51 protein-coding genes (1 of these 51 running past the window's edge) are annotated in these 57,671 nt (G+C 61.6%); 29 read left to right on the plus strand and 22 right to left on the minus strand.

What is annotated here, in order from left to right; genetic code table 11:
• Positions 1–474 precede the first annotated feature (474 nt).
• Both HX812_RS13110 and HX812_RS13115 read right to left on the minus strand, forming a co-directional pair.
• The gene (locus tag HX812_RS13110; protein ID WP_038845839.1) at positions 475–1,968 is read right to left on the minus strand and encodes a CoA-acylating methylmalonate-semialdehyde dehydrogenase; all 1,494 of its coding nucleotides are present in this window, start codon (positions 1,966–1,968) and stop codon (positions 475–477) included.
• Positions 1,969–2,007: 39 nt separating this feature from the next.
• Positions 2,008–3,357, minus strand: a complete 1,350-nt coding sequence (locus HX812_RS13115) for an aspartate aminotransferase family protein (protein WP_027607942.1) — start codon at positions 3,355–3,357, stop codon at positions 2,008–2,010.
• A gap of 125 nt (positions 3,358–3,482) precedes the next feature.
• Here HX812_RS13115 and HX812_RS13120 point away from each other — a divergent pair, with 125 nt between their 5' ends.
• The 6 genes from HX812_RS13120 (at position 3,483) to HX812_RS13145 (ending at position 9,442) form a co-directional block, all read left to right on the plus strand.
• Positions 3,483–4,403: a LysR family transcriptional regulator gene (locus HX812_RS13120; RefSeq protein WP_038845836.1), complete on the plus strand. Its 921-nt coding sequence runs from the start codon at positions 3,483–3,485 to the stop codon at positions 4,401–4,403.
• Positions 4,404–4,483: 80 nt separating this feature from the next.
• Positions 4,484–5,878, plus strand: coding sequence for a uracil-xanthine permease family protein (locus HX812_RS13125; protein WP_038845835.1), 1,395 nt, complete (start codon positions 4,484–4,486; stop codon positions 5,876–5,878).
• Positions 5,879–5,965: 87 nt separating this feature from the next.
• A complete protein-coding gene (locus tag HX812_RS13130; RefSeq protein WP_038845833.1) occupies positions 5,966–6,625 on the plus strand; it encodes a TetR/AcrR family transcriptional regulator in 660 nt (219 codons plus the stop codon).
• A gap of 12 nt (positions 6,626–6,637) precedes the next feature.
• Positions 6,638–7,219 (plus strand): YigZ family protein, encoded by a 582-nt coding sequence (locus tag HX812_RS13135; protein WP_038845832.1) that lies wholly within the window; start codon positions 6,638–6,640, stop codon positions 7,217–7,219.
• A 35-nt stretch (positions 7,220–7,254) separates the two neighbouring features.
• Positions 7,255–7,941 carry an SDR family oxidoreductase gene (locus HX812_RS13140; RefSeq protein ID WP_038845831.1) on the plus strand — a complete coding sequence of 229 codons (687 nt, stop codon included), beginning with the start codon at positions 7,255–7,257 and terminating at the stop codon, positions 7,939–7,941.
• Positions 7,942–8,086: 145 nt separating this feature from the next.
• Positions 8,087–9,442, plus strand: a complete 1,356-nt coding sequence (locus tag HX812_RS13145) for an 8-oxoguanine deaminase (protein WP_038845829.1) — start codon at positions 8,087–8,089, stop codon at positions 9,440–9,442.
• Here HX812_RS13145 and HX812_RS13150 read toward each other — a convergent pair whose 3' ends face one another.
• The gene (locus HX812_RS13150) at positions 9,443–10,534 is read right to left on the minus strand and encodes a calcium:proton antiporter (RefSeq protein ID WP_038845825.1); all 1,092 of its coding nucleotides are present in this window, start codon (positions 10,532–10,534) and stop codon (positions 9,443–9,445) included.
• Between the two features lie 194 nt (positions 10,535–10,728).
• Here HX812_RS13150 and HX812_RS13155 point away from each other — a divergent pair, with 194 nt between their 5' ends.
• A complete protein-coding gene (locus HX812_RS13155) occupies positions 10,729–11,682 on the plus strand; it encodes an adenosine deaminase (RefSeq protein ID WP_012722045.1) in 954 nt (317 codons plus the stop codon).
• A gap of 23 nt (positions 11,683–11,705) precedes the next feature.
• Here the strand turns inward: HX812_RS13155 and HX812_RS13160 are convergent, their stop codons facing one another.
• Together HX812_RS13160 and HX812_RS13165 are read right to left on the minus strand one after the other, a co-directional pair.
• On the minus strand, positions 11,706–12,395 hold the full coding sequence (locus HX812_RS13160; protein ID WP_038845824.1) for a helix-turn-helix transcriptional regulator: 690 nt from the start codon (positions 12,393–12,395) through the stop codon (positions 11,706–11,708).
• 137 nt (positions 12,396–12,532) lie between these two features.
• Entirely contained in the window at positions 12,533–13,459 is a 927-nt protein-coding gene (locus tag HX812_RS13165; protein ID WP_016977042.1) for a LysR family transcriptional regulator, read from the minus strand.
• A gap of 118 nt (positions 13,460–13,577) precedes the next feature.
• Here HX812_RS13165 and HX812_RS13170 point away from each other — a divergent pair, with 118 nt between their 5' ends.
• The 3 genes from HX812_RS13170 to HX812_RS13180 all read left to right on the plus strand — a co-directional run bounded on the left by HX812_RS13170 (position 13,578) and on the right by HX812_RS13180 (position 15,235).
• Positions 13,578–13,871 (plus strand): putative quinol monooxygenase, encoded by a 294-nt coding sequence (locus HX812_RS13170; protein WP_016977041.1) that lies wholly within the window; start codon positions 13,578–13,580, stop codon positions 13,869–13,871.
• 22 nt (positions 13,872–13,893) lie between these two features.
• Complete coding sequence (locus HX812_RS13175) at positions 13,894–14,907, plus strand: zinc-binding alcohol dehydrogenase family protein (protein WP_038845822.1); 1,014 nt, start codon at positions 13,894–13,896, stop codon at positions 14,905–14,907.
• Between the two features lie 145 nt (positions 14,908–15,052).
• A complete protein-coding gene (locus HX812_RS13180) occupies positions 15,053–15,235 on the plus strand; it encodes a hypothetical protein (protein ID WP_038845820.1) in 183 nt (60 codons plus the stop codon).
• An 8-nt stretch (positions 15,236–15,243) separates the two neighbouring features.
• Here the strand turns inward: HX812_RS13180 and HX812_RS13185 are convergent, their stop codons facing one another.
• Positions 15,244–16,437, minus strand: coding sequence for a Bcr/CflA family multidrug efflux MFS transporter (locus HX812_RS13185; RefSeq protein ID WP_038845817.1), 1,194 nt, complete (start codon positions 16,435–16,437; stop codon positions 15,244–15,246).
• A gap of 85 nt (positions 16,438–16,522) precedes the next feature.
• Positions 16,523–16,720 (minus strand): heavy-metal-associated domain-containing protein, encoded by a 198-nt coding sequence (locus tag HX812_RS13190; protein WP_016977037.1) that lies wholly within the window; start codon positions 16,718–16,720, stop codon positions 16,523–16,525.
• A gap of 147 nt (positions 16,721–16,867) precedes the next feature.
• Here HX812_RS13190 and HX812_RS13195 point away from each other — a divergent pair, with 147 nt between their 5' ends.
• The 3 genes from HX812_RS13195 (at position 16,868) to cueR (ending at position 19,914) form a co-directional block, all read left to right on the plus strand.
• The gene (locus HX812_RS13195; RefSeq protein ID WP_038845813.1) at positions 16,868–17,248 is read left to right on the plus strand and encodes a hypothetical protein; all 381 of its coding nucleotides are present in this window, start codon (positions 16,868–16,870) and stop codon (positions 17,246–17,248) included.
• Between the two features lie 66 nt (positions 17,249–17,314).
• Positions 17,315–19,516 (plus strand): cation-translocating P-type ATPase, encoded by a 2,202-nt coding sequence (locus HX812_RS13200; RefSeq protein ID WP_038845811.1) that lies wholly within the window; start codon positions 17,315–17,317, stop codon positions 19,514–19,516.
• On the plus strand, positions 19,513–19,914 hold the full coding sequence (gene cueR / locus HX812_RS13205; RefSeq protein WP_038845809.1) for a Cu(I)-responsive transcriptional regulator: 402 nt from the start codon (positions 19,513–19,515) through the stop codon (positions 19,912–19,914). Before HX812_RS13200 ends, cueR begins: the two co-directional genes overlap by 4 nt.
• A gap of 146 nt (positions 19,915–20,060) precedes the next feature.
• On the opposite strand, the gene HX812_RS13210 is transcribed toward cueR, so the two are convergent.
• Entirely contained in the window at positions 20,061–20,960 is a 900-nt protein-coding gene (locus HX812_RS13210) for a PA4780 family RIO1-like protein kinase (protein ID WP_016977033.1), read from the minus strand.
• A gap of 124 nt (positions 20,961–21,084) precedes the next feature.
• Positions 21,085–22,362: an acetyl-CoA C-acetyltransferase gene (locus HX812_RS13215; RefSeq protein ID WP_038843736.1), complete on the minus strand. Its 1,278-nt coding sequence runs from the start codon at positions 22,360–22,362 to the stop codon at positions 21,085–21,087.
• 113 nt (positions 22,363–22,475) lie between these two features.
• Here HX812_RS13215 and HX812_RS13220 point away from each other — a divergent pair, with 113 nt between their 5' ends.
• The 4 genes from HX812_RS13220 (at position 22,476) to HX812_RS13235 (ending at position 28,376) form a co-directional block, all read left to right on the plus strand.
• Entirely contained in the window at positions 22,476–23,819 is a 1,344-nt protein-coding gene (locus tag HX812_RS13220) for a 3-oxoacyl-ACP reductase (protein WP_038843737.1), read from the plus strand.
• A 2-nt stretch (positions 23,820–23,821) separates the two neighbouring features.
• Positions 23,822–24,670: a MaoC family dehydratase gene (locus HX812_RS13225; RefSeq protein ID WP_038843738.1), complete on the plus strand. Its 849-nt coding sequence runs from the start codon at positions 23,822–23,824 to the stop codon at positions 24,668–24,670.
• 301 nt (positions 24,671–24,971) lie between these two features.
• A complete protein-coding gene (locus tag HX812_RS13230; RefSeq protein WP_038843740.1) occupies positions 24,972–26,507 on the plus strand; it encodes a collagen-like triple helix repeat-containing protein in 1,536 nt (511 codons plus the stop codon).
• Between the two features lie 186 nt (positions 26,508–26,693).
• Positions 26,694–28,376 carry a ShlB/FhaC/HecB family hemolysin secretion/activation protein gene (locus HX812_RS13235; RefSeq protein ID WP_038843742.1) on the plus strand — a complete coding sequence of 561 codons (1,683 nt, stop codon included), beginning with the start codon at positions 26,694–26,696 and terminating at the stop codon, positions 28,374–28,376.
• Positions 28,377–28,418: 42 nt separating this feature from the next.
• On the opposite strand, the gene HX812_RS13240 is transcribed toward HX812_RS13235, so the two are convergent.
• The gene (locus HX812_RS13240; RefSeq protein WP_038843744.1) at positions 28,419–28,811 is read right to left on the minus strand and encodes a response regulator; all 393 of its coding nucleotides are present in this window, start codon (positions 28,809–28,811) and stop codon (positions 28,419–28,421) included.
• Positions 28,812–28,858: 47 nt separating this feature from the next.
• Positions 28,859–29,056 carry a Flp family type IVb pilin gene (locus HX812_RS13245; protein WP_038843746.1) on the minus strand — a complete coding sequence of 66 codons (198 nt, stop codon included), beginning with the start codon at positions 29,054–29,056 and terminating at the stop codon, positions 28,859–28,861.
• Positions 29,057–29,386: 330 nt separating this feature from the next.
• On the opposite strand from HX812_RS13245, the gene cpaB reads away from it, so the two are divergent.
• From cpaB to HX812_RS13285, 8 genes are read left to right on the plus strand one after another with little or no spacing between them, the layout of a single operon-like run.
• The gene (gene cpaB, locus HX812_RS13250) at positions 29,387–30,331 is read left to right on the plus strand and encodes a Flp pilus assembly protein CpaB (RefSeq protein ID WP_038843748.1); all 945 of its coding nucleotides are present in this window, start codon (positions 29,387–29,389) and stop codon (positions 30,329–30,331) included.
• A 19-nt stretch (positions 30,332–30,350) separates the two neighbouring features.
• The gene (locus HX812_RS13255; protein ID WP_038843750.1) at positions 30,351–31,568 is read left to right on the plus strand and encodes a type II and III secretion system protein family protein; all 1,218 of its coding nucleotides are present in this window, start codon (positions 30,351–30,353) and stop codon (positions 31,566–31,568) included.
• Entirely contained in the window at positions 31,565–32,758 is a 1,194-nt protein-coding gene (locus HX812_RS13260; protein ID WP_038843752.1) for a pilus assembly protein, read from the plus strand. Before HX812_RS13255 ends, HX812_RS13260 begins: the two co-directional genes overlap by 4 nt.
• Entirely contained in the window at positions 32,755–34,026 is a 1,272-nt protein-coding gene (locus tag HX812_RS13265) for a CpaF family protein (RefSeq protein WP_016977022.1), read from the plus strand. The genes HX812_RS13260 and HX812_RS13265 overlap by 4 nt, the downstream gene beginning before the upstream one ends.
• Before the next feature lie 10 nt (positions 34,027–34,036).
• Complete coding sequence (locus HX812_RS13270) at positions 34,037–34,918, plus strand: type II secretion system F family protein (RefSeq protein ID WP_038843755.1); 882 nt, start codon at positions 34,037–34,039, stop codon at positions 34,916–34,918.
• Between the two features lies 1 nt (position 34,919).
• Positions 34,920–35,807, plus strand: a complete 888-nt coding sequence (locus HX812_RS13275) for a type II secretion system F family protein (protein WP_038843757.1) — start codon at positions 34,920–34,922, stop codon at positions 35,805–35,807.
• Between the two features lie 10 nt (positions 35,808–35,817).
• The gene (locus HX812_RS13280) at positions 35,818–36,528 is read left to right on the plus strand and encodes a tetratricopeptide repeat protein (protein ID WP_038843758.1); all 711 of its coding nucleotides are present in this window, start codon (positions 35,818–35,820) and stop codon (positions 36,526–36,528) included.
• Positions 36,529–36,538: 10 nt separating this feature from the next.
• Entirely contained in the window at positions 36,539–36,808 is a 270-nt protein-coding gene (locus HX812_RS13285; protein ID WP_038843759.1) for a DUF3613 domain-containing protein, read from the plus strand.
• 3 nt (positions 36,809–36,811) lie between these two features.
• On the opposite strand, the gene HX812_RS13290 is transcribed toward HX812_RS13285, so the two are convergent.
• Positions 36,812–37,600 (minus strand): response regulator transcription factor, encoded by a 789-nt coding sequence (locus tag HX812_RS13290; RefSeq protein WP_038843760.1) that lies wholly within the window; start codon positions 37,598–37,600, stop codon positions 36,812–36,814.
• 126 nt (positions 37,601–37,726) lie between these two features.
• Positions 37,727–38,176, minus strand: coding sequence for a prepilin peptidase (locus HX812_RS13295; RefSeq protein WP_038843761.1), 450 nt, complete (start codon positions 38,174–38,176; stop codon positions 37,727–37,729).
• A 72-nt stretch (positions 38,177–38,248) separates the two neighbouring features.
• Between HX812_RS13295 and HX812_RS13300 the strand changes: the two genes are divergently transcribed.
• Both HX812_RS13300 and HX812_RS13305 read left to right on the plus strand, forming a co-directional pair.
• Positions 38,249–38,692, plus strand: coding sequence for a TadE/TadG family type IV pilus assembly protein (locus HX812_RS13300; protein ID WP_038843763.1), 444 nt, complete (start codon positions 38,249–38,251; stop codon positions 38,690–38,692).
• Positions 38,689–41,418 (plus strand): PAS domain-containing sensor histidine kinase, encoded by a 2,730-nt coding sequence (locus HX812_RS13305; RefSeq protein ID WP_038843765.1) that lies wholly within the window; start codon positions 38,689–38,691, stop codon positions 41,416–41,418. The genes HX812_RS13300 and HX812_RS13305 overlap by 4 nt, the downstream gene beginning before the upstream one ends.
• Here HX812_RS13305 and HX812_RS13310 read toward each other — a convergent pair.
• The 6 genes from HX812_RS13310 to pbpC form a co-directional block, all read right to left on the minus strand.
• Positions 41,403–43,352 carry a pilus assembly protein TadG-related protein gene (locus tag HX812_RS13310; protein ID WP_038843767.1) on the minus strand — a complete coding sequence of 650 codons (1,950 nt, stop codon included), beginning with the start codon at positions 43,350–43,352 and terminating at the stop codon, positions 41,403–41,405. The two genes, HX812_RS13305 and HX812_RS13310, sit on opposite strands and share 16 nt — an antisense overlap.
• A gap of 104 nt (positions 43,353–43,456) precedes the next feature.
• Positions 43,457–44,014 carry a DUF4136 domain-containing protein gene (locus tag HX812_RS13315; protein WP_038843769.1) on the minus strand — a complete coding sequence of 186 codons (558 nt, stop codon included), beginning with the start codon at positions 44,012–44,014 and terminating at the stop codon, positions 43,457–43,459.
• Positions 44,015–44,059: 45 nt separating this feature from the next.
• Positions 44,060–44,662, minus strand: coding sequence for a DUF4136 domain-containing protein (locus tag HX812_RS13320; protein WP_016977011.1), 603 nt, complete (start codon positions 44,660–44,662; stop codon positions 44,060–44,062).
• Between the two features lie 24 nt (positions 44,663–44,686).
• Complete coding sequence (locus HX812_RS13325) at positions 44,687–45,436, minus strand: methyltransferase (RefSeq protein WP_033897334.1); 750 nt, start codon at positions 45,434–45,436, stop codon at positions 44,687–44,689.
• Positions 45,429–45,737 carry a MazG-like family protein gene (locus HX812_RS13330; RefSeq protein WP_038843772.1) on the minus strand — a complete coding sequence of 103 codons (309 nt, stop codon included), beginning with the start codon at positions 45,735–45,737 and terminating at the stop codon, positions 45,429–45,431. Before HX812_RS13330 ends, HX812_RS13325 begins: the two co-directional genes overlap by 8 nt.
• A gap of 53 nt (positions 45,738–45,790) precedes the next feature.
• Positions 45,791–48,121: a peptidoglycan glycosyltransferase PbpC gene (gene pbpC / locus HX812_RS13335; protein ID WP_050572392.1), complete on the minus strand. Its 2,331-nt coding sequence runs from the start codon at positions 48,119–48,121 to the stop codon at positions 45,791–45,793.
• Between the two features lie 90 nt (positions 48,122–48,211).
• On the opposite strand from pbpC, the gene HX812_RS13340 reads away from it, so the two are divergent.
• Positions 48,212–48,505, plus strand: a complete 294-nt coding sequence (locus HX812_RS13340; protein WP_010213476.1) for a hypothetical protein — start codon at positions 48,212–48,214, stop codon at positions 48,503–48,505.
• A gap of 138 nt (positions 48,506–48,643) precedes the next feature.
• Here the strand turns inward: HX812_RS13340 and HX812_RS13345 are convergent, their stop codons facing one another.
• Positions 48,644–53,542 (minus strand): alpha-2-macroglobulin, encoded by a 4,899-nt coding sequence (locus HX812_RS13345; protein ID WP_038844728.1) that lies wholly within the window; start codon positions 53,540–53,542, stop codon positions 48,644–48,646.
• Between the two features lie 177 nt (positions 53,543–53,719).
• Between HX812_RS13345 and HX812_RS13350 the strand changes: the two genes are divergently transcribed.
• Entirely contained in the window at positions 53,720–55,057 is a 1,338-nt protein-coding gene (locus tag HX812_RS13350) for an MATE family efflux transporter (RefSeq protein ID WP_038844727.1), read from the plus strand.
• Here the strand turns inward: HX812_RS13350 and HX812_RS13355 are convergent.
• Both HX812_RS13355 and speA read right to left on the minus strand, forming a co-directional pair.
• On the minus strand, positions 55,002–55,895 hold the full coding sequence (locus tag HX812_RS13355) for an alpha/beta hydrolase (RefSeq protein ID WP_038844725.1): 894 nt from the start codon (positions 55,893–55,895) through the stop codon (positions 55,002–55,004). The two genes, HX812_RS13350 and HX812_RS13355, sit on opposite strands and share 56 nt — an antisense overlap.
• 98 nt (positions 55,896–55,993) lie before the next feature.
• Positions 55,994–57,671, minus strand: partial view of an arginine decarboxylase gene (gene speA, locus HX812_RS13360; protein WP_033897339.1) — the 3' portion only. The gene runs 236 nt beyond the window's last position; the window shows 1,678 of its 1,914 coding nt (coding positions 237–1,914); its start codon lies off the right edge, out of view — the gene reads right to left on this strand; the stop codon is at positions 55,994–55,996.

The raw sequence follows: 57,671 nt of genomic DNA on the forward strand, positions 1-57,671 counted from the left end.
ATCTTGTTGACTATCAGTCTTACTCCACAAGCACCCACACGAATTGCTTGATTCAGTTGTTAAAGAGCGGTTGGTTAAGATCTTTCGTCTCAACCGAGGCGCGCATTCTACAGCAGCCTCATTTGCTGTCAAGTGATTATTTTCAGAAGCTTTCGAAGATTTCTTCAACAACTTCAACCACTTGCGCTTCAGATCTCTCGTCAGCGGGAGGCGAATTCTACAGCGTTACACGCTGCTGTCAACACCTCTTTTTCAACTTCCTCTTGGCTTCGATGAACTGAAGCAACCTGCTGCCGAAACCTGCATAACTCATTGTTTACCAAGGAGTTTTCCGTTTCGACTGCGCCGGAAGTGGGGCGAATTATAGACATCTGGAATCTGCCGTCAATGCCTTTCTTCATATTTCTGTCATATAAGTCAGAAAAGCCCCAAAAACGCGAAAGCCGGCCCCAAGGGGCCGGCTTTCAGCCCACATTACAAGCTGGGGAAAGCAAACTGCGACGCTTCATGGCTGGCCCGTTGCGGCCAACGCTGGGTAATCGCCTTGCGACGGGTATAGAAACGCACCCCATCCGGCCCATACGCATGCAGGTCACCAAACAGCGAACGCTTCCAGCCACCAAAGCTGTGATACGCCACCGGCACCGGCAGAGGAACGTTCACCCCGACCATGCCCACTTCAATCTCGTCACAGAACAGACGTGCCGCTTCACCATCACGGGTAAAGATGCAGGTGCCGTTGCCATATTCGTGATCATTGATCAGTTGCATTGCCGCTTCCAGGCTATTCACCCGGACCACGCACAGTACTGGCCCGAAGATCTCTTCCTTATAGATGCGCATCTGCGGCGTTACACGGTCAAACAGGCTGCCACCAAGGAAGAAACCCTCTTCATGCCCGGCAACACTCAAGCCACGACCATCAACCACCAGCTCGGCACCCGCTGCCACGCCGTCCTCTATATAACCACTGACTTTGTCACGCGCTTGGCCTGTAACCAGTGGCCCCATATCCAGGCCGCAGGACGTACCCGCACCAATTTTCAGCGCCTTGACCTGTGGCACCAGCTTGGCAATCAAGGCATCCGCCACCTGATCGCCCACGCACACGGCGACCGAGATCGCCATGCAGCGCTCGCCGCAAGAACCGTACGCCGCGCCCATCAGTGCACTCACGGCGTTATCCAGGTCCGCATCCGGCATCAGCACCGCGTGGTTCTTGGCACCCCCCAGCGCCTGCACGCGTTTGCCACGCTTGGTGGCTTCCGAATAGATGTACTCGGCAATCGGTGTCGAGCCTACGAAGCTCAGCGCCTTCACTTCCGGCGCTTCAATCAGTGCATCCACCGCGCCCTTGTCGCCGTGCACCACACTGAGCACACCTTTAGGCAGACCGGCCTCCTGTAACAACTGTGCGATCAACAGCGTGGAACTCGGATCACGCTCCGATGGCTTCAGGATGAAACAGTTACCGCAGACGATTGCCAGCGGATACATCCACAACGGCACCATCGCCGGGAAGTTGAACGGCGTAATACCAGCGACTACACCCAGCGGCTGGAAATCCGACCACGCATCAATGTTCGGTCCTACGTTACGGCTGTACTCGCCCTTCAGAATCTCTGGCGCCGAGCACGCGTACTCGACGTTTTCGATCCCGCGTTTCAATTCACCCGCAGCATCTTCCAGGGTCTTGCCATGCTCTTCGCTGATCAACTGCGAGATACGCGCTTCGTTCTGCTCCAGCAATTGCTTGAAACGAAACATCACCTGGGCACGCTTGGCCGCAGGTGTATTACGCCAGGCCGGGAACGCCGCCTTGGCCGAGTCGATTGCCTGTTGAATGGTTTCACGGCTGGCCAACGGCACCTGGTGGATCACCTGGCCAGTGGACGGGTTGTATACGTCGGCACTGCGACCGCTGTCGTTGACCAATTCACCGTTGATCAAATGCTGGATAAGGCTCATGCGGGGCTCCTGAAAAATTGTTCTATATAGAAGGAGAAATCAGTCGATCTTGTTCAGCACTTCGCCGACCGCATCGAACAGGCGATCCAGGTCCTGCGGCTTGCTGTTGAAGGTTGGCCCGAACTGCAGGGTGTCACCGCCAAAGCGCACGTAGAAACCGGCTTTCCACAAGGCCATGCCGGCCTCGAATGGACGCACGATCGCATCACCGTCACGCGGGGCAATCTGGATCGCACCGGCCAGGCCGTAGTTGCGGATGTCGATCACGTTCTTGCTGCCCTTCAAACCGTGCAGCGCATTCTCAAAGTGCGGGGCGACTTCGGCGACGCTCTGCACCAGGTTTTCCTTCTGCAACAGGTCCAATGCCGCCAAGCCAGCCGCGCAGGCGACCGGGTGCGCCGAGTAGGTGTAGCCGTGGGGGAATTCCACCGCATACTCCGGCGTCGCCTGGTTCATGAAGGTCTGATAGATCTCGCTGCTGGCAATCACCGCGCCCATTGGGATCGCACCGTTGGTGACTTGTTTGGCGATACACATCAGGTCCGGAGTCACGCCGAAACTGTCGGCACCGAACATCGAGCCGGTACGGCCGAAGCCGGTGATCACCTCGTCAAACACCAACAGGATGTTGTGCTGATCGCAAATCTCACGCAGACGCTTGAGGTAACCCTGTGGCGGCACCAGCACGCCCGCAGAACCGGCCATCGGCTCGACAAAGACAGCCGCGATGTTCGATGCATCGTGTAGCTCGATCAGCTTGAGCAGCTCATCCGCCAGCGCGATACCGCCCTGTTCCGGCATGCCACGGGAGAAGGCATTGCTCGCCAGTAGGGTGTGCGGCAGATGGTCAACGTCCATCATCGCCTGGCCAAACATCTTACGGTTGCCGTTGACGCCACCCAGGCTGGTGCCGGCAATGTTCACACCGTGGTAACCGCGAGCGCGGCCGATCATTTTGGTTTTGGTCGCCTGGCCTTTCAGGCGCCAGTAGGCACGCACCATTTTCACCGCCGTATCGGCGCACTCGGAGCCGGAGTCGGTGAAAAACACATGGTTCAGGTTGCCAGGGGTCAGGTCGGTGATCTTTTCCGCCAGTTGGAAGGACAACGGATGACCGTATTGGAAGCCCGGCGAGTAGTCCAGAGTGCCCAGTTGCTTGGCCACCGCTTCCTGGATTTCCTTACGGGTATGCCCGGCGCCACAGGTCCACAGGCCCGACAATGAGTCGTACACCTTGCGTCCCTTGTCATCGGTCAACCAGCTACCTTCGGCCGCCACGATCAGGCGCGGGTCGCGCTGGAAGTTACGGTTGGCGGTGTACGGCATCCAGTGCGCGTCCAGCTTCAATTGGCTGGCCAGGGACGATGGGGCGTTTTCGGGCATGTTCATCAGCAAAACCTCGCAGGGCAAAAGGCAGCGTCGGGATTGAAAAGCGTTGTTGCAGCTAAATTGCCACGGCGATAAAGTCGGTGAAATTCAACTCTTCTAACCTTCAGTCAGGCCTTCACTAAACTATGAGCAGCCGTCGACCCGATCCCCTGGCCCAAGTCAGCGACTTCGATATCCGCCTGCTGCGCATCTTTCGCAGCGTGGTCGAATGCGGCGGCTTCTCGGCGGCGGAAACCGTACTGGGCATCGGGCGCTCGGCGATCAGCCAGCAAATGAGCGATCTCGAACAACGCCTCGGATTAAGACTGTGCCAACGCGGCCGCGCCGGCTTCTCGCTGACCGAAGAGGGCCGCGAGGTCTACCAATCCGCACTGCAACTATTGAGCGCCCTGGAAAGTTTCCGCACCGAGGTCAACGGTTTGCACCAGCACTTGCGCGGCGAGTTGATCATCGGCCTCACCGACAACCTCGTCACCCTGCCCCACATGCGCATCACCCATGCGCTCGCGCAATTGAAGGAACGTGGTCCGGACGTGCAAATCCAGATCCGCATGATCGCCCCTAACGAAGTCGAGCAAGGTGTACTCGACGGCCGCCTGCATGTCGGCGTAGTGCCCCAGGCCAGCGCGCTGTCGGGGTTGGAATACCAGCCGCTGTACAGTGAGCGTTCACTGCTCTACTGCGCGGTGGGTCACCCGCTGTTTTACGCCGACAACAAGCAGCTGGACGACGCACGCATCGATGCCCAAGACGCGATCGCCCCGACCTTCCGCCTGCCCGCCGAAATCCAGGCCCATTACCAGGCGCTCAACTGCACCGCGAGCGCTTCGGACCGCGAAGGCATGGCCTTCCTGATTCTCACCGGCCGCTACATCGGCTACCTACCCGACCACTACGCGAGCCTGTGGGTACAACAAGGCCGACTGCGTGCGCTGAAACCGGCTACACGTTTTTACGATTTAAGCCTCGCATCGGTCACGCGCAAGGGCCGTCGCCCCCATTTGGTGCTGGAAAGCTTCCTGGAAAGTCTCGCGGCAACCCGCTAAATCGGCCTTGCAGCTAAAAGCTGAGCAGTTGGACAGCTTTTTGCAACAACCCAAGGACATAGACCTTGAGTTTGCCCGCCATGCCACCAGAAGCATCCAACAGCAGCGACCTGATCTACGGCCTCAACGACCGCCCCAAACCCGGCCCGGCTTTTCTCGCCGCACTGCAACATGTACTTGCTGCATTTGTCGGCATCATCACCCCGCCGCTGATCATCGGTTCCACCTTGGGCCTCACGGCCCATTTGCCCTACCTGATCAGCATGGCGCTGATGGTCTCCGGCGTAGGCACCTTCATCCAGGCACGTAGGCCATTTGGCATCGGCGCCGGGATGATCTGCCTGCAAGGCACCAGCTTTGCGTTTCTTGGCGCAGTGTTATCGGCGGGCTTCCTGGTGAAACAACGCGGCGGCAGCCCGGAAGACATCATGGCGATGATCTTTGGCGTGTGCTTTTTCGGCGCTGCGGTGCAGATCGTGCTGAGTCGCTTTATCGGTCAGTTGCGTCGAGTCATCACGCCCTTGGTGACCGGGATTGTCATCACACTGATCGGCATCAGCTTGATCAAGGTCGGTATCACTGACCTCGGCGGCGGCTTCAACGCCCCCGACTTCGGCGCCCCTACCAACCTGGCGCTGGGCGTTTTCGTCGTGTTGACGATCATTCTGCTCAACCGTTCCAATACGCCGTGGGTACGCCTCTCGGCCATCATCATCGGCTTGGCCCTCGGCAGCCTGGCCGCCTGGTTCAGCGGCAAGCTCGTGCCGCAAGCCCTGCCCGACCTGCCTCTGGTCAGCCTGCCGATTCCGTTTCGCTTTGGTTTCAACTTCGACTGGAGCGCTTTCCTGCCAATTGCGCTGATTTATCTGATCAGCAGCATCGAAACCGTCGGCGACCTCACCGCCAACTGCATGATCGCCCGCCAGCCCATCAGCGGCCCTTCTTATATAAGCCGGCTCAAGGGCGGCGTACTCGGCGATGGCGTGAGCTGCATGATCGCCGCCACGTTCAGCGCCTTCCCCAATACCACCTTCGCGCAGAATAACGGGGTGATCCAACTGACCGGCGTGGCCAGCCGTTACGTCGGCTTATATATAGGCGTGGTGCTGTTTTGCCTCGGCTTGTTTCCATTGATTGGCGCGGTACTGCAACAAATCCCCAAACCGGTATTGGGCGGCGCCACCCTGGTGATGTTCGGCAGCGTGGCCGCTGCCGGCGTGCGCATCCTCGCCCAGGCGCCACTGGACCGACGCAGCATGCTGATTATCGCCACCTCGTTTGGCGTCGGCCTGGGCATCGCCGCGCAACCGAACCTGCTGCACCTGATGCCGACGCTGGTACAGAACCTGTTCGACTCCGCCATCACCAGCGGCGGGCTGACCGCGATTGTGTTGTGCCTGTTGTTGCCCGAAGCCAAAGCCGCCACGACTGCCGCAAACCACGCACCGGAAAGCGACACGCTGGAATCGCTTTGACGGTTTTATTGCATCAGGACTTGTCTGAGGCTTGAGGGTGGGTTATCTGTGCACACGTCGTCTCTATCGATCAGCACGGAAACCTCCATGAGCCTCGAAGTTCCTGCCCACAGCAACCACGCCGGTAAGCCCGCCAGCCGTATTCGGCAAAAGAACGAACAAGCGATTCTCCAGGCTGCTGAAGATGAGTTCGCGCGTCATGGCTACAAAGGCACCAGCATGAACACGATTGCTGCCAGTGCCGGGCTGCCCAAGGCCAACTTGCATTACTACTTCACCAACAAGCTGGGCCTGTACATTGCGGTGCTCAGCAACATCCTTGAACTATGGGACAGCACCTTCAACGGACTGAACGCCGAAGACGACCCGGCCGTGGCCCTCACCCGCTACATCCGCACCAAGATGGAGTTTTCGCGTCGCCAGCCCCAGGCCTCGCGAATCTTCGCCATGGAGATCATCAGTGGCGGCGAATGCCTGACCGAATATTTCAGCCAGGACTATCGCGCCTGGTTCAGCGGCCGGGCGGCAGTGTTCCAGGCCTGGATCGACGCCGGCAAGATGGACCCGATCGACCCCGTGCACCTGATCTTCCTGCTCTGGGGCAGCACCCAGCACTACGCCGACTTTGCCACCCAGATCTGCCGCGTCACCGGTCGCACCAAGCTGACCAAGCAGGATATGGAAGACGCCGGCACCAACCTGATCCACATCATTCTCAAGGGTTGCGGCATCAAGCCGACCCTGTAAACGAAGCGACTTATGCCTTTCACGCTCACCGGCCTTTGCGAGTTTCGCGAAGAAATACGTAAAAGCCGCTTTATCACCCTCGCGGCGCCCATCACCAGCGCGCAAGACGCCCAGGCGTTTTTCGAGCAGCACAGCGACTTGAACGCCACGCACAACTGCTGGGCCTGGAAGCTCGCTGACCAGTACCGCAGCAATGACGACGGCGAACCCGGCGGCACTGCTGGTCGACCGATACTGGCCGCTATTGAAGCGCAGGGTTTTGATCAGGTCGCAGTGCTGGTGATCCGCTGGTACGGCGGCATTCAGTTGGGCACCGGCGGTCTGGCCCGCGCCTACGGCGGCGGTGCGAATAAATGCCTGCAAACGGCTGAACGCATTGAGTTGATCAGCCGCGTACCGTTGAACTGCGCCTGCGCTTTCGCCGAGCTGAATCTGGTTAAACTGCGCGTTGCAGAACTGGGCGGGCTGGTGGTCGAAGAAACCTTCACCGCCAACGGCGTCGAGTTGCAGCTTGCCTTGGGCGAAGCGCATATCGACACCCTGCAAATTCAACTCGCTGACCTCAGCCGTGGGCGTATCCTGCTCCAACGCTGAAATCCCTGAACCGCGACGCTTAAAGGAAGCTTTTCATGTCTACGCCAAAAACCGCATTGATCATCGGCGCCTCGCGTGGGCTGGGCCTTGGCCTGGTCAAGCAACTGTTGCAGGACGGTTGGGACGTGACCGCCACCGTGCGTGATCCGAGCAAGGCCGATGCCCTGAAAGCCGTGGGCCCGGTACAGATCGAGAAACTCGACATGGACGACCAGCAAGCCGTGATCGCCCTGAGCCAACGCCTGAAGGAACGCACCTTCGACCTGCTGTTCGTCAACGCCGGCGTCAAAGGCCCCGCCAATCAGGAGCCGGGGCACGCCACCTTGGCAGAAGTCGGCCAGTTGTTCTTCACCAACGCCGTTGCGCCGATCAACCTGGCCCAGCGTTTTGTCGCGCAGATCCGCAAAGACACTGGCGTGCTGGCCTTCATGAGTTCGGTACTGGGCAGCGTGACCATCCCGGACGGCTCCGACCTGGCGCTGTACAAAGCCAGCAAGGCGGCACTCAACTCCATGACCAACAGTTTTATCACCCAGTTGGGCGATCACAAGCTGACCGTGCTGTCGCTGCACCCAGGCTGGGTGAAGACCGACATGGGCGGCGAAAACGCGCACATTGACGTCGATACCAGCGTGCGCGGTCTGGTGGATCAGGTGAACGCCTACACCGGCAAAGGCGGCCATCACTTCATCGATTACAAAGGCGACACCATCGCCTGGTAAAACCCTGGGGATCGTTATCGACCGATTGCCGTCGGTAGCGATCCGCGCGTAGACTGCCCCCTCGCCTTCACCGGCGACCCTGGATCAGCAGACAGGGCAACACTGAGCTGGCAAACCTGAACCCATCATTCAGAGGAGCCGGCCAATGCCTGCGACCCGTATCTGGTTAAAAAACCCCCTCGCGATTTTCACCGCCAATGGCCTCGACGCCCGTGGCGGCCTGGTGCTGCAAGACGGTGTGATCACCGAAGTGCTGGCCCAAGGCCAAGAACCTGCGCAGCCCTGCGCCCAAGTGTTCGATGCGCGTGAGCATGTGGTCCTGCCGGGGCTGATCAATACCCACCATCATTTCTATCAAACCCTGACTCGCGCCTGGGCACCGGTGGTCAATCAGCCGTTGTTTCCCTGGTTGAAAACCTTGTATCCGGTGTGGGCGCGGCTCACCCCGGAAAAACTCGCCCTCGCCAGCAAAGTCGCATTGGCCGAATTGCTGCTTTCGGGCTGCACCACGGCGGCCGACCACCACTACCTGTTCCCCGACGGCCTGGAAAACGCCATCGACGTGCAGGTTGAAAGCGTGCGCGAACTGGGCATGCGCGCCATGCTCACCCGTGGTTCCATGAGCCTTGGCGAAGCCGACGGCGGCCTGCCACCGCAACAGACCGTGCAACAGGGCCAAGTCATCCTTGAAGACAGCCAACGCCTGATCCACGAATACCATGAGCGTGGTGACGGCGCGCAAATCCAGATCGCCCTGGCGCCCTGCTCACCGTTTTCCGTGACCCCGGAAATCATGGAAGCCAGCGCCGAGCTGGCCAACCGCCTGGATGTGCGCTTGCACACACACCTGGCGGAAACCCTCGACGAAGAAGACTTCTGCCTGCAGCGCTTCGGCTTGCGCACCGTGGACTACCTGGACAGCGTCGGCTGGCTCGGCCCGCGCACCTGGCTGGCCCATGGTATTCACTTCAACCCGGATGAAATTGCACGCCTGGGCGCCGCCGGCACCGGTATCTGCCATTGTCCAAGCTCGAACATGCGCCTGGCGTCCGGTATCTGTCCGACCCTGGACCTGCTCGCCGCCGGCGCACCTATCGGCCTAGGTGTGGACGGTTCCGCTTCCAATGATGCGTCGAACATGATCCTTGAAGCGCGCCAGGCTTTGTATATCCAGCGACTGCGTTACGGCGCGGAAAAGATCACCCCGCAAGGCGTGCTGGGCTGGGCGACCAAAGGCTCGGCGCAGTTGTTGGGCCGTACGGATATCGGTGAGTTGGCAGTAGGAAAACAGGCCGACCTGGCGCTGTTCAAGCTCGACGAGCTGCGCTTCTCCGGTAGCCACGACCCGATCTCGGCGCTGCTGCTGTGCGGCGCCGACCGTGCGGACCGGGTGATGATTGCAGGAAAATGGCGCGTGATCGACGGCCAAGTCGAAGGCCTGGACCTGAAAGGCTTGATCGCCGATCACAGCCAGGCCGCGCGGCAGTTGATCGCCGGCTGACTACAACCCCAACAGCGACAGCATGATAAAGGTCGCAAAGAGCACAAAATGGGTCATCCCTTCGATGGCGTTGGTTTCGCCATCGTTGAGGTTGATCGCGCTGACAATCAGCGTGATAAACACCATCACGGTCTGTACCGGGGTCATTGCCATCTGGAACGGCTGGCCGGTGTAGAGCGCCATCGCTTCCATCACCGGCACTGTCAGGATCACCGTCGACAGCGAAGCGCCCAACGCGATATTCACCACCGACTGCATGCGGTTGGCCAACGCGGCGCGCAATGCCGTCAAAATCTCCGGTGCAGCCGAAATCGCCGCGACCACAATCGCCGTGATCACCGGCGGCGCTCCCGTACCTTCCAGGCCAAGATCCAGGGTCTTGGACATCACCTCGGCCAGTGCGCCGATCACAATCACCCCAAACACCAGGGTGCCGATGGAAAATGCCAGGTTGACCGGCGGCGCCTCCTGTTCTTCCGGCAACTTCTTACGGCGTTTTTCCGGGTAGCTGTAGCTGAAGAAATAACTGTGCGGCCCCACCTGCATGCGCAGGAACAGGGTGTACAACACCACCATCGCGCCAATGGTAAAGGCCGAGTAGATTTTCCAGTCGGCTTCGGGGATGAATTCCGGCACCACCATCGACACGCCCATGGCGGTGAGGATCATCACGCTATAGGTGCGGGCCGAATCATCGTTGTAGGACTGTTCACCATGTTTGATGCCGCCCATCAGCGCGGCCAGGCCGAGGATGCCGTTGATATCGAGCATGACCGCGGAATAAATGGTGTCCCGCACCAAGGTGGGCGACGGTTCGTTGCTCATCATGATCGCCAGGATCACCACCTCCACCAGCACAGCCGCCAGGGTGAGGATCATGGTGCCGTAGGGGTCGCCGACTTTTTCCGCGAGTTGCTCGGCATGGTGCGCCACGCGCATCGACGCCACCACGATAAAGCCGATCAGCACCACGCCGGCCAGCAACGCCGTGATCTGCCCGTTGTGCAGCATCCAGTGCTCCAATGGGTAGGCGGCGATGGCGGCAATCAGCGCCAGTAGCATGAATTTTTCTTGCTTGAGGGATGTGAGCATTCCGGGCCTTTTAGTGCGGCAAATCAGTCATTGATGGGGTACAGACTGCGTCACGCCGCTAACGTTTCGTTACACCTTAGTTCACGTGGCCCTTGCGCGAATGCAACGAAAACAATCCTGCTGGTCAGGTTTTGCCGATTATTTCGGCCATGGCCTGTAGAATGCCGCCATTGCACCTGATGAGAATTTAGAAAATGTACGATTGGCTCAACGCCCTGCCCAAGGCTGAACTGCACCTGCACCTGGAAGGCTCGCTGGAGCCTGAGCTGCTGTTCGCCCTGGCCGAGCGCAACAAGATTGCGCTGCCGTGGAACGACGTCGAAACCCTGCGCAAGGCTTATGCCTTCAACAACCTGCAAGAGTTTCTCGACCTGTATTACAAGGGCGCCGACGTGCTGCGCACTTCCCAGGATTTCTACGACCTGACCTGGGCCTACCTGCTGCGCTGCAAAGAGCAGAACGTGATCCACACCGAACCCTTCTTCGACCCGCAGACCCACACCGACCGTGGTATCCCGTTCGAAGTGGTGCTCAACGGCATCGCCGCCGCGCTGAAAGATGGCGAGCAGCAACTGGGTATCACCAGCGGCTTGATCCTCAGCTTCCTGCGCCACCTGAGCGAAGCCGAGGCCGAGAAAACCCTGGACCAGGCCTTGCCGTTCCGTGACGCATTCGTGGCCGTGGGCCTGGACAGCTCGGAAATGGGGCACCCGCCAAGCAAGTTCCAGCGCGTGTTCGACCGTGCCCGCCACGAAGGCTTCCTTACCGTGGCCCACGCCGGCGAAGAAGGCCCGCCCGAGTACATCTGGGAAGCGATCGACCTGCTGAAAATCCAGCGTATCGACCACGGCGTGCGCGCCATCGAAGACGAGCGCCTGATGCAGCGCATCATCGACGAGCAGATCCCGCTGACCGTGTGCCCACTGTCCAACACCAAGCTGTGCGTGTTCGACGACATGGCCCAGCACAACATTCTCGACATGCTGGAGCGTGGCGTGAAGGTGACGGTGAACTCCGATGACCCGGCCTACTTCGGCGGTTATGTCACCGAGAACTTCCACGCGCTGTACACCTCGCTGGGCATGACCCAGGACCAGGCTAAACGCCTGGCACAGAACAGCCTGGATGCGCGCCTCGTAAAGCCATGACTGAGTAAAAGCGGTTGGCTATGTCACACAGACATGGCCAATCGGGTGATTTCCCTGTGCCCTACGGCGTTGACCCGTAATGCGTGGGACTCATTGATCACACTGATCCAGTTCGACTGCAGAAACAGCTGCAACAACCCCGCGCCCAGCGCACCGCCCAGATGGGGTTGGTGCTGGCTCCAGTCGAAACAATTGCACACCAGCGGCGACGCCAGGGCTTGGGTAAAAATCCCCAGGCCTGCCAGGCGCTGCGCGCCCTTGACCGTGATATCGGTGCGGTGCTCATGACGTTCGATCCAATCCGCTTCCAGCAGGTGCTGATACAACTGCGCGCCCAATTCCCCGCCGAGGTGACCATGGCACAGGCGGGCATGGCGTAACAATGCGGGAGCCACCAGGGCCGGTGGCAGAGCATCCGGCGCGCGGCGTGCGGCGCAGGCCATGGTGGTCCTCGCCAAGGCATCGATGGCGGCGCTGACATCAGGTGCCGCGACACGGAACAAGCGTTTGCCACGCCGGGCTTCCACCCGCAATACACCACTGGCCGTCATTCGCGCCAGGTGCGCGTTGGCGGAGGTCGGTGACAACCCGGCAAGCATCGCCAACTCGGCTGGCGACTTGGCCGAGCCATCCATCAAGGCCCACAGCATGGCAGTACGTTTGGGCTCGGCGAGCAAGCTGGCGATCTGACTGATGCAAGGTGCAGCTTCCATCTTTTCACTCCCTGTCGATTTATTTTTCTGCTGAGGTTGGCACCAAAGTATAGGGGCGCAAACCGCCGGTTCCATGGCGTCTGACAGCGTAGATAGGGACAGGATATGAGTGAAATTTCCGGCTTTGATGGAGTCCTTTACGTGGTGCCGGATCGCTCTGGCAATTGGGCGGTCAGTGTCGCACAACGGGACACGAGCATTTCCCGCAACAAGTTAATGGGTTTGCTCAGTTGCGCCCGATGGGCGCACAACAGATTGAGCGGCGTACGCTCGCCCCGCAGCTCCGGCAGGATCAGGCGCAAACGTCCTGCCAGCACATCGGTACTCACATCCAGCCAGGACTTATAGGCAATGCCCACGCCCGCCACCGCCCAGCGCCGGACCACATCGGCATCGTCACTGAAGCGGTCACCGGTGACGGTCAGGCTGATTTCACGTTTACCGTCGTGAAAGCTCCAGTGGTCGTGGACCCGGCTGCCGAGCATGTACAACAGGCAATTGTGCTGGGCCAGTTGCTCCAGGTGCCGAGGCTCGCCATACCGTGCGAGATAGCTGGGAGACGCACACAGCACACGCACATTGTCCGGGGCGATGGGCAGCGCAATCAGGCTGGAGTCTTCAGGCTCACCGTAGCGCAGGGCGATATCCACCGGCTGACGGAAAAGATCGGCAATCCGATCGCCCAGCAACAGCCGCACGGTGAGTTGCGGGTAGTCACGCTGGAACTCATCCAACCACGGCAACAGCTGATTGCGCCCGAAATCCGACGGGGCCGACAACTGCAGCACACCACTGACATGGTCCTGGCCGCTGGCCAATAAGCGTCGCCCTTCATCCAGCGAGCTTAAGGCCGCCCGAGCATATTCCAGGAAGCCCTCGCCTTCGGCGGTCAGGCGCAGGCTGCGAGTGGAACGCGCCAGCAAGCGTGTGCCCAGTTGCTGTTCGATGCGCTTGAGCGCCGCACTCGCCACCGCAGGCGACAGGTCCATTACCCTGGCTGCTGCGGACAAGCTGCCCAGGTCTGCCGCACGCACAAACAACTGCAAATCATCAAAACGCAGCATGCTCTTCCGCTCATTATCAAAATTTTGTTGAAACAGACTGCAGTTTTAGCGGGTTTTATCTGCGCGGGAAATAGCCAATCATCTGTGCATCCCGTTCATCACGTGTCTGGAGTTGAATATGTCCACCGCCTTTAACGTCATTGCCACGCTGATCGCCAAACCCGGCCAACAAGCCACCCTGGAAACCCTGCTGCGCGGCCTGTTGGAGCCCACGCGCCTGGAAGCCGGTTGCGAGCAGTACGACCTGCACCAGGATCTGCAACACCCCGAAACCTTCTACATGCTCGAACGCTGGAGCGACGACGCGGCGCTGGCCGACCACGACCAGAGCGCGCATATCCAGAGCTTTCGCGCCAAAGCCGCCGATGTGCTCGAACACTTCGAACTCAAGCGCCTGAAGTTCCTCGCCTGATCCCCCCTTTTCTGGAGCCATCATGAAAGCCATTGCCTACTACGCCTCACTGCCGATCAACGATCCAAATGCCCTGCAAGACATCGAACTGCCCGCGCCTGTCGCCGGCCCGCGTGACTTGCTGGTGGAAGTCAAAGCCATCTCGGTCAACCCGGTAGACACCAAGGTGCGCCAGAACGTCGCCCCGGAAAATGGCGCCGCCAAGGTACTGGGCTGGGACGTGGCCGGTGTGGTCAAGGCCGTCGGCAGCGACGTGACGCTGTTCAAGGCCGGTGACAAGGTGTTCTACGCCGGCTCCCTGGTGCGTCCTGGCGGCAACAGCGAATTGCACACCGTGGACGAGCGCATCGTCGGGCATATGCCGAAAAGCCTGGGGTTTGCCGACGCCGCCGCGTTACCGCTGACCGCCATCACCGCCTGGGAATTGCTGTTCGAGCGCCTGCAAGTGCAGGAAGGTACGCAAGACGAAGGCCAGAGCCTGCTGATCGTCGGTGCCGCCGGTGGCGTGGGGTCGATCCTGACTCAACTGGCCAGCCAGCTCACCGCCCTGAAAGTGATCGGCACCGCTTCACGTCCGCAAACCCAGGAGTGGGCCAAGACACTCGGCGCCGACCTGGTGATCGACCACAGCCAACCGCTGAGCAAAGCGCTGAAAGCTGCCGGCCACCCGCAAGTGACCCACGTTGCCAGCCTGACCCAGACCGATCATCACCTGGACCAACTGGTGGAAGCCCTGCAACCCCAGGGCAAGCTGGCACTGATCGACGACCCCAAGGCGCTGGACGTCAGCAAACTCAAGCGCAAGAGCCTGTCGCTGCATTGGGAGTTCATGTACACGCGCTCGATGTTCGAGACCCCGGACATGATCGAACAGCACAACCTGCTCAATCGCGTGGCCGAACTGATCGACGCCGGCACCCTGAAAACCACGGTGGGTGAGCACTTCGGTGTGATCAATGCGGCAAACCTGCGCCGTGCCCACGCGCTGCTGGAAAGTGGCAAGGCCAAGGGCAAGATCGTGCTGGAAGGCTTCTAAAAAATAGCTGTCAGGGCCGTCCATTATTCATGTGGGTAATGGACGACACCGCTAGTCAGAGAGTTGACCTTTGTCATCTTTGTGAGCGTATTCGGGTTTATATTGGCCGCCTTTGCCACGATTCTTTTACGTGAGGAAGTCAGCAATGAAAATCCTGATAAAAGCGTTAGCAAAATCCGCAGGCAATAAATGGCAGGTCCGTCTCGACCAGGACGCCTTCACCTTCCGCACCGAGGCCGAGGCCCGTGCCTTTGCCGACACTCTGCAAGCCCGTATCCAGGCCCCTCACCGTTTCCCCAACAGCCAGCAACGCTCCGTCGCCGGCTGATCCGCTGTTCAGACCTGCGCCTGCAAGGCCCGTTTGCGTTGCAGGCGCTGGGTCGACATCGCAATCGTCACCGCCAACACACCGCACAAGCTGATGACCATCGCCATCGGCATCGCCGTGCCGTCGTGCAAAACCCCGACCAACGACGCCGCCCCTGCCGCCACGCCAAACTGAATGCAACCGAGCAACGCCGAAGCGCTACCGGCCCGTGCACCCTGCCCGCTCATGGCACAAGCCGAGGTATTCGGCAAAATACAGCCCAGGCTGGCAATGCAGATAAACAGCGGCACCAGCAATGGCCACAGCGCATCGGTGCGCAGCGCCGCGATACCCAGCAAGCTCAACGCGGCCAGCAGATAGACCCACACACTGCGCGACAACAGGAACGCCGGGCCACGCTTGGACAGCAACCGCGCGTTGACCTGCGCTACCAGGATAAAGCCCGCAGCGTTGGAGCCGAACAGCCAGCCGTAATGCTCGGCAGGCACGCCATAGAGCTGAATAAATACGAAAGGTGAACCGGCAATGTAGGCAAACATCCCGGCAATCGAGATACCACCGGTGAGGGCATAGCCGAGGTAAACCCGGTCCGACAGCAGCGCCGCATAACGACGCAGCGATCCGGACAACGGCTGGCGCGGCTGATGGGCCGGGAAGGTTTCCGGCAGCCCGACCGCGACGGCGATGGCCGCCATCACGCTGAAGATCGACAGGGCGAGGAAGATCGACTGCCAGCCCCATATGCCCACCATCAAACCACCGGCCAGCGGTGCGAGGATCGGCGCCAGGCCGGTGACCAGCATCAACTGGGAAAACACCTTGGCCGAGCCGACCGCGTCGCATTTGTCGCTGACCACTGCGCGGGAAATCACCATGCCGGCGCAGCCACCGAGGGCTTGCACAAAACGCGCAGCGATCAGCCACTCCAGGGTCGGTGCAAAGGCGCAGGCGAACGATGCCAGGGTAAACAGCGTAACGCCACTGAGCAGCGGGCCGCGTCGACCAAAGCGGTCGGCCAGTGGGCCATAGATCAGTTGGCCGATGGCCAGGCCAGCGAAATACACCGCCAGGGTCAGCTGGATGTGTTTTTCATCCGTCGCGAAAGCCTTGGCCATGGCCGGGAAGCCGGGCAGGTAAAAGTCGATCGCCAACGGCGCGAAGGCGCTCAAGGCACCCAGAATCAGGATTATGCGAAGGTTCATCGGGCACCCAAGTGAGACGGCAGCCCGATAGTCTAGCCGCGCTTGGGTGCATTGAACACGATAGCTCGCTAACTATTTACCCGTATCAGGCAAGCTTGGCGCTGTAGCCCTCTTCGGTGATCGCCTCGATCACTTGCTCGGCAGACAAACGGCTTTCGACGCCCACTTCCTTGGCCGCCAGGTCGACCTTCACGCTGGCCGCCGGGTCCTGGCTCTGCACGGCCTGGGTCACCGCTCGAACGCAATGGCCGCAGGTCATTCCTTCAACGCTGAATACTTGCATGACATGACTCCTTTGATGAGGTTGGACCCAGTCTCGACCTTGCCACGATGGCAAGGTCAAGTTCCGGAAATTTCTGCCGGGCTGGTATTTGGCCGCTCCAAAGGCCAAGCTTCACCCATCTTTGATTCACACCACGGAGCATTCGCCATGCGCTGGTCGTTTTTTGCCCTTGCGGGCCTGATGAGCTTGTCGGCCGCCGTGCCTCAGGCCTTCGCCGCAGAAGACTATGCGGTGCTGATCATTTCCCGGGAACGCCTGGAAGTGCCGACCAACTGCGAGATCGGCCTGTACCTGAATGACCAACTCGCCGGCCGGCTGTTCCAGGAACAGGCTACGTCGTTCAACTTGCCGGCGGGTAATCTGTCGTTGCGCCTGAAATTGCTGCCGGGCCAATCCCCCGGCTGCCTGCCGGGCATGCTGGCGCCACCGGCGCAGAACATCACGCTCAAGGCCGGTGATGTGCGCAAATTGCGCATTGCCCAGGGACCGGATGGGATGTACCTCAAAGCCGCCAAATTGGAATATTAAAGGCGCTTGACCTTCCCCACAGGTCAAGGTTGATCCTAGGGGCAACTTCTCTTGGAGGACTGCCCCATGAATGGATCCACCACCTTTGACCTGCCCATCAGCGGCATGACCTGCGCCAGCTGTGCCGGCCGGGTCGAGCGTGCGCTGGGCAAGGTGCCGGGGGTGCAACGCGTCAGCGTCAACCTGGCCAATGAGCGCGCCCATATCGAAGTACTCGGCCAGATGGACCCCGGCGTGTTGATCGCCGCCGTCGACAAAGCCGGCTACACCGCCACCCTGCCCCAGAGCGAAACCGCCACCGACGCCAATCAAACCCAGCGCCTGCACCGCGAGCGTTGGTCGCTGCTGCTGGCGATCCTGCTGGCTTTGCCATTGGTGCTGCCGATGCTGGTGGAACCCTTCGGCCTGCACTGGATGCTGCCCGCCTGGGCGCAGTTCGCGCTGGCCACCCCGGTACAATTCATCTTTGGCGCGCGCTTTTACATCGCCGCCTGGAAAGCCGTGCGTGCCGGTGCCGGCAATATGGACCTGCTGGTGGCGATCGGCACCAGCGCCGGTTACGGCCTGAGTATTTATGAATGGCTCACCGCGCATCCTGGCATGGCGCCGCACCTGTACTTCGAAGCCTCTGCGGTGGTGATCGCCCTGGTACTGCTGGGCAAATACCTGGAGAGCCGCGCCAAGCGCCAGACCGCCAGCGCTATCCGCGCCCTGGAAGCCTTGCGTCCGGAGCGGGCGATTCGGGTGATTGAAGGCCGTGAAGAAGATGTCGCCATCAATGCCCTGAAACTCAATGACTTGGTGCTGGTAAAACCCGGTGAACGCTTCCCGGTGGACGGTGAAGTCGTCGAGGGCCAAAGCCATGCCGACGAAGCCCTGATCAGTGGCGAGAGCCTGCCCGTACCGAAACAACCCGGCGATCAGGTTACCGGTGGCGCCATCAATGGCGAAGGTCGCCTGCTGGTGCGCACCCTGGCCCTCGGCGCCGAAAGCGTGCTGGCGCGGATCATCCGTCTGGTGGAAGACGCCCAGGCCGCCAAGGCACCGATCCAGAAACTGGTGGATAAAGTCAGCCAGGTATTCGTTCCGGCCGTGCTGGTGCTGGCGTTGATGACTGTGGTGGGTTGGTGGCTGTATGGCGCGCCCTTGGAAACGGCAATCATCAATGCCGTCGCCGTGTTGGTGATCGCCTGCCCTTGCGCCCTGGGCCTGGCGACGCCAACCGCCATCATGGCCGGTACAGGCGTTGCCGCTCGCCACGGCATTTTGATCAAGGACGCAGAAGCCCTGGAACGCGCCCATGAAGTGAGCGCGGTGGTTTTCGACAAGACCGGTACCCTCACCTCCGGCGCGCCAAAAATTGCGCACCTGGCGGCCGTGGATGGCAATGAGGCCTTGCTGCTGCAGCAAGCCGGCGCGTTGCAACGGGGCAGTGAACACCCGCTGGCCAAAGCCGTGCTGGATGCCTGTGATGAAAAAGGGCTGAAGGTGGCTGATGTAACGGCCAGCCAATCCCTGACCGGACGCGGCATCGCCGGCACGCTGGACGGCCGGCAACTGGCCCTGGGCAACCGTCGCCTGCTGGAAGAAAGCGGCTTGAACGCGGGCGGGTTGGCCGAATCAGCCAAGGCTTGGGAGGCAGAAGGCCGCACCTTGTCCTGGCTGATCGAGCAAGGCTCACAACCCCGTATGCTGGGACTGTTCGCCTTTGGCGACACGCTCAAAACCGGCGCGTTGGAAGCGGTGGAGCAACTCAGGGCCCAGCACATCAGCAGCCATTTGCTCACCGGTGACAATCGCGGCAGCGCCCGCGTGGTCGCCGAGGCGTTGGGTATCGACGACGTGCACGCCGAAGTATTGCCCGCCGACAAAGCCGCCACCGTCGCCGAGTTGAAAAAAACCGGCGTGGTGGCCATGGTCGGTGACGGCATCAACGACGCCCCGGCCCTGGCCGCCGCCGATATCGGCATCGCCATGGGCGGCGGCACCGACGTGGCCATGCACGCCGCCGGTATCACCCTGATGCGCGGCGATCCGCGCCTGGTGCCAGCCGCGCTGGAAATCAGCCGCAAGACCTACGCCAAGATCCGCCAGAACCTGTTCTGGGCCTTTGTGTATAACTTGATCGGCATTCCCCTGGCGGCATTCGGCCTGCTCAACCCGGTGTTGGCCGGTGCGGCGATGGCCTTGTCCAGCGTCAGCGTGGTGAGTAATGCGTTACTGTTGAAGACGTGGAAGCCCAAGAACCTGGAGGATCAGCGCCCATGAACATCGGCCAAGCCGCACGCCAGAGCGGGTTGAGTGCCAAGATGATTCGCTACTACGAATCCATCGGCCTGCTCAAAGCCGCGCATCGCACCGACAGTGGCTATCGCGTATACGGCCAGGATGACTTGCACACCCTGGCGTTTATCAAACGCTCGCGGGACTTGGGGTTTTCATTGGAAGAGGTCGGCAGGTTGCTGACCCTGTGGCAGGACCGGCAACGGGCCAGCGCCGACGTAAAAGCCTTGGCGCGCCAGCATATCGATGAACTGAACCAGAAGATTCTGGAACTGGGGCAACTGCGCGATACCTTGCAGGACCTGGTGGAACACTGCCAGGGCGATCATCGGCCGGATTGTCCGATTCTCAAGGAGTTGGCGTCCGGTAGCTGTTGCGCCTGAAGGAGTCTATCTGAATACATACAAACCAAATGTGGGAGCGGGCTTGCTCGCGAATGCGGGGTGAGAGTCGATACATTTGCTGACTGATCCACCGCATTCGCGAGCAAGCCCGCTCCCACATTTTTAGATCTCCATGTATCTGGAGATCATTGCATCCAAGGCGGTGGCGGTGGCTCGTCCGGCACCTTGCTCGGTGGCGCATCATCCGCCGCCCGAATCGCCTGGCGACGCTCCTCGTCCAACCGCGCCGCTTCGATCTCGCGGATCACGCCGCCGACATCCGCCAGTTCTTCCGGTTCGTCAAACTCACCGGTCAAGACACTGGCCGGGTGCAGGGTGCCGGCTTCGTACAGCGCCCACATTTCCTTGGCGTACTTGGTCTTCTTCAGCTCCGGGGCAAAGCGCCCGAAGTAGGACGCCATGTTGCCCACATCGCGCTCCAGCATGCTGAAGGCGTGGTTGTTGCCCGCCGCATCCACCGCCTGGGGCAGGTCGATGATCACCGGGCCGGTCGGCGTGAGCAGCACGTTGAACTCGGACAGGTCACCGTGCACCAGGCCGGTACACAGCATCAACACAATCTGGGAAATCAGGAAGGCGTGGTATTCGCGCGCCTGGTCCGGCTCCAGCGTTACGTCGTTCAGACGCGGCGCCGCATCGCCGTACTCGTCGGCCACCAGTTCCATCAGCAGCACGCCTTCGAGGAAGTCGAACGGCTGGGGCACGCGAACGCCCGCACCGGCCAGGCGGAACAGCGCCGCCACTTCGGCGTTCTGCCAGGCATCTTCGGTTTCTTTCTTGCCGAACTTGGAGCCCTTGGCCATGGCCCGGGCCTGCCGGCTGTTACGGACCTTACGGCCTTCCTGGTATTCGGATGCCTGACGAAAACTTCGTTTGTTCGCCTCCTTGTAAACCTTGGCGCAACGCAATTCGTTGCCGCAGCGCACCACATAAACAGCTGCTTCTTTACCACTCATGAGTGGGCGCAGCACTTCGTCGACCAGACCGTCTTCGATCAGGGGTTCAATGCGTTTAGGAGTCTTCATCAGCTTTTATTGTGGGTCCTTTATTACCAAATACGCGTATGGCACTCGTTATACGGCAATCAGCGCGTCGGTGGGAGGGGCTACCGACCGTTGATCACTTAAGAATGCAACCCATAGGCCAGTTTCAGCGTTCAATGATCGCCGTAACGCCCTGCCCGCCTGCCGCACAGATGGATATCAGCCCGCGGCCCCTGCCCGCCGCATCCAATAACTTGGCCAGATTGGCGACGATACGTCCACCCGTGGCGGCAAACGGGTGCCCGGCGGCCAGGGAGCTGCCCTTTACATTGAGCCGGCTGCGGTCGATGGTGCCCAGGGGGGCGTCAAGTCCCAGGCGCGTCTTGCAGTAGTCCGCGTCTTCCCAGGCCTTGAGCGTGCACAACACTTGAGCAGCGAACGCTTCGTGGATCTCGTAGTAATCGAAGTCCTGCAGCGTCAGACCATTCCTCGCCAGCATGCGCGGCACCGCATACACCGGCGCCATCAGCAGGCCTTCGGCACCGTTGACGAAATCCACGGCCGCCGCTTCGCCATCACGCAAGTACGCGAGGATCGGCAAACCGCGCTCTTTAGCCCAGGCTTCACTGCCCAAGAGCACCAGCGAGGCGCCATCGGTAAGCGGCGTGGAGTTGCCGGCGGTGAGCGTGCCTTTTTCGCTGCGTTCGAAGGCGGGCTTGAGAGTCGCGAGTTTTTCCAGGGTCAGGTCGGGGCGCAGGTTGTTGTCGCGGGTCAGGCCCAGAAACGGGGTGAGCAAATCGTTGTGCCAGCCTTCGGCGTAGGCGGCGGCCATTTTCTGGTGGCTTTCCAGGGCGAGTTGGTCCTGCTCGGCGCGGGGGATCTGCCAGGTCTGCGCCATCAATTCGCAGTGCTGGCCCATGGACAGACCGGTGCGGGGTTCGCCATTGCGTGGCAGTTCCGGCTTGAGGTGATGAGGACGAAGTTGTAACAGGACTTTTAATTTATCCGTCATGGATTTGCTGCGGTTGGCTTGTAGGAGGATCTTGCGCAGGCCCTCATTCACCCCGATGGGCGCATCGGACGTGGTGTCCACCCCGCCGGCAATCCCGCACTCAATCTGGCCCAGGGCGATCTTGTTGGCCACCAGCAACGCCGCTTCCAGACCGGTGCCGCAGGCCTGCTGAATATCATAGGCCGGGGTTTGCGGCGACAGCCGCGAACCGAGCACGCACTCGCGGGTCAGGTTGAAGTCGCGCGAATGCTTGAGCACCGCGCCAGCGGCCACCTCGCCCATGCGCAGGCCGTGCAGGTTGTAGCGTTCGATCAAGCCTTCCAGGGCAGCGGTCAGCATCGCCTGGTTGCTCGCCGTGGCGTAAGGGCCATTGGAGCGGGCAAACGGAATGCGGTTACCGCCGATGATCGCCACACGGCGCAATTGAGTCATGGAAAGCTCCCTGATAGTTGTGGGTGTAATCATCAAGCCTAGCCTAGGCTGATCGAACGACTGCCACCCAGGGGTGGTCAACCCTTTGAACCCCAGCCTTCGGAGAGCGTTCCATGTCTGACCGTTATATCGACTTCGCCAACTCAGGCCTCGGCCATCGCCTGGTCGCCGCCCTTGGCCTGCCGTCACCGGTACGCCTGGAACGCTGGCAAGCCGGGCGCCTGCGTCCGGTGGAAGGTGCTTTGCTGCTGGGCGGCGGCGCGCTAACGAGCAACGTACAGGCGTTTGCCCACAAACTTACCGACGCAATTTATACCTACGGCACCGAGACATCGACGTGGATCCCCGGCCACGGTCCCAAGCTCAAGGCCGTGGTGTTCGACGCCAGCGAGTTGCAACACACCGATCAACTCAAACAGCTGCGCGAATTCTTCCAGCCGCTGCTGAAAAACCTGGATAACAGCGCGCACCTGGTGATCCTTGGCCGCGCGCCAGAAAGCCTCAGCGATCCCTTCGCCGCCAGTGCCCAGCGCGCCCTGGAAGGCTTCAGCCGTTCGCTGGCCAAGGAGCTGCGCAACGGCGGCGTCTTGCAATTGCTCTATGTGGGTGACGGTGCCGAGGACCAATTGGAAGGTGCGTTGCGCTTTTTCCTCTCGCCCAAAAGCGCGTATATCTCCGGCCAAGTCATTCGCCTGGAAGCGTGCGCCACCCCCGTCGAGGATTGGACACGGCCCCTGGCCGGGCGCAAGGCGCTGGTCACCGGTGCTGCCCGAGGCATCGGTGCCTCCATCGCCGAAACCCTGGCCCGCGACGGCGCCGAGGTGATTCTGCTCGACGTGCCCCAAGCCAAGGCCGACCTCGAAGCCCTGGCGGCGCGCCTGGGAGCACGCACGGTCGCGCTGGATATCTGCGCTGAAGACGCCGCCAGCCAATTGATCGAACACCTGCCCGATGGCCTCGACATTCTGGTGCACAACGCCGGCATCACCCGTGACAAAACCCTGGCCAACATGACCCCGGAATATTGGGATGCGGTGCTGGCGGTCAACCTCAATGCGCCACAGGTGCTGACCAAGGCATTGCTCGACAGCGGCACCCTGCGTGACAACGCCCGCGTGGTGTTGCTGGCCTCCATCAGCGGCATCGCTGGTAACCGTGGGCAGACCAACTATGCCGCGAGCAAGGCCGGGCTGATCGGCCTCGCACAAGCGTGGGCACCGCAGCTCAAGGAGCGCGGCATCAGTATCAACGCCGTAGCGCCCGGATTTATCGAAACCCAGATGACTGCGCATATTCCGTTTGCCTTGCGTGAGGCCGGGCGTCGCATGAGTTCGCTGGGCCAGGGCGGCCTGCCGCAGGATGTCGCCGAAGCAGTGGCGTGGCTGGGTCAACCGGGTTCCGGTGCGGTCAGCGGGCAAGCGCTGCGGGTGTGTGGGCAAAGCCTCTTGGGAGCATAAACATGCAATGGACGACGCTAGGCACTACGCCATTCCTGCCGCCGCTGTATTGGCGCGCGGCGCTCAAGCGCAAGATCACCGGCAACACGCTGCCCGAGTTGGGGTTGCGCTGCCGGGTGAGCGTCAATCCCACGCAAGTGGCTGCGTATCGCAAGGTCTGTGGTTTTGCGCAGAGCCCGATACTGCCAGCGACTTATCCCCATGTCCTGGCGTTCGGGTTGCAAATGCAGCTACTCACCGACAACCGTTTTCCCTTTCCCCTGCTGGGGTTGATTCACCTGAGTAACCGCATCCACATTCATCGCCCGCTCGGGGGGGTGAGTGAGCTGTCCGTCGCTGTCCACACGCAGAACCTCAGGCCCCATCCCAAAGGCGCAACCTTCGATCTGATCACCACCGTCGAAGATTCACTCGGCCTGCTGTGGGAAGCCGAAAGCCGCATGCTGTGCCGGGGTGTAAAGCTGGAAGGCGAACCAGAAGATGACGCCCAACCCTCCCCCACCCAGGTCAGCGAACTGACCCGCTGGAAAGCCCCCGCCGATATCGGCCGCCGCTATGCGCGCGTCTCCGGCGATTACAACCCGATCCACCTCAGCGCCCTGACCGCCAAGCTGTTCGGTTTCCCACAGGCCATCGCCCACGGGCTGTGGAACAAGGCACACACGCTCGCCGCCCTTGGCGAACACTTGCCCACCGCCAATATCGAGATCAGCGTCGAATTCAAAAAACCCGTGCGCCTGCCCGGTGAAGTGACGTTATTGGCCAGCGCCGCCGGTTCCAGCGGTGAGTTGTGGTTGAAAGGCGCGGGCGATATTGAACACATGGTAGGCAAGTGGCAGCCGATCGCCTGAAATAAACTGATTAATTGTATATATACACCCTTAGTAATAGCGGACTTTTCAAGGTCCGCTTTTTTATTCAACGTTTTGATTTATATAATATTTACATCCAGATACATCTCACTCTTACACCCTTGGTATTAGTCGCTAAGCGCAGATTAAACGCCAGTATATAAATCGTTAATACCAAGTTGAGCATTGAGAGATCGCACCGCCGGGGCTGTTATAGCCATACGGACAAACACATCGCTACCCCGAGAAGTAGTGAGTGTTTGAAGACAACCAAGGTTGTACAGGTGCAAGGAACTCAATCATGAAAACTCAAGTCGTGTTTTGGAAAGCAAGTACCGCGCTGGCCCTGGCAGTAGCACTGGCACTCGGCGGCTGCAGCAGCGGTGGTGGTGGACATCACAGTGGTGGTTCCTCCGATGCTGGCGCTGGCGCGGGTGGCGGTACAGGTGGCGGCGGTACCGGTGGGGGCACAGACCCTGGCACCGATCCAGGCACCAACCCCGGCGGCGGCACGACGCCATTAGTCACCGCGACTGTCGTCGACACCGTCGGTAATACCGTGACCGGCCTCGGCGGCACCGTCAGCAGCCTGGGCACCACCCTGGGCAGTTTGCCGATCGTGGGTGCGACCGCTGGCGGCCTGGTGACCGCTACCGGCACCGCCGTCGGCAGCATCGGCACCGGCCTTTCAGACGGCCTGGGTTCGCTGGGCACTGACAGCAACGCACTGGGCAAAACCGTTGCTGGCGTGGCCAACGGCGTTTCCGACCTGGGCGATGGCGTGACCGTCACCGGTACTAACGTGGCCACCCTGCTGGGCAACGTGCCTGTGGTCGGCGGCGCCGCACCGGCAGTCGGCAACGTGGTGGGCAAGGTCGGCAATGCCGTGACCATGCTCGGCGACACCCTCAGCACCGCCAGCACCACCGGCCCACTGGGTTCGGTGACCAACACCGTAGGCGCAAAAGTCTTGGTGCCGGTGGTTTCCCTGGTGGAAAACACCACCGGCAAAGTCGGCACCGCCACAGGCCTCGATGCGCCTGTGGGTGGTCTGCTACAGAAAGTCGGCGAGACCGTCGACGGCCTCGGCGATAAAGTCGCTGGCGCAGGCGGCACCGGCAACCCTGTGACCGGCGCCGTGGGCGACGTGCTCAATGGTGTCGGCACCGTGGTCGGCAAGGCCAGTGGTTATGTCGACCCGGATGCAGGTAGCAATGGTGGCGGCAGCGGCGGTGGTACCGGCGGCGGCACCAACCCGCTGGGCCTGCCTGAACTCATCGGCGGCATCATCGCGGGCGCCGGCAGCGGCCTGGATGCGGGCAGCACCAATGGCGTGGTCAGTGCGACCGGCGTGACCGGCGTCAAAGCCGGCACCACCGTGGCCTCGCTGGGCACTCTCCTGGGTGGCAGCGGCACACCGAACACCGCGGCAGGCGCACCGGTAGCCGGGCTGACCGGCCCGATCGGCAACGCACTCAACCCCGTCACCAGCGGCGTGCAGAGCCTGACCCAAAACGTCGGCAATGCCACCGGCCTGGGTGGCCCGGTCAACGGCCTGGTCACGAATGTCGGCGGTGCCGTCAGCAACCTGGGCGGCACAATCAGCGGCACCAACGCCAACCCGGTCACCAATGCCCTGGGTGGCACCGTGACCGCAGTGGGTGGCACCGTGGCGTCCATTGGCGGCCTGGTCACCGGTGGCACCAATACCGGCGGCGGCTTGCTGGGTGGTGGCCTCAATGTGGGTGCCGGCGCCTCGGCGGGCGGCGGGGCAGGCGCCAGTGCAAATGGTGGTGTCCTGGGCGGGCTGTTGGGTGGCCTGACCGGCAAAAAATAGAATTGCACCTGGCCGATTAGACGGCCTCACCTACAGCGCCTACGCTTGGTTGAGACGAGAGACCCACTAAGTCTCTCGTCTTTTTTTATGGGTCAGTGATCGATCCCGGAAAGTCCCCGAACCGCGCCCCCAGAGCCCGGCGGGAATCTGCGAAACGCTGCAGCAATTTTGACCATGGAGTGTCCTATGCGCGCTTTGACGCCGTTGTTGTTGCTCACCCTCAGTGCTTACGTCCACGCCGACACCCTACCCAGCTTCCTCAACAGCAACGACACCATCCGCAACCTGCCCGTGCCCAACCTGCCTGCCGATGCCTACCGTCCGGCCGCCACGCCCACCCAGGTGCCAGTGCCCGCCGCGACCGCCGGGCAACCGCTGCTGATGGACACCAAAGTGACCATCCGCAAACTGCAGATTGACGGCGGCACGGTGTACCCGCTCAAGGAAGTCGCCCAGGTTTTCGAGCCGCTGATTGGCCATGAAACCAACCTGGCGCAACTGATCGAAGCCACCCGCAGCATTACCCGCCGCTACCAAGAGGACGGTTACCTGCTGTCCTACGCCTACCTGCCGGAGCAACGCTTCGAAGGCGGCTTGGTACAAGTGGTGTTGGTGGAGGGTTATATCCGCGATTACCAAGTGCAAGGCGACACCGGTTCGGTCTCGTCCTACATCGACAAGCTGGCGGAAAAACTCAAGGCTGAGCGCCCGCTCACACGCAAAACCTTCGAACGCTACACCACGTTGATGAGCGCCATCCCTGGCCTCACCGTGCAAGCCCTGGTGCCGCCACCCAACACCACCGATGGCGGCGCGCATATGCAGGTCACTGCCAGCCGCAAACCCTTTACCACCAGCATGAGCCTCAATGAAGCCAACCGCGGCGGCACCCAAGCGCTGCTGACCGCCACCAGTAACTCGTGGACGTCCATGGGCGAACAACTGAGCGTCAGCGGCCTGTTCCCACCGGGCGAAGACAAAGAGCATTACTACCGCGCAAGCTACAGCCAATTCATCAACGCCGAGGGCACCCAACTTGCGCTCTCGGGCGAACGCTACCGCGCCGACCCCAAGACCGGCGTGCAATTGGGTGACGGCCTCGAACTCAAGCCACACCAGGAAATCGACCGTTACTCCATTGGTCTGAGTCACCCCTTCATCGCTTCGCCCACTGAGTCGTTGAGCCTGGGCACGCGGCTCTACGCCGTCGACCAGACCAACCGCTACAAACTCGAAGGTTTCCCCCAGCGCTTTGAGCTGGAAACAGACCTGCGCGCCCTGGCATTCGAAGGTGACTGGCGCAAGGCCGACACCACGCAATTGCGCATCATCAGCGGTGGCATCTACCAAGGGATCAATGGCCTGGGCGCCAAGGCCCGCACGGATTTCGGCGGCCTCAAGCAGGACCTCGATTTCTTTCGCTTGCGCCTGTCCGGCGTGCAGAGCAACAAGCTGTTCGATAACTGGCAAGGCGTACTATCTGGCGCGCTCTACTGGAGCAACGATTTCTTGCCCGACAGCGAACGCGCCACCTTCGGCGGGCAAAGCTTCGGCCGCGGCTACCCGGATGACCAGGGCACCGGCGACAAGGGCTGGGGCCTGGCCTACGAGGTCAACTACAGCTACAACCGCGCCGGCGACTGGGTGAGGATCCTGCAACCCTATGTGGTGTTCGACCGTGCCAAGACCTGGTTCAACGACGTGCCGGTCAGAGGCAGCGACCTGTCATCGGCGGCGCTGGGGCTGCGTTTTGGGGACGCCAAGTACTACAACATCGCGTTGGAAGTCGCCAAGCCGATGTCGGACGTGGCATTGGATAGCTACGATCGGCGGCCACGGTATTCGTTGAGTTTCAGCTACCAGCTGTAACGGTGATGAGCGGGCGGTGCGACGATTCGACAAGCCCGCTCACTACACTTTGCGAAGGGGGAAGAGGTTGTTCAACGTATCGATCAACCGCACCAGGTAGATCGGCTTGCGGAACAGATCCAGCACCTGCAAACGCAACATATCGCTCACATCATCCATTTCGGCATGGCCGGACATCACAATCACCGGCAAGTGTGAGCGCGAGGTGTGCTCGCGCAGGCGCTTGATCAAGGAGATGCCGCTTTCCTCGGGCATGCGCAGATCGGTAATCACCAGCGCAATGTCCGGGTGAAGTGTCAATTCTTGCAAGGCGAAGGTGACGGAATTGGCGGTAAAGCAAACAAATCCCTCGTTTTCGAGGGATTCGGCGAGTTCGATAAGAGCGTCCTCTTCGTCGTCCACCAATAGAATTTGCTGGCGTGAAGACGCGCTCATGGCATTACCTTCAAGAGGGAATAATCATAACGGCTACCACAACTAACTCAGGTCCCGGTCGGCATGTTATTAGTCATGTTGGTGAAAATGGTTTTTATCTTGTCTCCAAGCCCCGTGCCTGCACCGACAATAACCAGCGCAACCAACGCTACAACAATCGCGTACTCGATACCTGAAGCACCCTCTTTGCGACCGAGAAATAGTTGGGTTTGGACATACATCTTCAGCATAAGGTCAAGGAACATAAATCTTCTCCCTAAAACGCCACAGGAAGCCGGAAGGCTCTAGTACAAGATGATCTCGGCGTGCCACTAGAGCATTGTCAACAAACCGCGGCCTCACAACTGTAATAACGGATTAATCACAAAGTATTAGTCGTAAAGTTGACGCCACAAACCCGCCATTTAAAAGGTCGCTTTTATAGTTCAGATAAATTTTTCCAGGGGTAATGGCATTTCGTCCTAGCTGAGCTACCTTCAAATAGCCAAATCGTTAGATGTTCATTACAGCCAGGTTGCGGATTAACCCATTCGGATTAAACGGGTGTGCAGTGCAACGGGAAAGGGAGAGCCGTCATGAACAGTCGCATCAGCATGGTCCTGGCTGGCTTGCTGCTGGTCGGGGCATTGATCGCCGGGTACTGGGGGCTCGTTCTGAGCCGCGCACCGGAGCCTGTCGCAGCCCCAGTAGCACCTGTCGTTTCCGTTGATAACACTGTCGCTGCCGTGGAAGACCAGACTCGCCAACCGGTGGTAGTCCTGGTGCATGACGTGCCCGCCTTTATGCCCCTGACCGCCGCCGACCTGGGCGTAGAAAAACTGCGCACCGCGCCCGCCGGCAGCCTGACCCAGCTCGATCAAGCCATCGGCCGCATCCCCATGCGCACTTTGGGCGCAGGCACCTGGCTTACCGAAGAAAGCTTCAGCAACGGTGGCCCGCTCGCACGCATGATTCGCCCGGACGAGCGCGCGCTGGCCGTGGCGGTAGATGAGGTGAGCGGCGCCGCAGGTCAGTTGACGCCCGGCGATTACGTGGATGTGCTGCTGTTCCTGCGCCAGGATGTCAGTAACGCTGAGCAGTCGGCGCAGATCGTGCTGCCAGCCATGCGCCTGCTCAGCGTCGGTGACCAGTTGGGTCTGGCCAATGATGGCAAACCTGCTGTTCCTCCTCCGGTCACGCCTGAGGAACGTGCACAAGCCGCCCAACGCCGAACCGGCGCACGCACCGTGGTGCTGGCTGTGCCGGAACCTCTGTTAAGCCGCCTGATGCTCGCGGCGCAAGCCGGTGTATTGCGCCTGGCCGTACGCAGCGCCGAGGAACAACTGCTCAGCCGTTACTGGGCCGGCGAAAGCGACGCGTCAGAGAGACTGGAAAGCGCCAACCGCGACCTCTACCAATTTACCCAACTGGCCCTGACCGGCCCGCCCAAGCGCGTCGCCCAAGCCACCACCGCTGGGCCTGGCGTACGCCGTGGCATTGAAGTGATTCGCGGCGCCCAGGCGGCGCCACAAACTCCGTGATTGAGCAAGGATGCCTTGAATGAGCCATCGCTACGCACCCCTGTTCACGCAAATGGCCTGGGCTCTGATGCTGTCGAGCCTGCCGGTCGGAATGGCCCTGGCCGCCCCGGGAAATTGCAGTGCCCTGGGCCAGTTGCCCGCCGTGGTCGAGGTGGGAGAAGGTCTGCAACAAGAGCTGCAATCGCCAGTGGCAATCACACGCCTGGCCATCGGCGACCCGAAAATCGCCGATGTGCGGGTCAATGGTGACCGCAACTTCCTGCTGACCGGTGTCTCGTCCGGCGCCACCAGCCTGATGGTCTGGACCGCCTGCGCCAGCGCGCCGCGCCAGAGCATGGTGTTCGTCAAGGGCAAGGCGACGTCGGCGTTGACCAGCTTGTCGCTGTCGCCGTCGGAAGACCCGTTATTGCCCAGCCAGGTGCAGACGGATATCCGCTTTGTGGAGGTCAGCCGTACCAAGCTCAAAGAGGCCAGCACCTCGATCCTCGGCACCGCCAAAAATGCGTTTTTCGGCAGCCCTAACTTGCTGTTCCCCACGCCCACCACCCAGGCCCTGGCGGTCAGCAGCACCAACTTCAATATCGGTTTTGGCGGCGGCCGTGTGTCAGCCATGATCAACGCGCTGGAACGCAGCGGTTTTGCCTATACCTTGGCACGACCCAGCCTGGTGGCCATGAGCGGCCAGAGCGCAACCTTTCTCGCCGGTGGCGAGGTGCCGATCCCAGTGCCCAGCGCCGGCAGCGACACCATCTCGATCGAGTACAAAGAGTTCGGCATTCGCCTGACCCTGACCCCTACCGTCATTGATCGCAATCGCATCACCCTCAAGGTGGCGCCGGAAGTCAGCGAGCTGGACTACAGCAACGCGGTGCAGATCGAAGGCATTCAGGTGCCGGCCCTGACTGTCCGCCGAACCGACACCAGCGTCTCCCTGGCCGATGGCGAAAGCTTTGTGATCAGCGGCCTGATCAGCACCAACAATCGCTCCAGCATCAGTAAGTTTCCGGGGCTGGGCGATATCCCGATCCTCGGCGCTTTTTTTCGCGACTCCACCATCAGCCGCGAAGAAAAAGAATTGCTGATGATCGTTACGCCGCATCTGGTGCAACCGCTGGCGTCCAACGCACAACTGCCCTCCTTGCCGGGCGAAAAACTGCGCAACTATGACCCCAACTGGTACCGGTTGTTCTTCCTGGAAAATGGCAACTTCGACCGTCGTAGTGGACTTTCACAATGAGCGATAGCCTGAGCCAGACCTTTCTCGCCATCACCCGCAACACCACTGACCTGGAGTGGCTGCAGGGCGCCCTGGCGCCACTGGGTCAAGTCGTCAGCGCCGGTACCGGCAGCCTCGACGAACTGCTCGCATTGGTGGACGTGACCTTCGCCAACCTGGTGTTCGTTGGCCTGGACCGCGAAAACGTCGTGGCCCAGAGCGCGCTGATCGAAGGCGCCCTGGAAGCCAAGCCGATGCTCGCCGTGGTCGCCCTGGGCGACGGCATGGACAACCAGCTTGTGCTCAACGCCATGCGGGCCGGCGCCCGCGACTTCGTGGCCTACGGCTCGCGCTCCAGTGAAGTGGCGGGGCTGGTGCGACGCTTGAGCAAGCGCCTGCCCACCGTCGCCAACAATGCACAACTGGGCGGTCTGACCGTGCTGTTTGGCACCCAAAGCAATGCCGACGGGGCGATGCTGGCAACCCACCTGGCGCTGGTCGTTCAGAAAAGCGGCCAGCAAACCCTGTTGCTCGACCTCGGCCTGCCACGCAGCGACAGCCTGGCCTTGTTGGGCCTGGAAAGCACGTTCAATTTCGGTGATGCGTTGCGGCATTTGCGTCGCCTCGATACCACCTTGATCAACAGCGCCTTCACCACCGCCCTGGACGGGCTACGCATCCTGGCCTATGCCACCGGTGACGAACCGCTCAAACTCACCAGTGCGGCCGAGTTGTTCATGTTGCTCAGTGCGTTGCGCCAGCACTTCCAGCACATCGTCGTGAACATTACCGGACAACCCGACAGCGAGGCGCTGCGCACCTTTGTCAGCCACTGCGACAAGCTGCTGTGGTGCACCGACCAGAGCGTATTGGACTGCCGCCGCAACCTGGCGATACTCAACCGCTGGCGCGAAAAAGGCATGAAACTCGATCACGCCAAGCTGGTGGTGGACCGCTACATCAAGGCGTGCGCCCCCGACACTGAAGCCCTGGAAAAAAGCTTCGGCCTTGAGTGCATCGCTGTATTGCCCCTGAGCGCCGAACTGCGCCTGAATGTGAAAAACCAGGGCCAGACCCTGTTTGCCCTGGCCCCGCGTGAACCTTTGACCCAAGCCGTGCGCACCTTGGGCGAGCGCCTGGCAAAACGCTCAGAGGGTTTGGCAAAACCGTCTATGCGCTGGTTTGAGCGCTTCCTGGGGTCGGGACGATGAACGGCGAAAAACTGTTTGGCGGCCCAGCCCGCGCCGCGGGTGGCAACAGCGATCACGATGGCCTGAAGCTGGTGCTGCACCGCTACATCATCGACGCCATCGAGGAGTCGGGTAAAAACCTGCTCGAAGGCACGCGCCAGTCCCTGGCGCAATTTGTCATCGACAAGGTCTCCGAATACATCACGCGCATGCGCCTGGCGATCTCGCGTTATGAGATGGAGCGCCTGGCCGAAGAAATCGTCGACGAACTCACCGGTTTCGGCCCGCTGGAAGTGCTGCTGCGTGACCCCTCAGTGACGGAAATCCTGGTCAACGGGCCACATCGGGTGTTTATCGAGCGCGATGGCTTGCTGCACCAAAGTGACCTGCGTTTCATCGACGACCACCACGTGGAGCGCGTGATGCAACGCATCCTTGCGCCGCTGGGTCGACGCCTGGATGAGTCCTCGCCGATGGTGGATGCGCGCTTGCCCGACGGCAGCCGGGTCAACGCGATCATCCCGCCGATTGCCTTGGACGGGCCGTGCCTGTCGATTCGGAAATTCCGCAAGGACATGCTCAAGAGCAGCGACCTTGTGGCCATGCAGACCATTGACCAAAGCATTTTCGAGTTCTTCCAAGAGGCCGTGGGCAAGCGCTGCAATATCCTGATCAGCGGCGGCACCGGCACCGGCAAGACTACGCTGCTGAACATCCTCAGCCAGTTGATCAACCCCCATGAGCGCCTGGTGACCATCGAAGACGTCGCCGAGCTGCAATTGGGCCACCCGCACGTGGTACGCCTGGAAACCCGCCCGCCCAACGCCGAAGGCCATGGTGAAGTGCGCTCCAGCGACTTGATCCGCAATGCCCTGCGGATGCGCCCGGACCGCATCATCCTCGGGGAAATCCGTGGCGTGGAAGTGCTCGACGTGATGACGGCCATGAACACCGGCCACGACGGTTCCATGAGCACCGTGCACGCCAACAATGCCCAGGATGCCCTGCTGCGCCTGGAAACTCTGGTGGGGTTGACCGGTCGTGTGGTCGCGGAAAAAACCCTGCGCCAAATGATCTGCGCCGCGCTGGACGTGATCATCCAACTGACACGCATGCCCGATGGCCGCCGTTGCGTCAGCGAAGTGGTGGAAGTGGTCGGCGTGCGCGAAGACGTGTATGTCACCAACACCCTGTTCCGCCTGGACCGGCGCACCGGCTTCGGTTTCCTGCGTGAAGCGATTAACCCGGCCGGCGACAAACTGCGCCGTGAATCGGCCTTGCAATCCTAGGGAGCACCAGATGACCGGACCTGTGCTGCTCCTTATCTGCCTGTTGCTGATCATCCTGTCGCTTTGGCAGTTTCAGCACGGCCTGCGCAAGGCCCAGACGGACCGTGTGCTGGAACGTCTGGGCGACGGTCAGCCCGAAGTACAGGAAGCCAACACCAGCTGGACGGGCCTTGAGCGCATGTTTCAGCGTGCCGGGCTGGGCAAACCCACGGACCGCCTCGGCCTGTGGCTGAGCGCCTGGGTAATCGGCGCACTGCTGGGCTGGCTGCTTGCCGATGGGTTTGGCCTGATTGCAATGATCATCGGGCCGCCCCTGTTCCTGCGGGTGTACATCAGCTGGCGCTATCAACGCCGCGTGCAACGCATGGTCGAGCAACTGCCGCAGTTGCTCGACCACAGCGTGCGCAGCCTCAAATCCGGCAGGACCCTGGCGGACGCGGTACTGGGCGGTGTCGAGAGCGTTGAAGACCCGCTCAAGGATGCCATGGGTCGGGTGCAGCGCAATGTGCGCATGGGCGTCAGCCTGCCGGACTCGGTCAGCGACTTCGCGGAGTTCTACGAACAGGATGAATTCCGCCTCTTCGCCCTGGGCCTGAAGGTCAACCACCGCTACGGCGGCAATGCCAGTGAGCTGCTGGAAAACCTGATCAAAATGATCCGCGAACGTGAACAGGGCTCCCGTCAGCTCAGGGCGATGACCGGAGAAACCCGCATGACCGCCTATGTGCTGGGTGGGCTGCCGATCCTGATCGTGGGCTACTTCATCATGGTTAATCCCGACTACCTGATGACCATGTGGAACGACAGTACGGGGCGCATCATGCTGTTCAGCGCGTTGGCCATGGACATCTGCGGCACCTTGCTCATGTGGCGCATGCTGAGGAGTGTCTGAGATGGTGCTGCTGGCGTGCGCCTTGTTGTTGCTCGCCGCCTTGGTGCTGGTGGGCGGCCAGTTGCTTGAAAATCGCCGGCGTGATCGCCGGGTGGCTGAACGCCTGCAAGGGCGCATGGGCGCAGATGCCAAGCTCGGCACCCTCATGCGCCAACTCGGCGGGAGCACGCTGGCCCAACGTTCGATCAGCCTGGACAACGAGACCCAGGTGCTGCTCAACCGCATCGGTTGGCGCAAGGCCAGTCAACGCTCGTTGTTTGCGGCCTTTCAGATCGGCTTGCCCATCGTGCTCTTGAGCCTGGCCTTCCTCGGCCAACAGATTTTTTTCCCCGAAATGCACCCCGCCTGGATTGCGCCCGTGTTTGGCCTGGGTATCGGCTACCTCCTGCCTAAACGCGTGCTGGCCGCCGCCGCCAAGCATCGTCAGCAGACCATCGCCAAGGAAATTTCTACGTTCATTCCGCTGCTGCGCATCCTGTTCGAGTCGGGCATGGCGGTTGAACAGTCGCTGCGCGTCATGGGCACCGAAGCCCAACGCTTGCTGCCCCAACTCACGCACGAGCTGCGCCTGATCCTGGCACGGGTCGACTCCGGGTTGGAGCTGGGCGAAGAACTGGGCAAGACCGCGCGCTTGCTGGACGTGGATGAATTCACCGACACCAGCATCATCCTCCAACAATTGATCCAGCAGGGCGGCGGCGCGATGAAGTCCCTGCTAGCGCTCAAGCAATTGCTCGACGACCGGCGCCTGACTCGCCTGCAGGAATACATTTCAAAGATGTCGGCAAAAATGTCGGTGGTGATGATGGTGTTTCTGTTCCCCGCTCTGCTGATCGTGCTCGGCGGTCCGGCCTTTATCGGCATCGCCCGTGCATTGGCCCATTTTTGAGGAGGTGTTGATGAAAGTTCTGATTGCAGGCCTGGCCCTGCTGACACTCGGCGGCTGCGCCACCCATGGCCAATCACCCTGGGCAGCGTTGACCTCACCGGGCAGTTGCGCCAAACCGAGTTCGGAGCAGGAGTTGGCGCTCAACCTGTCCGATGACTTGGCCAATGAAGGCAAGCTGCACGCCAGCCTGGCCAACCTGGAAAGCCTGCCCGACGGCTTGCCTCAAGTGCGCCAGCGTAAGGCACGCAATTACCGCCTGCTCGGACGTAGCGAGGCAGAACCGTTGTACCGCAGCCTGCTCGGTACGTGCATGACCGCCGAAGGCGAGCACGGCCTGGGGCAACTGGCGGCTGCCAAGGGCGACAATGGCCTGGCCATGGCCCACCTGCAACGGGCGGCGCAGCTGGCGCCGACTGATGAAAAGATCCGGAATGACTTGGGCGTGGTGTACCTCAATCAACTGCGCATGGAAGAGGCCCGCTTTGAATTCATGACCGCCATCGAACTCAAGCAAGGCGATCCGCTGGCCGCCGTCAACCTGGTAACGCTGTTGATCTACCAAGACGATTGGGGGCAAGCGGCCAAGGTCGTCAGCCAGCTGGGCCTGAGCCGCGAGCAGGTCACCGATGCCCAGGCCCGCGCGGAAAAACTCAAGGGTGCCCGCACGCCGGCGCGCAAAGTCGCGACGGTCCGTGATGCCCTGCCGGTGACCCTCAAGTAAGGAGTGATCGATGAAAGCACATTACCTGATCGGCCTGGCGCTGCTACCGCTGGGCGCCCTGGCCATCGAACCCGGCCCGTCGTCCCCGCAGCAGGCGGAAACCGAGAACTGGATGGCCTTGCAGATCAACGGGCGGGCCGCTTCGCCGACGCCACAAAGGGCCACCCCCGCAGAACGGGAGCAGTCCTTGCAGCGCTGGTTGGACAGTCACAAGCATCCGATTCCAGAGTTTTTTGAATCGGAGTCGGGTGGGGGTTCCAAAGGCGGCAAGAGTCAATGACGCTCAGTGGGCGGTCACCCGCTGGCGCATCGCCGAGTTGCTCGGCGACAACGCCAGTGCCAGTTGGGTACGGTTATGCATATGCGTCAAGCGCAGCACCTGGGACACGTACAGCTTGACGGTATTCTCGGTGATCCCCAACTCGCAGGCGATCTGGTAGTTGGTCTGGCCCTTGCCCACCAAGCGCGCAACGTCCAGCTGGCGCGGTGACAGCTGATTGAAGATGGTCGGTATCTCCAGCGGCCCGGTTTCTTCAGCGGTCAGTTCGGCATCGTCCGCCAAGCCGGCGCCAGGGCTACGGCGCACTTTGTCGAGGTCCTGGTACAAGTCATTGATCGATTCGGAAAGGTACTGCAACTTCTGGTTCAAATGCCCCAGTTGCAGCTCTTTCTGCCGCTCCTCCAATGCCGCTTCCTGGCGCTGGAGGCCTTCGAGCAACTCATCGAGATTGATCGGCTTCTGGTAGTAGTCCGAGATCCCCGCGCGCAGGGCCTTGATCACGTCCTGTTTGTCGGCCCGCCCGGTGAGCATGATGGCCTCGAACGCCCGTTGCTTGCCCGCCACCTTTTGCATGGCCTGCACCAGCTCGATGCCGTCCATGTCCGGCATGTGCAGGTCGCACAGCACCAGGCCGATCTCGGCGTCTTCGCTGAAGCGCTGCAAGGCGTGTCGGCTGGACTCACAAGGGACGCAGCGGTAACCCCTGCTTTCAAGAAATTCGCAGAGCTCTTCCACGATCAATGGCTGATCGTCGACCACGAGCACTTTTACCGCCGAGGTAAGCTTGTTCACGCGTTACTCCATGCCTGGCCAGCCAAAAGATTGACCTATCCCTTTTAACGAAGATTCCTATACATCCACCCAATAAACGTAGACCTACTTTCCGACTATGTACATAGCAATAGAGGCCTTGTGCGACTAATGGATCCAAAGCCAGTACAGCGCAAACCCTGTCAATACAAAGGGGGCAAAAGGCTGCTTTGTTGACGCTCCCGCAGGCTGTACCTTCCGGCGCGCGCTAAGCCTTTGACAGATAAGCACCCAGGCGCCCTGGAACACGGCGGCACCGATCAACGACCACAACAAAACATCCAGATTGCTCGCCAGGGCCAGCGCGCCCAGCAGCTTTACATCCCCCGCACCAAAGCGGCCCAGCGCGTACCCCGGCAAGGTCAGCAACAGCGCCACGGCAAAGGCCCAGCCGCCGTCCCCGGCGGGCGCCCCCAACCAGGTCGTGCCCGTCCACACCAGGTAGATCAACGCCAACAGCGCCGTCCCCAGGGTCAGGCTATTGGCGATTTGCCGTTGACGCATGTCCTGCAACGCACAGAGCCCCAGCCAGAGCAGTATCACCACGCTATGGATCACGTAAAAAACATCCCTTTTCTCTGAATGATTCTATGCTGATATCAAGTAGTAGCCGTCAGGGTAGACGCAGTCATGAAAACAGGCCTCCCTAGAAAGCAAAAAGGTGCAGCAGCGATTGAGTTCGCCCTGGTCTTCGGGATCTTTTTTGCGGTGTTCTATGGGTTGATCAGCTATAGCCTGCCGCTGCTGATGTTGCAGTCGTTCAATCAGGCAGCAGCGGAGGGCGTGCGCCAAGCCATGGCGGTGGACCCGGTAGCCGCCGGCACGGCCTACAACGCGCAGGTGACTGCACGGGCCAAAACCACGGCGTTAAACCAGTTGAAATGGATACCGGCCAGCTTCCGGTTTTCCGAAGACCTTGTCACCGCCACCTACAACAGCAACAAACTGACCGTCACCATCAAATACCCCACCAACCGGCTCTATTCAGTGTTCCCCGCGCTGGTGTTACCGGGCATCGGCACTGTGCCGAATCTGCCGGCCAACCTGTTGGTCAGTTCGAGTCTGCAACTTTGACCTCGGGGGACAAGCTTTTCGGGCGCCTGCTCGGCCGCAGCAGCGCGCCCGCACTCGATACTCCTGGCACGCCCATGCAGGGACTGCACCTGCAACTGGACGCTCAGGGCCATGTGCTGGGCATCAGTGGAACCCTGCGCTCACTGCTCGCCCCACATGACCCTCGCCCATTGCTGCGCGATTTGTTGTGCGCCAGCAGCGCGTTGAGCATCGAAGGCCATCCCGCCGACTGGCAACGCCAGAGCCTGGACCTGGACTTCCAGGGTAGCGCCGGCCAGATCCTGCACACCCGTGGCTGGATCGAGCCCCAGGGCGACGGCTGGAGCCTGCACCTGCAAGACGTCAGCGACTTGCTGGCCGGCCGGCAACTGGCCCAGCACCGCGAACAGAACCATCAGCTCGCCTGCCAGATGAGCGAACAGTTGCGGGCGTGCAGCCTGGCCCGCCTGCCCGAGGTGTTCAACGAACACCTGCGCAGCCTGGCCCAGCGCTGGCGGATCCCCTGCGTGGCCATGGCTTTGCTCGATGAAGAAAACCAGGGCTGGCGGATCTACAACAGCTACGCCGCCCACGATGCGCCCGCCTTATGGCAGACCGGCCAGTCACTGGGCACCAGCCTGGACAGCGCCAATGGCAACATGCCGTTGAGCCTGGCCCAGGGGCGCGGCGACAACCCGCGCCTGCAAGGCATTTTCGGCAATGCCGATGGATTCCTGGTGCCTTACCGTGACAGCCAAGGCGTCGCCGCCTGGTTGCTCTGCGGCTTTTACAGCGGCCAGCAGCACACCAGCGATCGCGACTGGCTGAACCTCACTGCAGCCCTCGCTGCCCCGTTGCTGAGTCGCTTGCGCGAGCAACGCTACCACCAACAGCTCGACCGCATGGAAGCCTTGCAAGGCCTGCTCGGTACCGGCTGGTGGGAACTGCTGCCGGCCACCCAGGAAATCCAGCTGGCCCCGCAATTGCTGCACAGCCTCAGCCCGGAGGACGGCCCAACCCGCCAGCCGCAGAGCCAATGGCTTGAACTGATCCACCCCGCCGATCGCCAGGCGCTCAACAGCCGCCTGAACGACCTGCAAGCCCTGGGCAAACCTCTGCTGACCAGCGTACGCCTGCAACGCACCGACGCAGAACAAAACCCCCTGTGGTATCGCGTTCAAGGCCAGGTGCTGGGCGTGGGCGATAACCGGCGCTGGATCGGCTTCATGCTCGACATCAGCGACATCAAGAACCAGCAACTGCAAGCCGCCGCCGCCCATGCGCGCCTGGACAACCTGATCGCCAGTTCACCGGCGGTGATCTACGTGCAGCGCTATGTCAGTGGCGCCCTGCTCCCGGCCTTCTTCAGCGACAGCCTGCTGCCGCTGCTGGGTTGGACCCTGGCCGACTGCAACCCCGACAGCCTGGCTTCACTGATCCACCCCGAAGACCGCGAACTGTACTTCGAGCGCAGCCGCCAGTTGCTGCGCGAAGGCAGCGTGCGCAGCCGTTACCGCCTGCGTGACAAACAGGGCCATTACCACTGGCTGCTGGACGAAGCCAAGCTGTTGCGCGATGACCTCGGCCTGCCGGTGGAAGCCGTCGGTCTGTGGCTGGATGTCACCGAGGCGACCCTGGCCGCCGAACAGATCAAACAGAGCGAAGAGCGCTACCGCATCCTGGTCGAAGACTCCCCGGCGATGATCTGCCGCTATCGCCCGGACCTGACCCTGACCTTCGGCAACACACCGCTGGCCAACTACCTGGAATGCCCGCCGGCGCAATTACCGGGGCTGAACCTGGGGCACTGGCTGTCCGACGAACAACGCCAGGCCTTTGTGCAACGCATCGCCCGATTGAGCCCGGAATTCCCGGTCAGCACCGCCGAAATCAGCCTGCAATTGCCCGGCCGCGAACATGCCTGGTGGGTGTGGTCGGACCGTGGTGTGTTCGACGAACAGGGCACGCTGGTGGAGGTGCAAGCAGTGGGTCGCGACAACACCGAAGTGCGCCGCTCCCAGCAGCAACTGACGCAAAGCGCCAAGATGGCCACCCTCGGCGAAATGGCCACGGGCCTGGCGCATGAGATCAACCAGCCGCTGAACGTGATGCGCATGGCCATCGTCAATGTGCTCAAGCGCCTGAGCAACGGCGATGCACAAGTCGACTACCTCACCGAAAAGCTCCAGCGCATTGATACCCAGGTACAGCGCGCAGCGCGGGTGGTGGACCACATGCGCGTGTTCGGGCGCCGCTCGGAAATCGAGCAACAGCCCTTCGACCCCTCACAGGCAGTGGAAGGCACGCTGTCGCTGCTGGGCGAAGGCCTGCGCGGCAAGGGCGTGGATCTGCGCATCACGCCTGCGGACTTCACGGTGCAGGTCAAAGGGCATATCGACCAGCTTGAGCAAGTGCTGATCAACCTGATGGTCAATGCCCGTGATGCGCTGTTGAGCAAACGGGAAAAGGCTCCCGAGTTCCGCCCGTGGATCGCCGTGCATTGCGAGCATGACAGCGGGCATGTTCAGATCTGGGTGGAGGACAATGGCGGCGGTATTGACCCTCGGTTGCTGGAGCGGATCTTCGAGCCGTTCTTCACCACCAAGCCGATTGGCGTGGGCACGGGGCTGGGCTTGTCGGTGAGCTACGGCATTGTGGAAAACATGGGCGGACGCCTGAGCGTCGCCAATGGGGAGCACGGCGCAAGGTTTTGTGTGGAGTTGCCGGTGAGTCAGATCACCAGGTAGGCACGGCCCATGTGGCAACTGAGATTGGCGCCGACTTCGGCATTGCCCAGGCTGATGCCCAACGCCGAGAGCAAGGTGTTGACAATGGGGTCGAGTATCGGCGACAGCACGTTCTGCACAAGGCCCACCACCGAACTGATGATGGTCGCCAGCGCATTGGTAACGGTGCCGTTCGCCGGGTTGGGTGTGCTCCCGCCTGGCGGTACGTAGGTGACCTGCAGCCCCTTCAATGTATCCCCCAGGCTATAAAGGATATCGGCGGTGCCGGGTGCTTTTTTGTAGGTCGGCGTCGTGTTCATTTCGGCCACGGGTAAAAACAGCATCGGGTTGGTTTGCGCGGCCACGGTAGACAGCGCCTTCAAATTCAACCCCCCGCCTACACCCGCTGTGCGCGGACCGCAGATCAGCGTCAGCACAATGCAATAGCGTTCGCCAAAGTCGATCAGCCTGACCGGTTGCACGGTGACCGGTGCCAGTGAGGAAAATGCGGCAACCGGGTCAACATAACCTACGCCCAATGTAGCCAGCGCGGTGGTGGTCTTTACCGTCAACGACTTGGTGGCAGGCGTGGCGCAGTTGTAGTCCGTGACAAAGCTTTGCGCACTGCCCGCCTCGATATAAATGGACAGTGTTTGAGTGATGTCGACGTCCGTGACATTGCACGCCACCAGGCACAAGACACCGCCGACCACCGCTGGAATATTCAGGTTCAAAAGACCGCTGACCACCTTCGACACCGGCGTCCCCAGCCCGGAAAGGATCGACGTGACACCCGACACCACCTTGATGATCGGCGCATCAATCGTGACCAAGGTACGTACCTGGGCAGTTCGCACAAAGATCTGATCCGTCGGCGGGTTATTCAAAAGCCCCGCCTTGGCCTTGGCCGGATTGCCAATCGCCGACAACTGCGGTGGTTCGATGACTTTGGTCTGGATCGAAACGGTGCCGACCAGCGGGATATTGACCTTGGCTGCCGCGCTCACTGCGTTCTTGCTACTGGAGAGTTGCGCCACGGTTTCCAGCAACTGAAATAACTGAACACTGGTATTCAAGGCGGCCGCCGGCGTTCCGGTGGCGAGTTTCAGCAAGTCTCCCACCTTCAAAAGCTCGGTATCTGGCGCGATGGCTTTCACGGCAATCAAATCGTTGATGACCGCCGTGGCGACCGAGCCGTTTTTTTGCAGGACCGTCACGGCGGCATCGAGCAGTCGTCTGGCGGAGACAGCGGTGCTAAGAAGCGCGTCGTAGTCACCCGCCGTGACTTTCAATTCAATCGCCAATTGATCCAGATAACTGAGCAGATTCACGTTGGTCGTCAGCAAGCCATTCCAGCCCGCGGCCGTCAGCGACAGGCTACCGCCCAACAGATTGCCGATGACCATGTTCAGTAATGGGGAATTGGCCGAGTTCACAGAGGCCAGGCTGCTGCGAATCGTCAGTTGTGCCACCGGTGGCCCAGTCGCAGCCACGGCGGTGGCGCTCAAGTTGGTCCGGGTGGCGATCGGCGCGCCACTGAACAGGTTCCAGAGGCCGCTGGCGAGACTCGTCATGACGCTGCGGGTCGCAATGACGCGTACGGCGTCGTTCTTGGTCGCATCAACGGCAAACACGCGGATATTGCTGGCATTGGTGGTCAAGGTGCCGCAGGTCACAGCCAAACCCCGACTGTTGTCGCCAGCGACCACAGTGAAGCCGTTGCGCGCAGCGTTTTCCTTGGCGTAATCATTGGCCGTGGCGGTGGGCGTACACAGGCCGCCCCGACCGGCGGCTTCCAACGCAGCGGTGTCGGCGATCAATTGCAACCTGCGCTTTTCCAGGTAGAGGCGACCGCTGTCCACCGCCAGCAGCATAAACACCATGGCCACCGCCAGGGTGCCTGCCGCCATCAAGCCAATCGCACCACGTTGCCGGGAACCAAGTCGGGGAGACATCAGGCACTCCTTAGCACTTACTCTCCGTCGTTGGGTTGGAGTGTAGACAAGGCTTCGGGTGCGCGCTGGCCAGTCGCCACATTGGCGACTGGCGGAAGGTATTTCTAGTGCGGAGGGTAGCTGGCGAGGACGCGGGTGACGGTGGTGCGGATGGCTTTATCACGATCCTGGGGGTTGGGCGAGGTGGCCATCATCTGTTCGTCGCTACCGCGCCACACCAACTTGCCGTCCTTGCCGTCGAGCAGGTCGATCTGGATGGTGGCGACTTTGTAGGTGATGTTGCGCGTTTCGTTGTACATCGGCGCGCCCCAATAGCCGTTCCATGGGCCGCCCCAGGCGCCGCCGTAGTTGGTGGTGACTTGTTGCTGGCGGTCTTCGACGATCAGGTAGGCCTGTACATTCAGATCAGCCTTGCTGCCCGGCGCCGCTGGGCGCAGGCCGCGCTGGTCGAGTTGTTCGCCCACGGCCTGGCGGATGCGCTGTTCGGTGAGGTCACTCTTGATGCGCGGATCATCCGGACGATATTGCAGCGCCGGGTCTTTCCAGGCCCAACTGCGGTAGGCACCGAAGTCCCGGCTGGCGTCAAAATCGTGGTTGACCTGGCTGGTCTGGCAACCGCCCAGCAGCACTGCAAAAGCAAGCATAGCGATACGACGAAACATGGTTTTTCTCCAAAGAGCGAACCGCGCTAAAGATGAGAATAGCTGTTAACTGGGAGGATACGCCGTCATCGCCTTTTGCACCGCCTGGCGCAAGGCATCTCCCCGCTCACTGAGGCTTCCCTGGCTGCCGGTTTCCGCACTGGCACTCCACACCGGCTGGCCGGTGCGGGCATCGAACAGGTTGACGCGAACCACCACGACCTGCACTTCATAGGTGCGCACGATCGGCACCGAGTTGTACATGCCATAACCATTGCCATAGCGGTTGTAGCCGCCGTAACCGTAGCCGTAGTCGTCCTGGACCTGCTTGAGGCGCTTCTCCAGGCGCACATCGGCGCTGACAAACAGGTCTGCCGGGCGATTGTCATGCAAGGGGCGCAGCCCGCGCTGGTCAAGGGCACCGCTGACCGCTTCGGCAATCTGCGCCGAATCCGCCCAGGCCGTGCCCGCCGGCAACTGGCCGTTGCGCCAGGCCCAATTGCGGTAGGCGCCGTAGTCGCGCACGGGCGCCGGGTAGGCGCTGGCATCAAAGGTATTGGCCGCCTGGGGCGGCGCCGGAGGAATCGGCGCCGAAGCGGCAACATAGGGGTTCGGGCTGGAACACGCGCCCAAACCGAGGGACAACAGGATCAAACAGAGACGACGCATTTCGACCTCCGCAGACTGGGCCGCTTAAACCGGACGGCAGATCCAGTGCAAATAACGCCCAAGTCCGGCAAAGCTTGGGTGACGACGGTGAGCGAGTTCCATCTCCAAAAGGTCCTGCAAATTGGCGCGGGCCTGGAATTCCACCGGCATATAGTCGTGGAACACCCGCACGCCGCTTTGGCTTTCGACCTGCCAAAGGCCATCGAGTTGCGCCGCCAACTCACGGGGATCGAGGGGTTGTTGCGGCGTCAGGCTCTGCTTTTCGCCGGCCATGTCGTTCTTGCGCATTTTGCGGAAGTGGCCTTTGAGCAGGTTGCGGTAAATCAGCGCATCGCGGTTGTAGAACGCCAGCGACAGCCAGCCGCCGGGCACCGTGAGCTGGTGCAGCACCGGCAGGATCGCGTGGGGCTCGGCCAGCCATTCCAGCACGGCGTGGCACAGCACCAGGTCGTAAGGCTCAGTGAGTTGGCCGAGCAGGTCTTGCCAGGGCGCATGGATAAAGGTGGCAGTCTGCCCAGCATCGGCGAAGCGTTGGCGGGCGCCTTCGAGCATCGGCTCGGCGGGCTCGGCCAGGGTGACCTCATGGCCTTGTTCGGCCAACCACAGCGACATATGGCCCAGGCCCGCGCCGATATCCAGCACGCGCAAAGGGCGTTTCGGCAGCGCTTCGGTCAAGTCGGCCTGGAGCACCGCCAGGCGAATCGCGCCTTTGGCTCCGCCGTAGATTTTCTCGGCGAAACGCGTGGCCAGTTGGTCGAAATGACGATCACTCATGGGCAAACCGCCGTTCACTGTCGGCCAACTTGGCGCGCACCACCTCGTTCATGTCCAAGCCCAACTCGCTGCACAACAACAGCAGGTACAGCACGATATCGCCGACTTCCTGCCCGGCATGGGCGAGTGTGTCGGCCGGCAGCTGGCGCGACTGGTCTTCGGTCAGCCATTGGAAGATTTCCACCAGCTCGGCCATTTCCACGCTGGCGGCCATGGCCAGGTTTTTTGGGCTGTGGAATTGTTTCCAATTGTTGGTATCGCGGATGCGGTGCAGTCGTTCGGTGAGGTGTTCGAGGTTCATGCGGCAGGCTCCTGAAGGTGGATAGCTTCGGGCCGAAAGCGCCGGAAGGCAAGTTAATCCACCACACTGAACTCGATCCTGGCCGTCTGCCCCGCCTCGTCCAACACACTCAACTGGTAGCGGCCCAGGCGCTCGAAACTGGTGTTGATAAAGTCCTGGTTGGCGCTATCCCCCAGCGGCGCGCCATTGAGGAACCACCAGCGTCGCCCGCTGCCTCCCAAGGCGGAGATTTTCAGGCGCAGGGGCTGTTGGCTGGCGGCGGGCAGGCGCAGTTGGTCGCCTTCGCGCACGCCGACAATCGACAACGGCGACGACGCCGCCAATGCCGGAGGCGGGCACTCGGGATCGGCGGCCGGGATACGCGCTTCACGGCGCTCGACCCGTGGCAGCCAGGGTTCCAGCGGCGCGGGCCACAGGGCGATGTTTTTCGGCTCGGCGCCGGGGCAATGGGCGTCGACCCGCAAGCCCTTGGCATTGACCCACACGCTTTCCATCAAACCCACGCTCAACGGCTGGTCCAGTGCCTGCAAGGTGGGCGGCGTAGTGTTATCCAGGGTCCAGGCAAAACGCTGGCGCCGGCAATTGGGGTCACTGCGGCTCATGGGCTGGCCCAGCGGCCAACAGATCGCCGCCACACCGACATTGGCCGGCACCGGTTTGACGGGGGCGCTGATACCACGCTGGCTGTCGCGGTTGGTCAGCACATCATGCACCTGCAACATCAACGGCGCGGCCGAGGCCAGGCCGAACTGGCCCGGCACCGGCGTGCCGTCCGGGCGGCCGATCCACACGCCGATCAAATAACGCGGGCCCACGCCGATGGCCCAGGCATCGCGAAAACCGTAGCTGGTGCCGGTTTTCCAGGCCAGCACCGGGCGTTGCACCAGTTCGGCACGCGGGTCGCGGTCGGGCCGCGCCTGGCCGCTGAGGATGCGCCGCACAATCCAGGCGGACCCTGGCGACAGTAACGGCCGTTCCCTGAGCGTATCGTCCGGCTGCAATCGAATAGTGGCGCTCCTGCCGTCCCGGGCGAAGGCACTGTAGCCGCTCACCAGGTCTTCGAGGCGACTGCCTGCGCCGCCCAGGATCAACGCCAGGTTCGGTTCGGCCAACGCCGGCAGCGCCAAGGGCACGCCGCCGATGCGCATTTGCGCAGCAAAGCGCTTGGGCCCATAGGCCTCCAGCAACTGCACCGCCGGCAGGTTGAGCGAACTCGACAGTGCCGTACTCGCCGGCACTGCACCGGTAAACCCCATGGAGAAGTTGCCCGGCCGATAATCGCCATAACGCCGGGGCACATCCTGCAACAAGGATTCAGAGTGGATCAGCCCATCATCCAGGGCCATGCCATAGAGGAATGGTTTCAGGGTGGAGCCCGGCGAACGCAAGGCGCTGATCATGTCCACGTGGCCGAAGCGCTTGGCATCGTTGATATCCACCGAGCCAAGGTAAGCACGTACGGCCATGCTTTCCTCCTCCACCACCAAGATCGCAGCGGACGTGTGCTCCGGCAGCCGCGCGCGCCAACCCAGCAGCAGGTCTTCAAGACGGCGTTGCAACGTGGCATCCAGGGTGGTGCGGATCAGCGGCGGGCTGTCGGGGCGGTTCAGGCGGCGCGCTAGCAAGGGCGCCAGGCTCGGCTCCAGGCGTGGGGCGAGCAGCAGCGGTTCTTCCAGGGCTTCATCGACGGCCGATTGTGGCCAGACCTGGAACTCCGCGAGGCGGCGCAGCACTTTGTCGCGGGCTTGCTGGGCACGTTGGGGATGGCGATCCGGGCGCAGACGGCTGGGCGCCTGGGGCAGCACGGCGAGCAAGGCGGCTTCGGCGTGGGTCAGTTGCCCAGGGGATTTGCCCAGGTACGCCCAACTGGCCGCCGCCACACCCTGCAACGTGCCGCCAAACGGTGCGCGGTTCAGGTAGAGGTTGAGGATTTCGGCCTTGGACAGGTGCCATTCCAACTGCGCCGTGCGCCACAACTGGCGCAACTTGCCGTGGAAGGTGCGTGAATGCGGATCGAGCAAGCGCGCCACCTGCATCGACAAGGTGCTTCCGCCCGACACCACCCGCGCGCCCGTGAGGTTCTGCCAGGTCGCCCGCGCCAGCGCCAGCGGGTTCACGCCGGGATGCTGGTAGAACCAACGGTCCTCATAGGTGAGCAGCGCGTCCAGGTAATACGGCGATACTTCGCTGGTTTGCACCGGGTAGCGCCACACGCCATTGGCATCGGCAAACCGCCACAACGGCGTGCCATCCTCGGCCAGTACCACCCGCGCCAGGTCATCCTTGGGCAAGGGGAGCGGCCAGATGCGATCGGCCAGCCACAGCAAGGCCACCACCAACAACAGGCCGGCCAGTGTCCAACGGGCAACTAAACGCAAACTCAAACGGGCAAACCTCTATGCTGGTAGGGAACTAGCCTGTTGCAATAACAACCAAAGGCACAGATACGCCCACCTTCTCATCAGGACACACATATGCAGGTAGAAAGCTTTTTCGAATGGTTGGGCCAGGCGCTCGGTTCCATCATCCGTTTTATCGTCGACGGGCTCAGCGGCCTGTTCGGCGCGCTGACCAATGCCGGTGGCAATTTTATCGATGGCCTGTCCCGCACCTTGGGCATGGACACCTCGATCATCAGCATCATCACCCTGATCATCGGCCTGATGCTGCTGTACTCGGCGGTGCGCGCCTTTATGCGGGCGTCGATCATCATGGGGATTATCTGGTTGCTGTTGGGCCTGTGGCTACTGAGCTGGGTTGTCCACTAACCCAAAAACACCACAAATCCCTTGTGGGAGCGGGCTTGCTCGCGAATGCGGTGAGTCAGTCATAGATGCGCTGACTGATACTCCGCATTCGCGAGCAAGCCCGCTCACACATTTGAACCCCACTTCAAATTGAGACCTTCACTGCCCCTTGATCACCAGATCCGCCGGCGTCTCGCCCACCGCCTGCCAGTTCGGCCGGTACATCGACTCCACTTGCGGCGGTGGCACACGGTAAGTACCCGGTGTCACGGCACGCGCCAGGTACAGCAGGTGCGTGGAGCCGGAGCCTTCCAGGTTGATCGCCGCCACGTAGCGGTCATCACGGAACTCCTGGTGCTTGAGTGATGCGTTCTGCATCGACTCACGCCACTCCTTCACTTGGCTGCTGGCGTTTTCCAGGCTGGCGGCGCTTTGCGCCAGGTTCTGGTTCTCCAGTTCCAGGCCCGCCGGCAACAGGTCCACCACCAACGCATCCGGCACCCGCTGCTTGGCGCTGACCGCCAAATGCACCAGCACCAGATCGCCACTGTTGAGGCTGCGCAGGTTCAACGGCTGGCCGTTCATGCCCAGGTATTCGCGGCGGATGCTCAGGTTGTCGCCACCCGGTGCCGGTGGCACCTGTGGATAACCCGAAATCGTCAGTTGCTGGTACACCGGCGTCTCACCCTGATTGCTCAAGGTCAGATCACTGGACAACCACTTGCCCTCCAATTCCAGCGTCGACTGCTGAGTGTTCAGTTCCTGCACACCGCCACTGCCCGTCAATGACACTTGCCAGTTCGCATCAGGCTTGGCAAACCCGAGGCGCCCGGCCAGGAACAGCGAGTTGCGCTCCTGGGTCGACAAATACGGGCTGGCCGCCAGTTGATCCGACAGCGTGAACAAGCGCTCCTCACGCTTGCCCTTGGCCAAGTCGTTCTCTTCCAGCAAGGCCAGGATCATCGCCTGGTCGCGCAACGGGCTGCCGTAGTCGGCCAGCCATTCATTGGCATTGCGTTGCGCGGCCAAGCCAGCGAGCAAGGCTTGGTCCGCACGCGGCTGGTCGCCCATCTTCTGCAACGCGATAGCCAACTGCACCAGCGGCAGACCGGAGCGCGCATCGCTGCGGCGTTCGAAGATGCTGCGCAACGCGCCCAACGGCGCCTGCTGACTGCGCGCCAGCACCATGCCCGCGTAGGCCTGCACGGCAAAGCGGGTGTGGTCGGCGTTGTCGCTGTAGTCGACGTCGATCAGGTTGCGTTCCTGCACGTAGCGCAGCAGACGCTCGCTGGCCTTTTTCAAGGCTTCAGGCGGCACCGCGAAACCCTGGTCGCGAGCGCGCAGCAGGAAGTCGGTGACGTAAGCCGTCAGCCAATATTCCTCTTCGCCATCCGCGCCCCACAACCCGAAGCTACCGTTGTAGCGCTGCATGCCCAGCAGGCGTTCGATGCCCAGCTCGATCTTGCGTTTGCGTTCGCTGTCCGACTCGCCTTTGATCGACAGGCGTTTGAGCAATGCATCGTCGGCATACAGCGACGGGTACAGGCCGCTCGCAGTCTGCTCCAGGCAACCGTAGGGATAGGCCTTGAGGGCACTGATCTGCGCGCCGAGGTTCAGCGGCGGTCGACTCGACAGGCTCAGCAGCGCCTGGCGCCCCGAGGCGTCGAACTGATCCAGCGTCCCCGCCGGCAAGCTCCACGGTTGATCCTTCAGCACTGCGCGATAGTGCTTGAGCAGCGCCGGATAGGCCGGGCGCACGCCCAGGGTCCATTCGCGCGTAAACGGCGGCAGGTTCTCACCCGGCAGATCCAGGCCATTCACCGTCACCTTGACCTTGCCCTGCCCCAACCCGCCCCAGGCTTTCACCGGGATACGCAGGGTGGTGCGCTGGCCTTGTTTCAGCTCGACGGTTTGCGCGCCGTTGTTGACCAGCTCCAACTGCCCGTCGGCGCTCAATTGCACGTCGAGTTTCTGCGGTTTGCCCGACAGGTTGGACAGGTCCAGCGCCAAGGTAGTCTGGTCGCCACCCGCCATGAAGCGCGGCGCCGACAGCTCGGCAATCAGCGGTGCGGCAATCACCGTCTTGGCTTCGGCCATGCCGTAGCGATCATCGCTCCAGGCCTGGGCCATCAGGCGCAGCTCGCCATTGAAGTCGGGAATATTGACGCTGACTTCGCCCTCGCCTTGCTCGTTCAACGTCACTGGCGCGCTTTGCAGGGCGACAATGGTCACGCTGGTGTCCGGACGCTTGCCACCCTTGGCCAAGGCCGCGTCACCGCCAAATGCCAGGCTGGCCAACCTGCCCTGGCCGGCTTCAATCAACTGGCCGTAGATATCGAACTGGTCCACGCCGTAGGCCTTGCGACCGAACAGGCTGGAATACGGATCCGGCGTCGGGTATTCGGTGATATTCAGGATGCCCACGTCTACCGCCGCCACCAGCACGTGCACCTGTTTCGGCACGCTGCCATCGGCATTCTTGGCGGCGATTTTCACGGTCAGCGGCTGTTTGGGACGCATTTTTTCCGGCGCGCTGAGGGTCACGCCGAGTTTGCGCTGGGTGCGATCCAGCGGCAGGTGTAGCAGGCCCACCGCCCGTTTGGGCGTGATGTTGGCTTTGCGCTCGCCGGGGCGGATCACCAAGGCGCTGACATACAAATCATGGCGCGACCATTTCGGATCGAGCTTCACGGCAAAGCTTTTGCCTTCAGCCGGCACCTCGATTTCCTGCCACCACAGCGGGCCTTCAGCGGACTCCACCAACAGGTAGCCCTTACCCGCAGCCGGCGGCGTGACGGTCACATTGGCCGTATCGCCATCGCCATAGGCCGGTTTGTCCAGCGCCAGCTTGACCTGGTCGGGTCGCACGGCGCCGCCTTCGGTGTTGTCCTGGGCCTGATAACCAGCCCAAAAACGCAGGCTGCTAACCAAGCCGGTTTGCGGGTCTTCAACCTCGACGCGGTAAGGGCCCCACTCCACCTGGAAGCTGACCTTGGCCGTGTCTCCCGCCTTGATGTTCAGGGTCTGCTCGTCGAGGTTGAGGAATTTCTCGTTGAAGTGATAGCTCCAGCCGTCATTCTCGGAGTAGTTCCAGTAGTAGTCGCGGCGCTCACGCACCAGGCGCACCTTGAGGTTAGGCGCGGCGAGCTTCTGCCCGTCCTGGTTGGCCAGCAGCACTTCGAATTCCGCCGGGCCGTCGCCATTGGTTTCCTTGCCGTCAAACAGTCCGCGCAGGCCAGGCAGTTGCTCGGCGGGCCAGATCGGCTGCACCAGACGCCGGGTGATCGGCCGTCCGCCCGACTCTTGCAGGCTGGCCTGCACGATCAGTTGCAGCGGCGACTTGGCCTCGGCCCATTTGCTTTCCAGGGTCAGTGCTTCCTGGCCCTTGGCGTCGAGTACGCTTTCTTCCAGTTCGAAATCCTGGCTCAGTTCTTCTTCGGTGACGGAGCCAAACTGATAGCCCGGCAGCGCTTTGACCGCTTCGCGCAACGGTCGTACATAGACTTGGCCGCTGACGCGATTGCCCGAGGCAGGCGCGCCGTACAGGTAACGGCCGTTGACCTGGATCACCGCGTCGTCCGCCGGCTTCAACGGGGTGTCGCTGCCCTTGAGTTCCAGCGCCAGGCGCTCGGGCAGGAAGTCTTCGACAAGGAATTCATACAGCTGCGGCTTGCCATCACCCAGGTCGAATACCAACTGCCAGCGCCCGGTCGGCGCTTCGCCAGCCAGTTGCAGTTGATATTGATACAGGCCGGAGGCATCGGCGTCCCACACAAATTTGCGGCTGACCTGCTCATCCGGGCGACGCACTTCGACGCTCACCGGCTGCGGCTTGACGGCATTGCCGTCCTTGTCCCGCAGCAGGGCATTGAGCAGTACGGTTTCGCCAGGGCGATACAGGTCGCGCGGGCCGAATACAAAGAACTGCAAAGGGTGGGAGGGTTGGCCGCCAATGTCGAACTCGGCCAGGTCCAGCGCCGCGCTGTCGAGGCGCAACATACTGGTCTGTTCACCTTGCTTGGCGAGCAACACCTGGGCCTTTTTCGGCAATGGAAACTCGGCGTGTCCGCCCTTCTCGGTTTTGCCCTGGCCCAACACGCGGCCTTCGGCGTCGAGTACTTCAAGGTCGACGCCATCCAGCGCCTTGCCGCCTTCCAGCGCCTGGGTAAACACGTCCAGGCGATTGGCGTAGCGGTGCACCGACAGGCCGATATCGCTCAGGGTAAACAGCGTGGCCGGTTGGGAATAGTTGTAGGTGCCCGAAGCCCGCATGACAGCCAGGTACACGCCGGGCTGCTGCAGTTGCTTGAGGCCGGCGATCGGCAGCAGCAGGGTTTCGCGGGTGTTGCGCGCCGGGTTCAGGTCGAAACGGCCACCGTAGACCAAGTCGGCCAACGGCAGCAGTTCGCGGGATTCATAGCTTTGCAGGCTGGTGTTGCGGCCCCATTGCGCGAGGAAGGTGGGCAGGGATTCGGGCTTGATGCGGAAGAATTCGACGTCGATCTTGTCGACGTTCAGCGCGATCACCGGCAGGCCTTCGGCCAGGCGCGTCGGCAGCAAGGTGCCACGGCTGGCAAAGCCGACGGTGGCTTGCAGGTCGCGGGTTTCAAGGCGCGCGCTGTATTCAGCGGCAAGGGTATTGTCGTTGACCGCCTTCACACCGGCGTCGACCGTCAGCACCAGTTTGCGCTGTGGCTCCAAGTGGCGCAGGCGCAATTCCATCAGGTTATCGGAGATTTCCCAGGCGCCATCGACCTTGCCGGACTTGCTGTCCACCAGGTGAAGTTTGTCGGCGAATTTCTGATCGGGATCCAACGGAATGGAAAAGCTCACGGAGAGCGTGCTGGCGCCGTCGAGCTGCACTTCGGACACATCCACCACGCTCAACTCGCGCCCGGCGTAACGCTGCTTCAGCGCCGCCACGTCCACCGCCGCTTTCGCAGGTTTGGGTGCAACCGTTACCGCCGCTGGGGCAGCCGGGGCAGCCGGTTTGTCGGAGGAATCACAGGCGCTCAGCAGGGCCAGCGCGCAAGCCAGGAACAGTCCTTTGTTAAGCATGGGGCACTCGTAGTGGGAGGGGCCGAGGGTGAACTATATATCAGCCCGCGTGGGGCCGATGAGGTGCTGGTCACATTGACCGACGGAGGGTGGTTTGGTTCTGAGGTCATCCTTGATCAAGTCAAATCCCACAGCCAAGGGCAGCCAGTTACAATGCCGCTCCCCCAAGGAGCCTGCATGCCCACCTTACTCACCGACTGGCGCCATCGCCTCACCCACCGCCGCGTCTGGGCCCTGGCCGCGCCGATGATCCTGTCGAATATCTCGGTGCCGTTGGTGGCGCTGGTGGACAGCATGGTCATCGGCCACCTGCCCCACGCCCACCAGTTGGGCGCCGTGGCCGTCGGCGCCAGCCTGTACACCTTCCTCGCCTGGGCCATGGGTTTCCTGCGCATGGGTTCCACCGGTTTCGCCGCCCAGGCTGCCGGGCGCAATGACGGGGCGGCGCTGCGGCAGATCCTGCTGCAAGGCCTGCTGCTCGCACTGGGACTGGCGATGCTCTTGGGCACGGTGGGCATTCCGCTGAGCCATCTGGCCTTGGAGTGGATGCAGCCCTCTCCCGAACTCAATCAACTGACCCAGGATTTTTTCCACACCCGCCTGTTCGGCCTGCCCGCCGCATTGGCCAGCTACGCATTGGTCGGCTGGTTTCTCGGTACACAAAATGCGCGGGCGCCGTTGGCGATCCTGCTGACCACCAACCTGGTCAACATCGCGTTGAACCTGTGGTTCGTCCTCGGCCTGGATTGGGGCGTGGTCGGTTCGGCGCGTGCGTCCGTGGTGGCGGAATGGACCGGCGCTTTGCTCGGCCTGGCGATGACGCAGAAAGCCCTGCGCGCCTACCCCGGCCATATTGCCTGGGCCGCACTCAAACTGTGGGAGAGCTGGCGCCCGCTACTGGCGGTCAACCGAGACATTTTCATCCGCAGCCTCGCGCTGCAATCGGTGTTTTTCATGATCACGGTGCAGGGCGCGCGACTGGGCGATGCCACCGTGGCCGCCAATGCGCTGCTGCTCAACGGCCTGTTGCTGGCCGCCCACGCCTTGGATGGATTGGCCCACGCGGTGGAAGCCCTGTGCGGGCATGCCATCGGCGCCCACGACCGCCAGGCCCTGCGTCGCTCATTGGTGGTGGCCGGCGGTTGGTCGTTGATCGCGAGCATCGGCTTTGCGCTGCTGTTCACCGTGGCCGGCCACCTGTTTATCGCCATGCAGACCGACATCCCCAGCGTGCGCGAAACCGCCGACGTCTACCTGCCTTACCTGGCGATACTGCCGTTGATTGCGGTGTGGAGCTACTTGCTCGACGGCCTGTTCATCGGCGCCACCCGCGCGCGGGAGATGCGCAATGGCATGCTGCTGACCGTCTTGCTGACACTGCCCTTCGCCTGGGCGTTGCAGGGTTTGGGCAACCACGGGCTGTGGATAACCTTCCTTCTATTTATGGCCCTGCGCAGCCTTACCTTGTGGGCGATTGCCTGGCGCTTGAACCGGCAGGACCAGTGGCTTGGATAAAGGCTGTGACGCGGTCCAGTACCGGCGCCAACCAACGCAAAGGTCTGGCGATCGCCCCCACCAGCGTCTGGTGGTTGGTCTTGCCGAAATAGACTTCCTCCACCGGCACACCCGTCGCCCGTAATTGCTGGGCCAGCCCGCCGGTGTTGCGTTTGGGGTTGACGAGCTTGTCATCCGTCGACGCGATCAAGAGGCTGGGCGGTGCGTCACGGCTGACGTGGTTGATCGGCTGGGAATCCGGCGGTGAATCCGGGAAGAAAAACACCGGTTTCACGTCAGGGTTTTCAATCGGCAGAAAGTCATAGGGCCCCGCCAGGCCGATCCAGCCTTTAAAGATTGACGGCGTCAGGCCAACCTCTTTCAACCAACGCGCATCCAGCGCCAGCATCGACGCGTTATAGGCGCCGGAGCTATGCCCCATGACATAGAGCTGTTGGGGATCACCACCGTATTGGGCGATGTGTTGATAGGTCCAGGCAACGGCGTGGGCGTTGTCTTGGAGGAAGGCGGGATAACGCACTTGCGGGTAAAGCCGGTAATCGGCGATCACTACCACGACGCCGCGTGAGGCCAGGGCTTCGCCAACGAAACCGTAGTCGCTCCTGGATCCGCTGTTCCAGCTGCCGCCGTAGAAAAACACCACGACTGGAGCATTGGAGATAGCCGGGGCAGGTCGGTAGATATCGAGCTTTTGCCGGGGATCATCGCCATAGGCGATGGCTGAAGTTTTGGTGAAGGTGTTGGAGGGGGTGAGTGCGTTGAGCACTTTGATCGGGGAGCAGGCCGCAAGGCATGCCGCGACAACCAGGGTGAACGCTTGCAAGAATACTCTCGACATCGCCAACCCCTTATACGTGTGAAGACAGACTAATGTGGTGAGCGGGCTTGCCCCGCGCGAGGCAAGCTCGCTCACCACAAAGACCGAGTTCTACGCGGTTACGAGGACAGGTACGAAGAACGCGTCAGGCCCAGACGCAACGCATCCAGGAACTGGGTACGCTCCGAAGCACTGATCTTCGCGCTCGCGCATTTGTCACGGTAATGCGTCATCAACTCCTCCGGCGACAAGTGCACATAGCGCAGCATGTCTTCGATGGTGTCGTGGGTCTCGATACCGGCGCTGTACACCGAACCGTCTTCACGCTGGTAGATGTTCACCGAGTCGGTGTCACCGAACAGGTTGTGCATGTCGCCGAGGATTTCCTGGTAAGCCCCGACCAGGAAGATACCCAGCAAGTAGTCCTCACCTTCGTTCAAACCGTGCACCGGCAGGCTGGTCTCGATGGACTGCTCGTCGACGTACTGCTTGATCTTGCCGTCGGAGTCGCAGGTCAGGTCTTGCAGCACGGCGCGGCGCAGCGGCTCTTCGTCGAGGCGATGCAGCGGAAGGATCGGCAAGACCTGGCCGATGGCCCAGGTGTCCGGCAGGCTCTGGAACACCGAGAAGTTGCAGATGTACTTGTCGGCCAGCTTGTCGTTGAGCTCGTCCAGCACCTGGCGGTGCGAGCGCTGGCGGGCCTTGAGCGAGTTGTGCAGGCGGCGGCACACGGCGAAGTAGCACTGTTCGGCGAGGGCTTTCTCGGCCAGGGTCAGTTTGCCGTCGGCGTACTGGGTGGCCACGTCGCTCATGTAGTGCGTTGCACGCCAGTAGGTTTCGGTGACCATCTCGATGTCGGTCGGGCCGAGCAGGTCCACCAGCCACTGCACGGTTTCCGGCAGGGCTTCTTTATTCTCGATCACCGGAATTTCGTCGTTGTGTTTCTCGACGTCGGTGACCTGCACCACCAGCATGGCGTGGTGGGCGGTCAGGGAACGGCCGCTTTCGGAGAAGATGTTCGGGTGCGGCAGGCTCTGCGCGTCGCAGAATTCCTTGAGCATGCCCACGACCACGCCGGCGTAGTCGTCCATGTCGTAGTTGATCGAGCTGGCGTTACGCGAGTGTGTACCGTCGTAGTCCACGCCCAGGCCACCGCCGACGTCGATGTGGTCCACCGGCAGGCCAAGGTTGCGCAGCTCGCCGTAGTAACGGATGGCTTCCTTGAACCCGTGCTGGTAGTCCGCCAGGTTGGCGATCTGCGAGCCCATGTGGAAGTGCAGCAGGCGGATGCCCTGGTCCAGGCCGGCCGCGCGGAAGCGCTCGACCACCGACAACAGTTGCGCCGCCGACAGGCCGAACTTGGATTTCTCGCCGCCGGTGTCCGCCCACTTACTCGATGCCAGCGACGACAAACGCACGCGCAGGCCAACCTGTGGCTTGACCTTGAGGCTGGCGGCTTCTTCGATCACCAGTTCAACTTCGGATTCTTTCTCGATCACGATGAATACGTTGTGGCCGAGCTTCTGGCCCATCAGCGCGAGGCGGATGAACTCACGGTCTTTGTAACCGTTGCAAACGATGGTGCCGCCCTTCGGCGCCAGGGCCAACACGGCCAGCAGCTCGGGCTTGGAGCCGGCTTCCAGGCCGATGGACACGTTCTGGGTGGCGATGATGTTCTCGATCACCGCTTCTTGCTGGTTCACCTTGATCGGGTACAGCGCGGTGTACTTGCTCTGGTATTCCAGGCGCTCGATGTTGGCATCGAAGGCGCCGGTCAGTTGGCGTACACGGTCTTGC

The sequence above is a fragment of the Pseudomonas sp. IPO3749 genome (assembly GCF_013386605.1).
GTDB classification, from domain to species: domain Bacteria; phylum Pseudomonadota; class Gammaproteobacteria; order Pseudomonadales; family Pseudomonadaceae; genus Aquipseudomonas; species Aquipseudomonas azotoformans_A.

Bases quoted from the DNA above. Each gene is read 5' to 3' on its own strand.
- HX812_RS13160 (WP_038845824.1), bottom strand. From the start codon at position 12,395: ATGGAAGCTGCACCTTGCATCAGTCAGATCGCCAGCTTGCTCGCCGAG.
- HX812_RS13125 (WP_038845835.1), top strand. From the start codon at position 4,484: ATGCCACCAGAAGCATCCAACAGCAGCGACCTGATCTACGGCCTCAAC.
- HX812_RS13345 (WP_038844728.1), bottom strand. From the start codon at position 53,542: ATGCTTAACAAAGGACTGTTCCTGGCTTGCGCGCTGGCCCTGCTGAGC.
- HX812_RS13325 (WP_033897334.1), bottom strand. From the start codon at position 45,436: ATGAGTGATCGTCATTTCGACCAACTGGCCACGCGTTTCGCCGAGAAA.
- HX812_RS13110 (WP_038845839.1), bottom strand. From the start codon at position 1,968: ATGAGCCTTATCCAGCATTTGATCAACGGTGAATTGGTCAACGACAGC.
- HX812_RS13265 (WP_016977022.1), top strand. From the start codon at position 32,755: ATGAACGGCGAAAAACTGTTTGGCGGCCCAGCCCGCGCCGCGGGTGGC.
- HX812_RS13195 (WP_038845813.1), top strand. From the start codon at position 16,868: ATGCGCTGGTCGTTTTTTGCCCTTGCGGGCCTGATGAGCTTGTCGGCC.
- HX812_RS13245 (WP_038843746.1), bottom strand. From the start codon at position 29,056: ATGTTCCTTGACCTTATGCTGAAGATGTATGTCCAAACCCAACTATTT.
- HX812_RS13355 (WP_038844725.1), bottom strand. From the start codon at position 55,895: ATGTCGAGAGTATTCTTGCAAGCGTTCACCCTGGTTGTCGCGGCATGC.
- HX812_RS13340 (WP_010213476.1), top strand. From the start codon at position 48,212: ATGCAGGTAGAAAGCTTTTTCGAATGGTTGGGCCAGGCGCTCGGTTCC.
- cueR (WP_038845809.1), top strand. From the start codon at position 19,513: ATGAACATCGGCCAAGCCGCACGCCAGAGCGGGTTGAGTGCCAAGATG.
- HX812_RS13235 (WP_038843742.1), top strand. From the start codon at position 26,694: ATGCGCGCTTTGACGCCGTTGTTGTTGCTCACCCTCAGTGCTTACGTC.
- HX812_RS13240 (WP_038843744.1), bottom strand. From the start codon at position 28,811: ATGAGCGCGTCTTCACGCCAGCAAATTCTATTGGTGGACGACGAAGAG.
- HX812_RS13150 (WP_038845825.1), bottom strand. From the start codon at position 10,534: ATGCTCACATCCCTCAAGCAAGAAAAATTCATGCTACTGGCGCTGATT.
- HX812_RS13140 (WP_038845831.1), top strand. From the start codon at position 7,255: ATGTCTACGCCAAAAACCGCATTGATCATCGGCGCCTCGCGTGGGCTG.
- HX812_RS13215 (WP_038843736.1), bottom strand. From the start codon at position 22,362: ATGACTCAATTGCGCCGTGTGGCGATCATCGGCGGTAACCGCATTCCG.
- HX812_RS13155 (WP_012722045.1), top strand. From the start codon at position 10,729: ATGTACGATTGGCTCAACGCCCTGCCCAAGGCTGAACTGCACCTGCAC.
- HX812_RS13275 (WP_038843757.1), top strand. From the start codon at position 34,920: ATGGTGCTGCTGGCGTGCGCCTTGTTGTTGCTCGCCGCCTTGGTGCTG.
- HX812_RS13280 (WP_038843758.1), top strand. From the start codon at position 35,818: ATGAAAGTTCTGATTGCAGGCCTGGCCCTGCTGACACTCGGCGGCTGC.
- HX812_RS13185 (WP_038845817.1), bottom strand. From the start codon at position 16,437: ATGAACCTTCGCATAATCCTGATTCTGGGTGCCTTGAGCGCCTTCGCG.
- HX812_RS13315 (WP_038843769.1), bottom strand. From the start codon at position 44,014: ATGTTTCGTCGTATCGCTATGCTTGCTTTTGCAGTGCTGCTGGGCGGT.
- HX812_RS13330 (WP_038843772.1), bottom strand. From the start codon at position 45,737: ATGAACCTCGAACACCTCACCGAACGACTGCACCGCATCCGCGATACC.
- HX812_RS13225 (WP_038843738.1), top strand. From the start codon at position 23,822: ATGCAATGGACGACGCTAGGCACTACGCCATTCCTGCCGCCGCTGTAT.
- HX812_RS13145 (WP_038845829.1), top strand. From the start codon at position 8,087: ATGCCTGCGACCCGTATCTGGTTAAAAAACCCCCTCGCGATTTTCACC.
- HX812_RS13320 (WP_016977011.1), bottom strand. From the start codon at position 44,662: ATGCGTCGTCTCTGTTTGATCCTGTTGTCCCTCGGTTTGGGCGCGTGT.
- HX812_RS13285 (WP_038843759.1), top strand. From the start codon at position 36,539: ATGAAAGCACATTACCTGATCGGCCTGGCGCTGCTACCGCTGGGCGCC.
- cpaB (WP_038843748.1), top strand. From the start codon at position 29,387: ATGAACAGTCGCATCAGCATGGTCCTGGCTGGCTTGCTGCTGGTCGGG.
- HX812_RS13135 (WP_038845832.1), top strand. From the start codon at position 6,638: ATGCCTTTCACGCTCACCGGCCTTTGCGAGTTTCGCGAAGAAATACGT.
- HX812_RS13130 (WP_038845833.1), top strand. From the start codon at position 5,966: ATGAGCCTCGAAGTTCCTGCCCACAGCAACCACGCCGGTAAGCCCGCC.
- HX812_RS13300 (WP_038843763.1), top strand. From the start codon at position 38,249: ATGAAAACAGGCCTCCCTAGAAAGCAAAAAGGTGCAGCAGCGATTGAG.
- HX812_RS13350 (WP_038844727.1), top strand. From the start codon at position 53,720: ATGCCCACCTTACTCACCGACTGGCGCCATCGCCTCACCCACCGCCGC.
- HX812_RS13190 (WP_016977037.1), bottom strand. From the start codon at position 16,720: ATGCAAGTATTCAGCGTTGAAGGAATGACCTGCGGCCATTGCGTTCGA.
- HX812_RS13270 (WP_038843755.1), top strand. From the start codon at position 34,037: ATGACCGGACCTGTGCTGCTCCTTATCTGCCTGTTGCTGATCATCCTG.
- HX812_RS13255 (WP_038843750.1), top strand. From the start codon at position 30,351: ATGAGCCATCGCTACGCACCCCTGTTCACGCAAATGGCCTGGGCTCTG.
- HX812_RS13310 (WP_038843767.1), bottom strand. From the start codon at position 43,352: ATGTCTCCCCGACTTGGTTCCCGGCAACGTGGTGCGATTGGCTTGATG.
- HX812_RS13210 (WP_016977033.1), bottom strand. From the start codon at position 20,960: ATGAAGACTCCTAAACGCATTGAACCCCTGATCGAAGACGGTCTGGTC.
- HX812_RS13170 (WP_016977041.1), top strand. From the start codon at position 13,578: ATGTCCACCGCCTTTAACGTCATTGCCACGCTGATCGCCAAACCCGGC.
- HX812_RS13115 (WP_027607942.1), bottom strand. From the start codon at position 3,357: ATGAACATGCCCGAAAACGCCCCATCGTCCCTGGCCAGCCAATTGAAG.
- HX812_RS13220 (WP_038843737.1), top strand. From the start codon at position 22,476: ATGTCTGACCGTTATATCGACTTCGCCAACTCAGGCCTCGGCCATCGC.
- HX812_RS13260 (WP_038843752.1), top strand. From the start codon at position 31,565: ATGAGCGATAGCCTGAGCCAGACCTTTCTCGCCATCACCCGCAACACC.
- HX812_RS13165 (WP_016977042.1), bottom strand. From the start codon at position 13,459: ATGCTGCGTTTTGATGATTTGCAGTTGTTTGTGCGTGCGGCAGACCTG.
- HX812_RS13230 (WP_038843740.1), top strand. From the start codon at position 24,972: ATGAAAACTCAAGTCGTGTTTTGGAAAGCAAGTACCGCGCTGGCCCTG.
- HX812_RS13120 (WP_038845836.1), top strand. From the start codon at position 3,483: ATGAGCAGCCGTCGACCCGATCCCCTGGCCCAAGTCAGCGACTTCGAT.
- HX812_RS13200 (WP_038845811.1), top strand. From the start codon at position 17,315: ATGAATGGATCCACCACCTTTGACCTGCCCATCAGCGGCATGACCTGC.
- HX812_RS13180 (WP_038845820.1), top strand. From the start codon at position 15,053: ATGAAAATCCTGATAAAAGCGTTAGCAAAATCCGCAGGCAATAAATGG.
- HX812_RS13175 (WP_038845822.1), top strand. From the start codon at position 13,894: ATGAAAGCCATTGCCTACTACGCCTCACTGCCGATCAACGATCCAAAT.